Origin of the sequence: Hymenobacter jejuensis (assembly GCF_006337165.1) — a bacterium.
GTDB lineage: Bacteria > Bacteroidota > Bacteroidia > Cytophagales > Hymenobacteraceae > Hymenobacter > Hymenobacter jejuensis.
Map to the genome: position 1 here is coordinate 4,435,263 of NZ_CP040896.1, position 57,671 is coordinate 4,492,933.

The 57,671-nt window shown below is 55.9% G+C and carries 48 protein-coding genes, 1 tRNA gene and 1 riboswitch (2 of these 50 cut by a window edge); of the genes, 27 read left to right on the forward strand and 22 right to left on the reverse strand.

Features of this window, described 5'->3' with window-relative positions; genetic code table 11:
- The 4 genes from FHG12_RS18235 to FHG12_RS18250 form a co-directional block, all read right to left on the reverse strand.
- Positions 1-2,226: the 5' portion of a CHAT domain-containing protein gene (locus FHG12_RS18235; RefSeq protein WP_139517113.1), read on the reverse strand. The gene continues 1,206 nt to the left of window position 1, outside the view; the window shows 2,226 of its 3,432 coding nt (coding positions 1-2,226); its start codon is at positions 2,224-2,226; its stop codon lies beyond the left edge, outside the window.
- Positions 2,227-2,392: 166 nt separating this feature from the next.
- The gene (locus FHG12_RS18240) at positions 2,393-5,209 is read right to left on the reverse strand and encodes a caspase family protein (protein ID WP_165699449.1); all 2,817 of its coding nucleotides are present in this window, start codon (positions 5,207-5,209) and stop codon (positions 2,393-2,395) included.
- Positions 5,210-5,425: 216 nt separating this feature from the next.
- Positions 5,426-5,794 (reverse strand): CoA-binding protein, encoded by a 369-nt coding sequence (locus FHG12_RS18245; RefSeq protein WP_139517117.1) that lies wholly within the window; start codon positions 5,792-5,794, stop codon positions 5,426-5,428.
- A gap of 87 nt (positions 5,795-5,881) precedes the next feature.
- Positions 5,882-6,283 carry a DoxX family membrane protein gene (locus FHG12_RS18250; protein ID WP_139517118.1) on the reverse strand — a complete coding sequence of 134 codons (402 nt, stop codon included), beginning with the start codon at positions 6,281-6,283 and terminating at the stop codon, positions 5,882-5,884.
- A gap of 155 nt (positions 6,284-6,438) precedes the next feature.
- Here FHG12_RS18250 and FHG12_RS18255 point away from each other — a divergent pair, with 155 nt between their 5' ends.
- A complete protein-coding gene (locus FHG12_RS18255) occupies positions 6,439-7,113 on the forward strand; it encodes an RNA polymerase sigma factor (RefSeq protein WP_139517120.1) in 675 nt (224 codons plus the stop codon).
- 19 nt (positions 7,114-7,132) lie between these two features.
- Here the strand turns inward: FHG12_RS18255 and FHG12_RS18260 are convergent, their stop codons facing one another.
- Entirely contained in the window at positions 7,133-8,707 is a 1,575-nt protein-coding gene (locus FHG12_RS18260; protein WP_139517122.1) for an NAD(P)/FAD-dependent oxidoreductase, read from the reverse strand.
- A gap of 229 nt (positions 8,708-8,936) precedes the next feature.
- Here FHG12_RS18260 and FHG12_RS18265 point away from each other — a divergent pair, with 229 nt between their 5' ends.
- From FHG12_RS18265 to FHG12_RS18280, 4 genes are all read left to right on the forward strand, one after another.
- Positions 8,937-11,036, forward strand: coding sequence for a glycoside hydrolase family 97 protein (locus tag FHG12_RS18265; RefSeq protein ID WP_139517124.1), 2,100 nt, complete (start codon positions 8,937-8,939; stop codon positions 11,034-11,036).
- Between the two features lie 309 nt (positions 11,037-11,345).
- Entirely contained in the window at positions 11,346-11,831 is a 486-nt protein-coding gene (locus FHG12_RS18270) for a hypothetical protein (protein WP_139517126.1), read from the forward strand.
- Between the two features lie 300 nt (positions 11,832-12,131).
- Positions 12,132-12,488, forward strand: coding sequence for a hypothetical protein (locus FHG12_RS18275; protein WP_139517128.1), 357 nt, complete (start codon positions 12,132-12,134; stop codon positions 12,486-12,488).
- A 262-nt stretch (positions 12,489-12,750) separates the two neighbouring features.
- Positions 12,751-13,182 (forward strand): hypothetical protein, encoded by a 432-nt coding sequence (locus FHG12_RS18280; RefSeq protein WP_139517130.1) that lies wholly within the window; start codon positions 12,751-12,753, stop codon positions 13,180-13,182.
- Positions 13,183-13,302: 120 nt separating this feature from the next.
- Here the strand turns inward: FHG12_RS18280 and FHG12_RS18285 are convergent, their stop codons facing one another.
- Positions 13,303-13,623 (reverse strand): hypothetical protein, encoded by a 321-nt coding sequence (locus tag FHG12_RS18285; protein WP_139517132.1) that lies wholly within the window; start codon positions 13,621-13,623, stop codon positions 13,303-13,305.
- Positions 13,624-13,966: 343 nt separating this feature from the next.
- Here FHG12_RS18285 and FHG12_RS18290 point away from each other — a divergent pair, with 343 nt between their 5' ends.
- The 5 genes from FHG12_RS18290 to FHG12_RS18310 all read left to right on the forward strand — a co-directional run bounded on the left by FHG12_RS18290 (position 13,967) and on the right by FHG12_RS18310 (position 19,505).
- Positions 13,967-15,259: an MFS transporter gene (locus FHG12_RS18290; protein WP_394348456.1), complete on the forward strand. Its 1,293-nt coding sequence runs from the start codon at positions 13,967-13,969 to the stop codon at positions 15,257-15,259.
- A gap of 165 nt (positions 15,260-15,424) precedes the next feature.
- A complete protein-coding gene (locus FHG12_RS18295; protein WP_139517135.1) occupies positions 15,425-16,111 on the forward strand; it encodes a 3-keto-disaccharide hydrolase in 687 nt (228 codons plus the stop codon).
- Between the two features lie 16 nt (positions 16,112-16,127).
- Positions 16,128-17,870, forward strand: coding sequence for a GMC family oxidoreductase (locus FHG12_RS18300; RefSeq protein WP_139517137.1), 1,743 nt, complete (start codon positions 16,128-16,130; stop codon positions 17,868-17,870).
- Positions 17,871-17,890: 20 nt separating this feature from the next.
- Positions 17,891-18,532, forward strand: coding sequence for a gluconate 2-dehydrogenase subunit 3 family protein (locus tag FHG12_RS18305; protein WP_139517139.1), 642 nt, complete (start codon positions 17,891-17,893; stop codon positions 18,530-18,532).
- Positions 18,533-18,680: 148 nt separating this feature from the next.
- Positions 18,681-19,505: an SDR family oxidoreductase gene (locus FHG12_RS18310; RefSeq protein WP_139517140.1), complete on the forward strand. Its 825-nt coding sequence runs from the start codon at positions 18,681-18,683 to the stop codon at positions 19,503-19,505.
- 83 nt (positions 19,506-19,588) lie between these two features.
- Here FHG12_RS18310 and FHG12_RS18315 read toward each other — a convergent pair whose 3' ends face one another.
- From FHG12_RS18315 to namA, 4 genes are all read right to left on the reverse strand, one after another.
- The gene (locus FHG12_RS18315; RefSeq protein ID WP_139517141.1) at positions 19,589-20,608 is read right to left on the reverse strand and encodes an LLM class flavin-dependent oxidoreductase; all 1,020 of its coding nucleotides are present in this window, start codon (positions 20,606-20,608) and stop codon (positions 19,589-19,591) included.
- A gap of 4 nt (positions 20,609-20,612) precedes the next feature.
- On the reverse strand, positions 20,613-21,611 hold the full coding sequence (locus FHG12_RS18320; protein WP_139517143.1) for an ATP-grasp domain-containing protein: 999 nt from the start codon (positions 21,609-21,611) through the stop codon (positions 20,613-20,615).
- Between the two features lie 370 nt (positions 21,612-21,981).
- A riboswitch (SAM riboswitch) is annotated at positions 21,982-22,085 on the reverse strand.
- Positions 22,086-22,186: 101 nt separating this feature from the next.
- Positions 22,187-22,699, reverse strand: coding sequence for a hypothetical protein (locus FHG12_RS18325; protein WP_139517145.1), 513 nt, complete (start codon positions 22,697-22,699; stop codon positions 22,187-22,189).
- Positions 22,700-22,890: 191 nt separating this feature from the next.
- Entirely contained in the window at positions 22,891-23,964 is a 1,074-nt protein-coding gene (gene namA / locus FHG12_RS18330; RefSeq protein WP_139517146.1) for an NADPH dehydrogenase NamA, read from the reverse strand.
- Between the two features lie 232 nt (positions 23,965-24,196).
- Between namA and FHG12_RS18335 the strand changes: the two genes are divergently transcribed.
- Positions 24,197-24,799: a DUF2911 domain-containing protein gene (locus tag FHG12_RS18335; RefSeq protein WP_139517147.1), complete on the forward strand. Its 603-nt coding sequence runs from the start codon at positions 24,197-24,199 to the stop codon at positions 24,797-24,799.
- Between the two features lie 127 nt (positions 24,800-24,926).
- On the opposite strand, the gene FHG12_RS18340 is transcribed toward FHG12_RS18335, so the two are convergent.
- The 3 genes from FHG12_RS18340 to FHG12_RS18350 form a co-directional block, all read right to left on the reverse strand.
- The gene (locus tag FHG12_RS18340) at positions 24,927-26,222 is read right to left on the reverse strand and encodes a metal-dependent hydrolase family protein (RefSeq protein ID WP_139517148.1); all 1,296 of its coding nucleotides are present in this window, start codon (positions 26,220-26,222) and stop codon (positions 24,927-24,929) included.
- A gap of 109 nt (positions 26,223-26,331) precedes the next feature.
- Positions 26,332-28,203 carry a CocE/NonD family hydrolase gene (locus FHG12_RS18345; RefSeq protein WP_139517150.1) on the reverse strand — a complete coding sequence of 624 codons (1,872 nt, stop codon included), beginning with the start codon at positions 28,201-28,203 and terminating at the stop codon, positions 26,332-26,334.
- Between the two features lie 550 nt (positions 28,204-28,753).
- Positions 28,754-29,734: a tryptophan 2,3-dioxygenase family protein gene (locus FHG12_RS18350; RefSeq protein ID WP_139517912.1), complete on the reverse strand. Its 981-nt coding sequence runs from the start codon at positions 29,732-29,734 to the stop codon at positions 28,754-28,756.
- A gap of 208 nt (positions 29,735-29,942) precedes the next feature.
- Here FHG12_RS18350 and sdaAB point away from each other — a divergent pair, with 208 nt between their 5' ends.
- From sdaAB to FHG12_RS18365, 3 genes are all read left to right on the forward strand, one after another.
- Positions 29,943-30,623 (forward strand): L-serine ammonia-lyase, iron-sulfur-dependent subunit beta, encoded by a 681-nt coding sequence (gene sdaAB, locus FHG12_RS18355; RefSeq protein WP_139517152.1) that lies wholly within the window; start codon positions 29,943-29,945, stop codon positions 30,621-30,623.
- Between the two features lie 108 nt (positions 30,624-30,731).
- Positions 30,732-32,270 carry a TolC family protein gene (locus tag FHG12_RS18360; RefSeq protein WP_165699450.1) on the forward strand — a complete coding sequence of 513 codons (1,539 nt, stop codon included), beginning with the start codon at positions 30,732-30,734 and terminating at the stop codon, positions 32,268-32,270.
- A 150-nt stretch (positions 32,271-32,420) separates the two neighbouring features.
- Positions 32,421-33,842: an efflux RND transporter periplasmic adaptor subunit gene (locus tag FHG12_RS18365; protein WP_139517156.1), complete on the forward strand. Its 1,422-nt coding sequence runs from the start codon at positions 32,421-32,423 to the stop codon at positions 33,840-33,842.
- Positions 33,843-33,922: 80 nt separating this feature from the next.
- On the opposite strand, the gene FHG12_RS18370 is transcribed toward FHG12_RS18365, so the two are convergent.
- The 4 genes from FHG12_RS18370 to FHG12_RS18385 form a co-directional block, all read right to left on the reverse strand.
- Positions 33,923-35,638, reverse strand: coding sequence for a glycosyltransferase family 39 protein (locus FHG12_RS18370; RefSeq protein WP_139517158.1), 1,716 nt, complete (start codon positions 35,636-35,638; stop codon positions 33,923-33,925).
- Between the two features lie 53 nt (positions 35,639-35,691).
- Positions 35,692-37,212, reverse strand: coding sequence for a glycosyltransferase family protein (locus FHG12_RS18375; protein WP_165699451.1), 1,521 nt, complete (start codon positions 37,210-37,212; stop codon positions 35,692-35,694).
- 245 nt (positions 37,213-37,457) lie between these two features.
- Positions 37,458-38,993 (reverse strand): glycosyltransferase, encoded by a 1,536-nt coding sequence (locus tag FHG12_RS18380; RefSeq protein WP_139517161.1) that lies wholly within the window; start codon positions 38,991-38,993, stop codon positions 37,458-37,460.
- A gap of 69 nt (positions 38,994-39,062) precedes the next feature.
- The gene (locus FHG12_RS18385; RefSeq protein ID WP_139517162.1) at positions 39,063-40,127 is read right to left on the reverse strand and encodes an NAD-dependent epimerase/dehydratase family protein; all 1,065 of its coding nucleotides are present in this window, start codon (positions 40,125-40,127) and stop codon (positions 39,063-39,065) included.
- A 658-nt stretch (positions 40,128-40,785) separates the two neighbouring features.
- Between FHG12_RS18385 and FHG12_RS18390 the strand changes: the two genes are divergently transcribed.
- The 4 genes from FHG12_RS18390 to FHG12_RS18405 all read left to right on the forward strand — a co-directional run bounded on the left by FHG12_RS18390 (position 40,786) and on the right by FHG12_RS18405 (position 44,702).
- A complete protein-coding gene (locus tag FHG12_RS18390) occupies positions 40,786-41,775 on the forward strand; it encodes an NAD(P)H-dependent glycerol-3-phosphate dehydrogenase (RefSeq protein ID WP_139517164.1) in 990 nt (329 codons plus the stop codon).
- Between the two features lie 112 nt (positions 41,776-41,887).
- Positions 41,888-42,283 (forward strand): DUF4259 domain-containing protein, encoded by a 396-nt coding sequence (locus FHG12_RS18395; RefSeq protein WP_139517166.1) that lies wholly within the window; start codon positions 41,888-41,890, stop codon positions 42,281-42,283.
- A 13-nt stretch (positions 42,284-42,296) separates the two neighbouring features.
- On the forward strand, positions 42,297-42,725 hold the full coding sequence (locus tag FHG12_RS18400; protein WP_139517167.1) for an EamA family transporter: 429 nt from the start codon (positions 42,297-42,299) through the stop codon (positions 42,723-42,725).
- Between the two features lie 309 nt (positions 42,726-43,034).
- The gene (locus FHG12_RS18405) at positions 43,035-44,702 is read left to right on the forward strand and encodes a catalase (protein ID WP_139517170.1); all 1,668 of its coding nucleotides are present in this window, start codon (positions 43,035-43,037) and stop codon (positions 44,700-44,702) included.
- Between the two features lie 229 nt (positions 44,703-44,931).
- Here the strand turns inward: FHG12_RS18405 and FHG12_RS18410 are convergent, their stop codons facing one another.
- The 3 genes from FHG12_RS18410 to pdxH all read right to left on the reverse strand — a co-directional run bounded on the left by FHG12_RS18410 (position 44,932) and on the right by pdxH (position 47,558).
- Positions 44,932-45,519 carry a Maf family nucleotide pyrophosphatase gene (locus FHG12_RS18410; RefSeq protein ID WP_139517171.1) on the reverse strand — a complete coding sequence of 196 codons (588 nt, stop codon included), beginning with the start codon at positions 45,517-45,519 and terminating at the stop codon, positions 44,932-44,934.
- Positions 45,485-46,810: a DUF1015 domain-containing protein gene (locus tag FHG12_RS18415; RefSeq protein ID WP_139517173.1), complete on the reverse strand. Its 1,326-nt coding sequence runs from the start codon at positions 46,808-46,810 to the stop codon at positions 45,485-45,487. Before FHG12_RS18415 ends, FHG12_RS18410 begins: the two co-directional genes overlap by 35 nt.
- Positions 46,811-46,907: 97 nt before the next feature.
- Entirely contained in the window at positions 46,908-47,558 is a 651-nt protein-coding gene (gene pdxH, locus FHG12_RS18420; protein ID WP_139517175.1) for a pyridoxamine 5'-phosphate oxidase, read from the reverse strand.
- A gap of 292 nt (positions 47,559-47,850) precedes the next feature.
- Between pdxH and FHG12_RS18425 the strand changes: the two genes are divergently transcribed.
- From FHG12_RS18425 to FHG12_RS18435, 3 genes are all read left to right on the forward strand, one after another.
- Positions 47,851-48,417 carry a YqgE/AlgH family protein gene (locus FHG12_RS18425; protein WP_139517178.1) on the forward strand — a complete coding sequence of 189 codons (567 nt, stop codon included), beginning with the start codon at positions 47,851-47,853 and terminating at the stop codon, positions 48,415-48,417.
- A gap of 51 nt (positions 48,418-48,468) precedes the next feature.
- Positions 48,469-50,970, forward strand: a complete 2,502-nt coding sequence (locus tag FHG12_RS18430) for a DUF349 domain-containing protein (protein ID WP_139517179.1) — start codon at positions 48,469-48,471, stop codon at positions 50,968-50,970.
- Between the two features lie 224 nt (positions 50,971-51,194).
- Positions 51,195-51,267: transfer RNA gene (locus FHG12_RS18435), tRNA-Thr, on the forward strand.
- A 91-nt stretch (positions 51,268-51,358) separates the two neighbouring features.
- Here the strand turns inward: FHG12_RS18435 and FHG12_RS18440 are convergent.
- Positions 51,359-52,153 carry a site-specific integrase gene (locus FHG12_RS18440; protein WP_139517181.1) on the reverse strand — a complete coding sequence of 265 codons (795 nt, stop codon included), beginning with the start codon at positions 52,151-52,153 and terminating at the stop codon, positions 51,359-51,361.
- A 223-nt stretch (positions 52,154-52,376) separates the two neighbouring features.
- On the opposite strand from FHG12_RS18440, the gene FHG12_RS18445 reads away from it, so the two are divergent.
- Entirely contained in the window at positions 52,377-52,607 is a 231-nt protein-coding gene (locus FHG12_RS18445) for a hypothetical protein (RefSeq protein WP_139517183.1), read from the forward strand.
- A gap of 156 nt (positions 52,608-52,763) precedes the next feature.
- On the opposite strand, the gene FHG12_RS18450 is transcribed toward FHG12_RS18445, so the two are convergent.
- Entirely contained in the window at positions 52,764-53,903 is a 1,140-nt protein-coding gene (locus FHG12_RS18450; protein WP_139517184.1) for an acyltransferase family protein, read from the reverse strand.
- Between the two features lie 273 nt (positions 53,904-54,176).
- Between FHG12_RS18450 and FHG12_RS18455 the strand changes: the two genes are divergently transcribed.
- From FHG12_RS18455 to FHG12_RS18475, 5 genes are all read left to right on the forward strand, one after another.
- Entirely contained in the window at positions 54,177-54,458 is a 282-nt protein-coding gene (locus FHG12_RS18455) for a hypothetical protein (RefSeq protein ID WP_139517186.1), read from the forward strand.
- Between the two features lie 974 nt (positions 54,459-55,432).
- Positions 55,433-55,630, forward strand: coding sequence for a hypothetical protein (locus tag FHG12_RS18460; protein ID WP_139517188.1), 198 nt, complete (start codon positions 55,433-55,435; stop codon positions 55,628-55,630).
- Positions 55,631-55,853: 223 nt separating this feature from the next.
- Positions 55,854-56,291 (forward strand): hypothetical protein, encoded by a 438-nt coding sequence (locus FHG12_RS18465; protein ID WP_139517190.1) that lies wholly within the window; start codon positions 55,854-55,856, stop codon positions 56,289-56,291.
- A 106-nt stretch (positions 56,292-56,397) separates the two neighbouring features.
- The gene (locus FHG12_RS18470) at positions 56,398-56,604 is read left to right on the forward strand and encodes a hypothetical protein (protein ID WP_139517192.1); all 207 of its coding nucleotides are present in this window, start codon (positions 56,398-56,400) and stop codon (positions 56,602-56,604) included.
- 244 nt (positions 56,605-56,848) lie between these two features.
- Positions 56,849-57,671, forward strand: the 5' portion of a protein-coding gene (locus FHG12_RS18475) for an efflux RND transporter periplasmic adaptor subunit (RefSeq protein ID WP_139517193.1). It continues 425 nt past the right edge of the window; 823 of the gene's 1,248 nt are visible here — the first part of the coding sequence; the start codon lies at positions 56,849-56,851; the stop codon falls past the right edge of the window.

Here is a 57,671-nt window from a genome sequence, read left to right on the forward strand (position 1 = left end):
CGTAACATCCAGTCCGTCAATGAGTTTGCTGTGCTCCACGTTTTCCAGAATCACGCTCAGGTCGGCAAATTGCTTTTCATCGCGCGCGATCAGGGTCAGATGCGATACGCGGTTGGCTTCTTTGGCCGGCATTACCTCCGACGGATTCTGCATAGCGTCGCACACCCCTTGCAGCAAGCTCAGCAAGGCCCGCTCTTCGCTCATGGTGCCGGCTTTGGTGCCCAGCACCACGGAGGCAAAGCGCGGGTACCCCAACGACGACACCGCCGTGGCTACGTTGTTCATGAGGTAGCGCAGGTCGTGGTGGGTGAAGCGGCCTTCTTCGCCCATGCTCACCAGCAGCACGGCCTTGGCCTTGAGCTTGCGCTTGTAACGGGCTGGTATAAAGGAGATTTGGCCCAGCTCACCGCCCAGCATGGCGTGGTCGTTGGCTTGGCTGATCCAGTATTCGAGAGCTTCGTCGACTTGGGCGAGGCGGCGCGTGGCCGGCGCCCCCCGGTAGGTGCCCATCACCAGCACCGGCGTGGCTACCTCCGTTACTTTCTGGTAGACCAGCGCCACGGTTAGCGGCCACGGGTTCTGGCTGCGGGTGGTGGGCTGGTCGCGGAGCGAGTCGAGGCGGCGCGTAGGGCACTCTTCGCCGAGGGCAGCCCGCAACAGGGCTTCTTCGGCGGCTTGCTGCTCGGCGATTTCTTCGGGCAGCTTGACGCCCGACTTCACCCGTTTCGCCAGGTTTTCCAGCTTGGTGCCGACCAAGTCTTCGCCGATGGGCCGGTGCCAATAGCCGTCGCGCGCGGTGATGCTGCGCGTAATGACGGGGTGCTGGGGCAAAGCCGAGGTTCGGTTGTGTACCAGCAGCTCGTGTATGGCTTTGATTACCAATCTATTGCTGGGGAGACTGCCGTGGTCTTCGTCGACGTAATACGTCGTAACGTCGGGCAGCAGGCCCAGCGAAAACGGGACGCGGCCGTCGCCTTCGAGGGTTTCGTGGTAGCGAAATTCGCCGGGCGCCACAATGTCGAGCTTATAGAGCGTGCGCCGGTTGCAGCCCGCGATGTACACCATGCGTTCGGGGTCGATGGTGGCGCTGGCGGCGGCTAGTTCGCGGTGAAAATTCTGGGCCTTATCCAGGTGCGAAGCCAGCACCGGAAATTCGCCCCACGTGCCTGACTGGTAAAGCGCTGCCAGTTCGGGCGCGAGCTTTTCGGGGGCCGGCAGCATCTGGTAGGTGGCCTCGAAGGTGTTCAGAATCTTGACCACCTCCGGCAGACTGTTGCGCAGGTCGAGCTTGGCGAGCCACCGCACCAGTTTTTCGGCCCCCGTAAGCACCTGCACCATCGCGTAAGAGCCATAATTAGGGGTGCCCAGCATGATGAGCTTGCCGCCGTCGCCGTCGGGGCCACGCATGGCGTCCCAGAGCTTGGGGTAACGGGCAATAAACAGCCGGGCCACTAGCCCGCCCATCGAATGGGCCACGATGTGCACGGGCCGGTCGGCGAGGCGCCGCTCGATGTAGTGGGCCAGCCGGTCGGCCGCTTCGCCCAAGTCTTTGCGCCAATCGTAGCCAAACGGGTGCATATTCCAGTTGGCTGATAAAGCCAGCAGCGTGCGCGAGTACGTCCGGTGGTCGGGGTCGGTGGCCGCTACCTCGTCGCCCGTTGAGGGAAGCTGCAAACTGCCAATGCCTTCGCCGGCAATGCGCAACAGATTGATCCAGAACGGCTGGGTTTTTCCCCGGTGGGTCAGGCTCAGGCCCGAACCCATGATGCCTGGCAGAAAAATGACGTCGGCCAAGGCCTTGCTGGGGCTGCCTTCGGGGCTGAGGGCCCGGCTGCCGCCGGCCAGCTCGCGCAGGTTGAAAAGCTCCGTTTCGCCGAAATACGCCTGCAAAGCTAGCTCCCTGGGCGAGTAGGGTTCGGCCGGCAGCAGCAGCTCTTTTTGCAGCGCAGCCCAGCTCAGACTGGCAATGCGGGCCACGGCGGCCGGGTCGGCGGTAACGGGCGGGGGCAGGTGCGCCGGCAAGGGCGGCGGCAGGGGCGTTTCCACGGTTACGGCCTGGCTCAGCAGCGCGGGCACGGTAAAGGGCGGATCAGCGGGCGGCGCTCCTACTTCGGCCTTCGCGTCGGGGCGAACGGGTTTGGGCTTGCGTTGCGTGGCCCGCACGCGCCGCCGCGGCAAGGCCGCCTCTTGCGGACCATCGGGGGCTGCGCCATTGCTTTTCGACATAGGAAGACCGGCTTCGTCGGCAGTTACAACGATTTCCAGGCCCGCAACTCATCGCCTTAGCTGGTTGTGGACCTGGAAATCGTCTGGGAATAAATTATAAATAATAATACGAATGAATAATTTATAAAATATTGATTATAAACACGTTATATAAATGGGTAAGAAGTTAGCCGAGCTGCTTTTTGCGCCGTGCGGGTTTCGGAGCTACCACTTTGCTGCTGACGCTGGGCACGGGCTGAAGCAGAGCGTAGCCGGAGGCGTCGTCGGTGCAGTCGAGGGTGGGGTGTTGGCGCGGCTTGGCCCCAAAGGCCCGCGTCACCTGCCGCTGAAACTCCTTGTGCGTGACGCCCGTCGTGGCTTTGCTCAGCAACCGCACGGCCCGGTTGGTAAAGTCGCCGCTGCCGTCGGTTTCATACGCTACTTCAATGGGTTGACAGGCCGTAAATGTAACCACGCGCATATGCGCCCGGCTGCCGTCGGCCGGCGAGGTGAGGCCGTTGTTGGCTAGTGTACGCCGAAAATCTTCGTGCGCCGCTTCCATGTCGCGAGTGGCGCGCATAAACCGAGGCCGCGAGTTGGAGGGAGCCGTGACCACGGGCTCCAGGGTCGCAAACCGGCTGATGGTGCCCGAATGGCAGCAATCCATAAACAACGTCACGTTGACGCCGGTCGGCACGCGACGGAACACTGCCCTCAAGTCGTCGTCGAGCAGGAACGCGCCGGTGGCGTAGTCGTAGGGGCACAGGGCTTCGTCGCGGCCGTCGTCTTCCTCGTCGCCGTCGAGGTCTTTCAGCGTCGTGCCGTGCCCCGAATACTGAATCACGACCACGTCGCCGGGTTTGCTGGTGTTCACCAGTTTGGTGATGCGGTCGAGCATGTTGGCGCGGGTGGCTTCACTGTCCAGCAAGGTGGCCGTCTCGAAGCCAAACTTCTGCAGCGTCTGTACCCAGCTCTGGGCGTCGGCCACGCAGCCGCTGAGCGGCGCCGCCGCATACTCGTCGATGCCGATGCACAGGGCACGCTGGCGGGCATGGCCGTTGCTGCTGGGCAACGGCATGAGCGGCGCCGGTTTAGCAGGCTTTTTCGGCGTGGGCACCTTAGTTTCGGCCTGCACCTGCGCCAGCAGCACCAGCTCTTCGGGCAACTCGACGGGCTCGTGCCACGGATCGACCAGCTCGCGGGTGGTGGGGAAGGGCGCGACGGGTTCTTGGTTGGTAACGCGGCGGAGCACACTTTCCATGGTCGGGGCGTCGTCGTCGAAGCCGCCGTGCGAGGTCGAGGTGCTGGAGCTGCGGTGCGTGGGCTCCAACGTTTTCGACCAGATTACCTCGGCATTGGGGGTGGGAGTGCCGCTGAGGCCGAGCAGCTGCTGGAGTTGGGCGTCGGCGTGCAGCGAGATGTCAAGCCCCAGAATCGGCGTTTCACGGGCCGTTTCGAGGGCGTAGTACAGCAGGTAGAGCAGCGATTTGCGGTAAATCAGCGAGCAGGTATCGGCTAGCTCCAGCGCGTCGCGCATGGTGTACAGCGTCAGGTGTTGGATGCCTTTGCCCACGTGGGCGGCCAGGTGGCGCTTAAATTCATCTACCCGAATGGCCGGCGCCAGCAGGTGCAGCGTGCGGAAAGCGGGCACGCCCAGTTGCAGGGCCACCGGAATAAAATGCGCATGGAAAATAGAGCCGGCGCTGTGTCCGGCCGCGTGCAGCTGCAAGGCGCCCGTCCGGACGTCGTTGCCGTGGGCATCGCAGAAGGCCTTGAGCTTGAGGGCTACGTAGCGGGCGCCACCGTCGGCAGCCGCAGCCCATTCGGCGCTGTCCTTCATGTTTTTCCAGAGCTGGCCCCCGAGCGGCCCCACCGATTTTTCCACGATGCGGTCGGTGAGGTCGGTGATGCCGCGGGCCGCCTCGCGCGAGCCCACGCTCCGGATGATGGCGCCTAAGGTGCCGCACAAGCCGGTTTCCCACACAAAATAGAGCGGGTAGACGTGGTTTTGCAGCCACCATGGAATGTAGCGCAGCGCGCTTTGCAGCCCCGATTTTTCCGATACCAAGCCCCCATGGGCGTACAGCATGATCTGCAGGGGACGGTTGGCGGCTTTGGCTTCCTGCAAGGCCTGCTCCAAGTACCGGTCAAAAATGGCGTCCACGTCCGCGGGGCGCGTGGTGTAGAGGCCGTCGGGCGAGAAGTGGCCCTGGTCGAGGTTGATGACGTGCGGACGCAGGCGGCGCTTCTGTGCTTCCGACAGCGCTTCGCGGAGGGGCGCGTTCCGGCTGGTCGTTGTTTCCGGAGCATCGGTTACGTGGTGCATCTCCTGCCGGCTCATGCCTTCTTCGGCGGGTTCGGCCAGGGCTTCGGCGCCCAGCCGGCGGGTGTGGCTGGCAATGGGCACGCGGCGCAGCAGCTCCAGGGCGCGTTCAATGCGCTCGGAGTCGATCACGGCGCCAAAATTGACGGTGCGGGTGCCCAGCGTCGCCCTGATTTTCTGTACTTCCACCAGCGTATTGGCGTAGCTGATGCTGCTGCCGGGGCAGGTTTTGACCGACATTTGGTTGTGAAAGTGCAGGGCCTCGTTCGGGAGCTTAAACTTGTGCAGCACGTGTGCCACCACGTGCAGGGCCGTGTTGCGCTGGGCCCCGTCGAAGGGGTCGCGGCCTTTGTCGAAGTCGCCGATCATCTCAAACATAAACGGCCCCGCCAGCGAGTTGCCGTTGTGCCCTGAGGAGCTGGCCGGCGCCAGATTCCAGTTGCGGCCCGTCCAGATGGTGCCGTCGGGCGCGATGGTGATGTGCTGGGCAATGTCCGACCAACCGTTGTGCTGGGTGTGGTACTGCCACATCGCCTCAATGCTGGCCAAACCCTGGTACTGCGCCCGGTTGGGGCGCCACGTGTGGTGCATGTGCACGGCGTTGATGTGCCGCGTGAAGGGGAAGCGGTCGAGCACGGCAATGAACTCGGCCAGGGACAGTTGTTTGAAACGGGTAGGCATGGCGGATAACTTATTAAAAATGAGCATTATCCATTCCGGTTCGGGACGGCATTTGGAAGATAAATTGAAAATAGATTAATTAAAATATTGACAAATGAGATCGGCCGTTGGTCGCGCTCAGAACGCTGGAAACGCCGCTGCCCCGGCCGGGCATCACATGATTATGTGATGCCCGGCCGGGGCAGCGGTTCAACAAGTACGGGCAGAAGCTCGGCGCTAGTAGTTGCCTACCGAGAGCATCACCAGCGTGCAGGCTTCTTCGGTGCGAATGCCGCGTTGCTGCGCCAAGCGCTCCAGCTCGTCGTTTTCGGTGCCGGGGTTGAAAATGATGCGCTTGGGGTTCAAATCCAGAATATAGTCGTACCAGGCGGGCTGGTTTTGCGGGCCCACGTACAAGGTCACCGTGTCTACTTCCGATTGTTCGGGTTTGTCGAGGTGAATGTCGAGGCCAGCGACCTGGCCCTTGCGAATGCCCACAGGCACCACGTCGTGGCCGTGGCTTTTGAGCATGTTGACGGCTCTATACGAGTACCGGGCCGGGTTGTCGCTGGCGCCGATCACTACGGTTTTCTTATTTTTTTTCATCGCGAGTGCAAAGTAGAAGGTACTACTCTTTATACGAAACGCGCTCGCGGTGGTCTGGTTCCCTTTGCTTAGCACTATTGCGTGAGGTTAGGAAGGCGCTCCGTTGCTGAGTCGCCCCAACGACCATGCCCCCACGGCCATCACCAAGTCGCGTACGGCTACGTCGTAATGACGGCTGATGAGCAGATTCAGGGCGATGAGCACGAGCCACGCCATCACCACCCAAGCCCCGATGCGGGGCCGAAACAGCACCAGAAGGCCCGCCCCAATCTCGATCACGCCCACCAGCATCATAAACGTGTGGGCCGAAAAAGGGAGGTGCGTGGCTACGCTTGGCGCCAAATACGCCGACCAGTCGGTGAGCAGGTTCGTAAACTTATCGAGGCCGGCCACAATGGGCACCAGGCCATAGGTAATGCGCAGCACCTGCGTAACAGAAGGCGCCGCAACCCGGGAGGAGGAAGCTGGAAGGTGAAGATCGGTTTGCATGGCAGTAAAACGTTGAGTGGTAGTTTGTTGCCATTGGATGCCGAGCCTGCCCGGAGGTTACAGAAAATTCGGGTTTTCAGGTTTTGTAACCAAAGCGCCTACTTGTGCATCCATTGTCTAACTGCTTCGCCAAGAAGTGTTTAACTTCATTCGTCATGCTTCCGCCCATTGCCGCCATGCCCTACGCTCCGCTCCCCGATATTGACGTGATTGGCCGCGTATTAGCCGGCGAAAAGCAACTTTTCGAGCTGCTTATGCGCCGCTACAACCAGCGCCTCTACCGCGCCGGCATTGCAGTGCTAGGCGATGCCGAGGCCGTAGAAGAAGCCATGCAGAATGCCTGGGTGAAGGCCTACGAACACCTGAGCAAGTTTGAAGGCCGCGCCAGTTTTGCCACCTGGCTTACGCGGATTCTACTGAACGAATGCCTGATGGGCCAGCGCCGCCAGCGCCGTTTCGTAGACCTGGATACCGCCCCTGCCCCGGCCGAATTAGCCCAGCCCGACGAGCGTACGCCTCTGCAAGCCGTGCTTAATGACGAGTTGCGCGAGGCGTTGGAAACGGCCGTTTGTGAGCTACCCGCCAAGTACCGGAGCGTGTTTGTGCTGCGCGCCGTGGAAGGCATGAGCGTATCCGAAACGGCTCAGAGCCTGGGGCTTACGGAAATGAACGTGAAAGTGCGCCTGCTGCGGGCCCGCGCCCAGCTACGCGCCCGGCTGGGCAGTTTTGATCCGCACCGTACGTTCGCCTACCTGGGGCACCGCTGCGACCAAATGGTGCACACTGTGTTGGCCCGGCTCAACGAGACGAACGCGTTATCTATTTTGTAAATACTTGATTATTAATTATTTATGAAATAGATAGCGCCGCCATTGCTTCTGCGCAACGCTCCCCGTCCATGGCTGCCGACACAATGCCGCCTGCAAAGCCCGCGCCTTCGCCGCAGGGGAAAAGGCCCGTAATTTCGGGGTGTTGCAGCGTGGCCGGGTCGCGCGGAATGCGCACCGGCGCCGACGTGCGGCTTTCTACCCCCACAATCTGGGCCACGTTGGTGGCATAACCTGGAATTTTGCGGCCGAAATTCTGGAAGCCTTGCCGCAGGCGCTCGGCCAGATTGGCACCCAGCACGTCGTCCATGCGGATGGGGGTGAGGCCGGGTTGGTAGGAGGTTTCCAGCAGCTCGGATGAGAGCTTGTTCTTCAGAAAATCGCCCAACCGCTGAGCTGGAGCCAGCTGCGTATGGCCCGCCAGGGCGCAGGCGCGCTGCTCGATTTCCTGCTGATACCGCAAGCCGGCCAAAGCACCATGCTGCCGTAAGTCCATGTCTTCCAGCTCGATAGCGGCCACAATGCCGGAGTTGGCGTACCGCGAGTCGCGGCGGCTCGGCGACATGCCGTTCACCACGACTTCGCCCTGGGCCGTGGCCGCCGGCACGATGAAGCCGCCAGGGCACATGCAAAACGAAAACACACCGCGCTGCTTGCCTTTCACCTGGGTTTGGTGCACCAGCGCGTAAGAAGCCGCCGGCAGCGGGCCGCGGTCGGTGCGGCGGTACTGGGCTTGGTCGATGAGGGCCTGCGGATGTTCGACGCGCACGCCCAGGGCAAACGGCTTGGCCTCGACGCGCACGCCGCGGCGGTGCAGCAGCTCGTAAATGTCGCGGGCCGAGTGGCCGGTGGCCAGGATAACGGCATCTGCTTCAAGCGCTTCGCCGGTAGCTGTCACGACGCCGCGCAGGCGATTTTTATCCAAGATCAGGTCGGTCACCCGCGTATCAAAATGCACCTCGCCGCCCGCTTGCCGCACCGATTCGCGCAGGGCTGCCACCACGGAGGGCAGCTTGTTGGTGCCGATGTGCGGGTGAGCATCCACCAGAATGTCGGGCGTAGCGCCGTGCTGCACCAGTAGCCGCAGAATGCGCTGAATGTCACCGCGTTTGGTAGAGCGCGTGTACAGCTTGCCATCTGAATACGTACCGGCCCCGCCTTCGCCGAAGCAGTAGTTGGAATCGGGATTGACGAGATGCTCCTTATTTAAAGCAGCCAAATCGCGGCGACGGGTGCGCACATCTTTGCCGCGCTCCACTACTATCGGCTTGATACCCAATTCGATAGCTCGCAACGCTGCAAACAGCCCCGCCGGACCCGCGCCCACAATAAGCACCGTGCGTCGCGCGCCGCTGACATCGGGGTACTGAAACCAGGGGCCGAATAATTCGGCAGGAGGCGGGGTGAGCCACACATCCGCCCGCAGCCGTACGAGCGGTTGCCGGCCGCGGGCATCGATGGAACGGCGGCGCAGGTGCACAAAATCGGCTTCGCCGGGCTGCAAACCCGCAGCATCGAGCAGGGCGCCGTAGCGCGCGTACTCGTCGTAGGCCACTTCCGCCGGAAGCAGCACCTCAATTTCTTTCTTGTCGAGCATAGTGGGTGAAAGGGAGCTAGCCTTCAGACCGAATGGTATTCAGACAACAAAGATAGATGCGGCGTTCCGCATGGTGGCACGCGCTCGTCGGGAAAGAACAAATGAACGTTTTGCTGGGCGCGTCTGAGAACCATACTTAGGGTCAGCAACGGACTAATATGCGCTGCGGGCCTTGTCAACCAAAGCCGGGCGCTTTGCCTACTTTTGCCGCACTCCAATTTCTACCTTAATGAAGCAGTTGCTCATAGCCGCCTTGCTGCTGGCCAGCTTACAAGCCGTAGGCCAGCACGCCCCACTGACGGCCCAGCTAGACCAAGTCGGCTTAACCTTTGCCCTGAACCCCAACGGGCAGCCCACTTATACCTTGCGCTACGGCGCGAAGGTAGTTGTCAAGCCCTCCCGCCTGGGTGTTGCGCTGGCGGATGGCCAAGGCTTTGAGGGCCCGCTGGAAGTGGTAGGCAGCGAAACCAAGGACGTAGACGAAACGTGGCAGCCGGTGTGGGGCGAAGTCAAAACCATTCGCAACCACTATCGGCAGCTCACGGTGCACCTGCGTCAGCCGGCCGCGCCGCGCCGCCTACTCGACGTGGTGTTCCGCGTGTTCGCCGACGGGCTAGGATTTCGCTATGAGTGGCCGCGGCAGGCCAACCTGCAGTACTTCACCGTGACGGCCGAGCATACGGAATTTAACCTGCCCGCCAACCACAAAGCGTTTTGGATTCCGGGCGACTACGATTCCAATGAGTATGCTTATACCACCTCTCGCCTGAGCGAGATCAACACCACGCCCATTGAGGTCATTCAGCTGAAAGCAGCGCCTTACCGCGTGCAAACGCCCCTGATGCTCAAGTCGGATGACGGGCTGTACGTGAACATTCACGAAGCGGCGCTGGTGAATTATCCGGCCATGATGCTCACCGTAGACCCCAAAACCTTTGGCCTAACCAGCGACTTGGTGCCTGCCGTCACGGGGGCCATGGCTTATTTGCAGGCACCCGAGCACACGCCCTGGCGCACCATCGTGGTCAGCGATAAGGCGCCGGAGGTGTTGGCCTCGAAGCTGATCTTGAACCTGAACGAGCCGAGCCAGATTCAGGACCCAAGCTGGATCAAGCCGCAGAAGTTTGTGGGCGTGTGGTGGGAAATGCAGGTGGGACGCGCTTCCTGGAACTACTCGGACTCCAGCAACATCAAGCTGGCCGGCACCGACTGGAGCCGCCTGAAGCCCAACGGCCGCCACGGCGCCACTACGGCCAATGTGAAGCGCTACATCGACTTTGCCGCCCAGCACCACATCCAAGGCGTGTTAGTTGAGGGCTGGAACGTGGGCTGGGAAGATTGGGTAGGCAACTGGAAAGAGGAAGTGTTTGACTTTGTGACGCCCTACCCGGATTTTAACGTGGATGAGTTGCAGCACTACGCGGCCAGCAAAGGCGTGAAAATCATCATGCACCACGAAACCTCCGGCTCCGCGACCAACTACGAGCGGCGCCAGGATGCCGCCTACCGCTTTATGGACGAGCACGGCTACGACGCGGTGAAAACGGGGTACGTGGGCCGCATCATCCCGCGTGGCGAGCACCACGACGGGCAATGGATGGTTAATCATTACGTGCACACGGCGCAAAAAACGGCGGCGAGCCACATCATGGTGGACATGCACGAACCCGTGCGTTCGACTGGCCTGCACCGCACGTATCCTAACTGGCTGGCTTCGGAAGCCGCCCGCGGCAACGAGTTCAACGCCTTCAGCGACGGCAATGCTCCCGAGCACGAAACCATCCTGCCCTTTACGCGCCTGATGGGCGGGCCGATGGACTACACGCCCGGCATTTTCAAGCTCCAAGGCTACGCGGCCAGTGCCCCGAAGCGCCAGGTACATACCACTTTAGCTAAGCAACTGGCCCTGTACGTGACCATGTACAGCCCCTTGCAAATGGCGGCCGACCTACCCGAAAACTACAACCAGCACCTCGACGCTTTCCAATTCATCGAAGACGTGCCCGTGGACTGGGACGACACGCGCATTCTGGCCGCCGAGCCCGGCGATTATATCGTGACCGCCCGCAAGGCCAAGGGCAAGGAGGAGTGGTATTTGGGCGCCATCACCGACGAGCAGGCACGGCAGCAGACGGTGAAGTTAAATTTCCTGACTCCCGGCACCAAGTACGTAGCCACCATCTACGCCGACGCCAAGGACGCCGATTGGCAGAAGAACCCCGCAGCCTATCAAATTCGGCAGCAATCGGTAAACAGCCGCACGGCGCTCAAGCTACAATTGGCCCCCGGCGGCGGTGCAGCCATTAGTTTTAAGCCTGTTGCGAAGTAGCATTATACGGAAAGCAAACCTCACAAGAAAAACATGGGCGCGATGAACCACAACAACCGCCTCGGCTTATTTATAAAAGTAGTTATAAGCGCAGTCTCGGGAAAGTGGTATTTTCAAGCCTCCAGCCCTTTCGCTTCTAAGTGGTAATTTGCCGCCCTTTCCGTCTTTATTCCGGGCTGGCGCCGGCGAAGCCCCGACCACCCGCCCGGTGGACCTTTACTGGCTGCTGGCCGAAACCACGTACGGAGAGTTGCCTAGCTCCCCGGCGGCGTAGGAGCCCCTCCACCACTGTAGCAGCCCTCCCTTCCCATGAAGAAGTCCGTTCTGATCGCCTTGCTTTCCACGGCGCTGTCTCTGCCAGGATTCTCGCAGGCGCGGTATGATACGGCGGCACCGGCCGCCACCAACGTGTATCATAAAGCGTTAACCGAATTTTGCACGTATGTGCAGCAGTACTTTCCGACGGTCAAAGAGATTTGGCTGGAGGAAAACCTACTGCTGCGCCTACCCGCTTCGACGACCATCAATGGCCTGACGCTCGTGTGCGTTTCCCCGGAAGCGCTGCAGCAAAAACTCAAACACCGACCCAAGCGCGTGTATTTAACCAGAGTCGTTCCCTTGCAAGTGGAGGGCAATGAGTTTGTTATCAAGGTTATCCCTTTCGCGGTGCAGAAAACGGGCCGGCAACTTCAGCTAATCAATTCCGGAGCCCTCAGCACGTATTTTCAATACGATTGCGGCGTGCATAAATTCGTGTTTATGGGGTCCAAGGGAGGCTTTTCTACCCTGCAATAATCCTACGCTGATCACCGTCTACGCCAGGGACGGCCCCGTACCCGTGGAGCTGTCTCACAAAACGGACATTTTTGCGCGACACGGAGGTAGGATAGGGACCGATAAGCCCGCCGCTTATCGGTCCCTATGGCGCAGGCGCAGAACCTACAGTTGAAGCAGGAAGCTCCGCGCTAAGACATTCAGCGCGCACACCAAACCAAGTACCAAGGCAGCTGCGACGCCGGGATAAGAGCTTGGAAAGGCAATACCTTGCATCATCCCTCCTGGTACTCTACCGACTCCTTTTGGCCCTTCTATTCCATGCGTACTCAGCCCCCGCAGAACTCCTCTGATTTAGCGCCGCTGGTGTCTTTTTTTGATAGCGACGACATCTTCATCAAGTCCATCCGCTATGAGTCCCCGGCCGGCGTGGAGGGGGGGTGGCTAATTGCGCCGAATGCCCTCGGAACCGTGACCATTGCCTTTGAAGGGTTCGAGGGCATTGCCAACTTGGAACTCACCTTAACGGAAGTGAAGAGCTTGGCTTTCGATTTCGCGTACGAAGTGGATTTCCACGCGAGCCATGACGCCTTCTTGCGAGAGTACACGGTAACCTTGAACGGCCTCGGGCATGGAATACGCTGCAAGGGCCTTTCGTACAGTGTGCAGCCCCGTTAAGCCTTCCCCGCAAAGTACTACCTCTGCCCGTCCGGAGCGGTAGAGGCTAAAATCGGTCCTTTTCCGACATCGGGGATATAACTTCGATTATGTTAAGGAAGGATTCCGCGAAAGAAGCGGCCTCCGAAGGTTTTTATTCTCGCCGTTCTGTCCAATTGCAAAGCAGGGTAACTTGCTTTCAAGTTGAGAGTCTTCAGTATAGTTTCCTGCACACTTTCTGGCCAAAAACTAACCGGGATGCATTCCCATCGCTTTAAGAGATATGAACAAATGGTTAGGCGTACTTGTGGTCCTGATGGGTTTGGTGAGCCGTTTATCCTCAGGCCAGACCCGGGAACTGTCTCAACAACAAGCCATCCACTTAGCAGAAATGTTTATCCAGGAGAACGGCTACACCTCGGCACCAGCCAATCGGGCGAACCTAACATACGAGCTCTTTGATGCTGATGAGAAAGACATCAACACCCTGCTCCAAGCAAGAAGGAACCGTCTTCACCCCAAAGCCTTCTGCATCTCCGACGACCCCGACAACTGGCATGTCGGTTTCTTATCTACCAGCGTGGATCTGTCCAAGCTAACCCCCACCCAACAACAAGCGGACCTATCAGGAAGGGCAGTGATTGTAAACAAACGCAACAAAGAGGTCAAATTGGCGCACAAAGATCCTCGCTTCTCGCTTTACAAGAAGTTGTAATGGCCGGCCATAAAATGGCGCACAAACACCTTGACAGCGAAGACAGCATGTGAGGCGCATTTTCCAGTCCGAGAAGTCCTTTTATGTTTAATAGAGCAACCTATATGCTGGTCGTTGCTGCTACGTCCACAAATACTGACGCACCTTAATTAAGCGGATTAGCATCTGATTATCCTTTTCGTACTGGTTCTTCGTCCAGATCGGGTCTAGCTGCCGTTGCCGTTCTACTTCGCTCCGTTCTTGCCACCATTGATGCAACGCTTCCAGCTCTTGCCTGGCGTGCTGTTTGGCTTCGTTTTCCTCCCATTCAGTCGCCGTAAACAAGTGTTCCTGCTCGATGCAGTTGGTCAACAACTGGAAGCAAGCGTGAAGCATCATCAAGTCGTTATCTACCCAGCGGTCACCAAGGGTGGTGATGGGTAAGAGATTACCAGGCTGCATGAGTTAGTGTGGGTTGCTTTTTTGATAAGGCTTCTAGTTAGACAAAAACTGGAAAGCAGCTAAACTGACAAGGTGACCGGATCCTAGGAAAAGTTGATTAACATAATGCCGCTTCTTGGATCCGCATAGGAAAAGTACCAAGCTATTTCTCTAGGGGCATAATAACGCGAAGTGCTACCTCGCTACTTCTAGTGAACAACCGATGCGCGATTGAGGTACAAGGGCTGATAAAACGCGTTGCTTTTGTGCGCTTCTCCGGTTGCCGTGCTAGCTTACGTTTCCCAACCACTTCTATTTTCCCATGCCGGACCTAACGACCTCAATACGCCCGCCGCAGCGCACGATGGCCTCGCGCATCAAATCCATCTTCAGCGGCTCGGTGGGCAACTTGGTCGAGTGGTACGACTGGTACATTTACTCGGCGTTTGCGCTGTACTTCGCGCCGGCCTTTTTCCCCAAAGGCGACCAAACGGCGCAGCTGCTCAACTCTGCCGCCATCTTTGCAGTGGGATTTCTGATGCGGCCCTTAGGTGGTTGGTTATTAGGGCTTTATGCTGACCGGCACGGCCGTAAGGCAGCCTTGCTGCTATCGGTGCTGCTGATGTGCGCCGGCTCGCTGCTCATTGCGCTCACGCCGGCCTATGCCAGCATTGGCGTGTTTGCGCCGGTGCTGCTGGTCGTGTCGCGGTTGTTGCAGGGGCTAAGCGTAGGCGGCGAATACGGCACCTCCGCTACGTATCTGAGCGAGATGGCCGACCGCAAGAACCGCGGTTTCTTTTCCAGTTTTCAATACGTAACGCTCATTGCGGGGCAACTGCTGGCGCTGGTCGTGCAGCTGGCCTTACAGAAAGTGCTCACCGACGCGCAGCTGCACGAATGGGGCTGGCGCATTCCGTTTGTGATCGGGGCGCTCGCGGCCCTTGTGGCCCTGTACCTGCGGCAGCACATGGAGGAAACGGACGCTTTCGTGAAGCAGGAAGAAACTGAAGTGCCCCAAGGTGAAATTGTTAATAATCAGAAAATCAGCAAGATGCGGGTGCTGCTGCAGTACCCGCGCGAGGTGCTCACGGTGGTGGGCCTGACGCTGGGCGGCACCATCGTTTTCTACACTTTCACGACTTATACCCAAAAATTCCTGGTTAACACGGCCGGTTTCACCAAGGCCGAAGCCACCCTGATTTCCTTCTGGACGCTGGCCGTAGCCATGGTGCTGCAACCGCTCATGGGTGCCATTTCCGACCGCGTGGGCCGGCGGCCGGTGCTGCTGTTTTTTGGAGTAGGGGCCACCCTGGGCACCGTGCCCTTGATGACGCTGCTGGGCCAGACGCACACGAGTTGGGGCGCATTTGGCCTGCTGGTCGTGGCCATGATTATCATGAGCGGCTATACGTCCATCAACGCCGTGGTGAAGGCCGAGCTGTTCCCGACCGAGATCCGGGCGCTGGGCGTGGGCCTGCCGTATGCGCTCACCGTGGCCATCTTTGGCGGAACGGCCGAATACGTAGCGTTACTGGCTAAGGATCAGGGAGTTGAAGCTTGGTTTTATTGGTACGTAACCCTCTGCGCCGTGATTTCCCTGATCGTGTATCTGCGCATGGCCGACACCAAGCACACCTCGCGCATCACCCACGACTGAACAGTAGGCCTCGCCAGCCTTCGCTTTCCTGTTGGGAATCAATATATTGGCGCCTGCCCCGGTCGGCCCGAAGGCGAATGCCTGTACCCCGACCGGCCGGTTCGGCTCGACTCCGCCCTCACCTGAATCCTTCCTACTAAGCCCTAAAACCCATTTATCCAACCTATGAAATTCTCCTTTCTCAATCTGCTGGCAGTGGTGTTGATTAGTCAAAGTGTTCATGGTCAGAGTGTTACCTCGGGGGCGAAACAGCAGTCGTTGTTTGACGGCAAAACCACCAAGGGCTGGCATACCTACCTGAAGCCCAAAGCCGAACCTGCCTGGACGGTTGTGCAGGGCGCGCTGCAACTCAATCCCAAAGCAGAAGGCCAAGGCGATTTGGTAACCTATGGCGAGTACGAAAACTTTGAATTGACCCTGGAGTGGAATATCTCCGCAGGGGGAAACAGCGGGATCATCTTTGGCGTGCACGAAGATCCTGCGTTTCAAGCCACTTACGAAACCGGAGTGGAAATGCAGATTCTGGACGATAAAAGCGCGGAAGACAACAAAAAAGCCACCCACCGGGCCGGCTCGCTGTATGATATGAAGGCCCCAGCCCAAAACGTAGTGAAACCAGCCGGCCAATGGAACTTGGTGAAATTACGCAAGCAAAACGGGCATCTGACTTTCTGGTTGAACGGCGCAAAAGTGGTCGATACGCAGATGGGCAGCGCCGAATGGAAAGCCCTGCTTGAGAACAGCAAATTCAAGACTTGGAAAAACTTTGCCGCCTATCCCAAAGGCCACATCGCGTTGCAGGATCATGGCCACCCGGTATCGTTTCGGAATATAAAAATCGAACTGCTTTAATCTGTTTGCCTGATTTATGAGCGAATTCCAAATTAAGAAAACCGGTACGGTATACGACGCTATCGTGGTGGGTTCGGGCGCCGGGGGCGGCATGGCCGGCTACGTATTGGCGCACGCCGGTTTGAAGGTATTGATGCTGGAAGCCGGGCCTTTTTTCGATCCGGCCAAAGACGCGCACCAATTCAAATTCCCGTATGAGTCGCCGCGCCGCGGGGCCTCCACCAACCGGGCTTTCGGCGATTTCGACGCCGCCTACGGTGGCTGGGAGCTGGAGGGCGAGCCCTACACCACCAAAGACAAAACGGAGTTTAACTGGTTCCGGGCCCGCATGTTGGGCGGCCGCACCAACCACTGGGGGCGCATCTCCCTGCGCATGGGCCCCAACGACTTCAAGAGCCACCACATCGACGGGCTCACCGACGACTGGCCCATTACGTACGAGGAAGTCAAGCCGTATTACGATAAAGTGGACCGCCTGATTGGGATTTACGGGACGGTCGAGGGCTTGGAAAATGAACCGGACGGCATCTTTATGGCGCCGCCCAAACCGCGCCTCAACGAGCTGTTTATCAAGCAAGGAGCTGCTAAGGCGGGCGTGAAGGTAATTCCGGGCCGCGGATCGGTTTTGACCGAAAACTTGCCCAACAACAAAGACCGCGGCACCTGTTTCTATTGCGGGCAATGCGGCCGTAGCTGTAAAATTTACGCCGATTTTTCGTCGTCGTCTTGTCTGGTGATTCCGGCCATGAAAACCGGGAATCTGAAAGTGATCACCAACGCGATGGTGCGCGAGGTGCTGACCGACGCGGAAGGCTTAGCGACCGGCGTATCGTACGTGGACAAAAATGATTTGCAGGAATACCAAGTAAGGGGCAAGCTGGTCGTGCTGGGGGCCAGTGCCGGCGAAACCGCTCGCTTACTACTCAATTCCACTTCCAAAAGCCATCCGAATGGGTTGGCCAACAGCAGCGGCATTGTGGGTAAATACATACACGATTCGACCGGCGCCAGCTTGGGCGGGTTTTTACCGCAGCTACTGGATCGGAAGCGCTACAATGAAGATGGCGCCGGCAGTGTACACATTTATTCGCCCTGGTGGCTGGATAACAAGAAGTTGGACTTCCCCCGCGGCTATCACATCGAATACGGAGGCGGGATGCACATGCCGTCGTATGGGTTTGGCGGCGGCATCCAGAACTTAAACGGTCTGGTGCCCGGCCGCGACGGAAAAATGAAAGACGCCGGCGGCTTTGGTGCTTCGTTAAAAGACGATTACCGGCGCTTTTACGGCACCCAGGTAGGCATGGCGGGCCGCGGAACTGCCATTGCCCGAGAAGATAATTACTGCGAAATCGACCGCGACGTGGTGGATAAATTCGGGATACCCGTCCTGAAGTTTCACTACAAATGGACCGATGCCGAAGTCAAGCAGGCCAAGCACATGCAGGAAACGTTTCAATCGATTATGCATGCGATGGGGGGCATCATCACGTCGAAAATTCAGGGGCCCGAAACCAATTACGGGCTCGAAGCGCCGGGGCGCATTATTCACGAAGTGGGCACGGTCCGGATGGGCGACGACCCCAAAAAATCGGCCCTGAACAAATGGTGCCAGGCCCACGACTGCAAAAACCTGTTTGTGGTCGATGCGTCGCCGTTTGTGCAGCAAGGCGACAAAAACGCGACCTGGACCATCCTGGCGCTCTCCATGCGCACGAGCGAGTACATCCTGGAGCAAAGAAAAAAGCTGAACGTGTAACCCCTGATTGTTACCCACCGATGAAAAGACGCGACTCTCTGAAAGCCATTGGCTTAGCTACCCTTTCGACCGCCTTGCTGGTCGATGCCTGCAAGAACGATTCCCCTAAAACGACCGAGGCTCCGGCCGCTTCCACACCCACGGACGCGGACGCGGGAGTTGCGGGCAGGGAAGCCTTTGAGATAGAGCGAGATAAGAAGCTGCACGCCGAGAAGTTCTTTACTCCGCACGAGATGGCCACGATCACGGTGTTGGCTGATATCATCATTCCCAAAGACGAGAAGTCGGGGAGCGCCTCGGACGCCAAAGTGCCTGACTTTATCGAGTTCATAGTCAAGGATATACCGGAGCACCAGGTACCCATGCGCGGCGGCCTGCGCTGGCTTGATGTGCAGTGCTTAACCCGGTTCAACCGTGCTTTCGTGGATTGCACCCCGCCGCAGCAACTAGAAATGGTAACGGCCATTGCATATCCGCTGAAGGCCACGCGCGAAATGAAGCAGGGCGTAACGTTTTTTAATCGGATGCGCGATTTGACCGCTTCCGGCTTCTTTACCAGCAAAATGGGCATCGCCGATCTTGGCTACGTCGGTAATTCACCGAACAAATGGACCGGCGTGCCCGAAGACGTACTCAAGCAATACGGCATGGAACACGTGTAACCCGACACGTGCCGCGTGGCGCAATAGTCAATGCCGGATTTGAAAAATCAGAAGAATTGGACCAAGATGAAGTATTGACCGCGGTGGTGCGTCTTTGTTAGAGCCGAGTCTACATCGCTCGGTACTACTTCATTTTCAGCTTATTCTCATGGCTAAAACCGTTTTCATCACCGGCACTTCTACGGGCATCGGCGCGGCGTGCGTGCGCCTTTTTGCCCAGCACGGCTGGCAGGTAGCCGCCACCATGCGCAACCCCGCCGACGCGAAATTCGACGACCTGCCTAGTGTGCGCGTGTACGCGCTCGACGTAACTGATGGCGCGGCCGTAACCCGCGTAATAGCGCAGGCCCACCAGGATTTCGGCAGTCTCGATGTGCTCGTAAACAACGCCGGCTACGGCCTGGTTGGGCCCTTCGAGGCGGCTACTGATGCGCAGATTCAGACGCAGTTTGCGACCAACGTTTTCGGGGTGTTTGCGGTCACGCGGGCCGCGTTGCCGTTTATGCGGGCGCAAAAATCAGGTGTTATCATCAACATCACATCGGTAGGCGGGCGCACGGCATTTCCGATGAATTCGCTGTACCACGCCACCAAATTCGGGCTCGACGGCTTCTCGGAGTCGCTGTGGTTTGAGCTGGCACCGTTCGGCATTCAGGTGAAAGTAGTGGCTCCCGGAGGCGTAGCCACCGATTTTGCCACCCGCTCGCTCCAAATGACCATCGACCCCGCCGACGACTCCAACCCCTACGCCGGGCAGGTACGCAGCGTGCTCAATGCCTTCAGCAGCCGCAGCGGCAATGCTTCCACCGCCGAGCAGATCGCCGAAGTAATCTACACCGCCGCCACCGACGGCTCGAGCCAATTGCGCTACATCGCCGGTGCCGATGCGCAACAGGTGCTGGGCGCCAAAGCCAACATGACCGACGAAGCGTATCTGGCGATGACGCAGAAGAATTTCGGCTTGGCGGAATGACCTTACCCCATTCGAGCTCCACAAAAAAGCCCCGACTGCTATAGCAGTCGGGGCTTTTTTGTAAGTATCTGATTATGAAATACTTAAGCTAATACATTGATAATCTCTTCCGAGAACCGCTGCATTTCCTCCAGTTGCGGGCTGGTCTGGAGCAGGAAGAAATCAACGCCCACTTCTTCAAAGGCCGCGATGCGATCCTGGATTTGGGCGGGCGTGCCGGTAAGGCCGGTGCGCAGGCCGCGGTTCGACACCGAGTAATCCTGCAAGGACACTTGCTGCTCTAGTTGCGTGCCCGCCAGCCACTGCTGGTAGTTGCCGTAGCCAGCCGCCGAAGCCTGCACGTTGGTGATGCGGTCGAGTTCCTGCTTTACTTCCTGTTCCGAGTTGCGCACGATGGAGTAGCCGGCCACGCCAAACTTCATGGGCGGCAAGCCTTTTTCCTCGCGGCGGCGGCGCATGTCGGCGATGCGCTTGCCGATCTGCTCGGGTGAGTCGCCGTGCATCACGTACCCGTCGCACTGGGTGGTAATCAGGTTTTTAGCCGCTTCCGATTCGCCACCGGCGTACAGGAAAGGCTTTTTGGCCGGCTTGGGCTGCAGTACGTTGTCGGTGACGTTGTAGTACTTGCCTTCGTAGGTGAAATGGTCTTTTTCCCACACGCCGGTCAGTACGTCGAGCCACTCCTTGGTGCGGGCATAGCGATCGTCGTGCTCCTCGAAGTGCAGCCCGTACTTGGTCGCCTCGTCGCGCCACCACGACGACACCACGTTCAGCGACAAGCGACCCGGCGCGATCAGGTCGATGTTGGCGGCTTGCTTGGCCAGCAACGCGGGGTTATGGAAAGTAGGCCGCACGGCCACCATGATTTCCAACTCCTTCGTCACCGCCGCCAGCGCTGCCGCCGTCGACCAGGCTTCCAGGGCCGGCGCCTCTTGGCCTTTGATGTCGTTTAAGTAAAGCTCCGCGATGAGCGTGAGGCTATAGCCCCACTCTTCGCTGCGCTGGGCCAGCTGGCGCACGTAGTCCCAGGAAGTGCTCATGCCTTCGTCGGGCACGTTGCGCAACCAACCGCCAAATATGGGAAGCCAATATCCGAACTGCATGATTCTAAGCTTCTTGGGTGGCGAGTTGAGATTCCGACTTCTTAGCCAGTTCTTGCTCCAAGTAGTCCACAAAGCGGGCGTACGGGTCAAAACCCACCACGTTTACGGCGTCGGCTACGAAGTTGGAGAGGGCATTGATGTCGTAGAACAGCACGTCGCCGTTGCGGTCGTCTACGAGGTATTCGATGCCGCCCACGTCGATTTTAGCCGCGGCTACCAAACGCTCCACGGCCTCAATTACTTCGGCGGGCGGCGTGGTGGCTTCCACCTGAATGCCTTTCTTGGGCGCTTCGGTAAGGCAGAAGTCGCCTTCGGTGATCTCGTCTGGAATCTGGCAGATTTCGGCAGGGCAGAGGTTGAAGCTTTCACCCGTCGTGAACACCTTCATGGCGTAGAGGAACTTGCCATCCAAGGTTTCTACACGGGTGATGTGACCGCCGCGCGGCGCCACAAACTCCTGTACCAGAGCCGTTTGGTCGATGCCCAGATCAATGCTGCCGGCTTCCACGGCCTGCTGCAAGCCTTCCGGCGTGTCGAAGCGGATGATGCCCGCGCCGCTGCCGCCGATGTTTACCTTCACTACCAGCGGGAACTGCAACTCAGCCGCCGCATCCGGAATGCGCGAAACGTGGTTTACCACCCGCGATTTGGGATATTTCAGTCCCAGCTGCGTCAAAAGCGAGAGTTGGCGAGCCTTGTTGGTTTCGATGCTCGACGCTACCGTTCCGTTGATTACGCGCACGCCCAACCGCTCGAGATGCGTCATGAAGCCTGCCGTATGGAAGATGCCCTGCCCATGATCGCGCAGGTAAGCTGACGAGCTCATCCGGTTGACCACCAAGCTGTAGCGGCTTTCCTCTTCGGAAGGGTCGAACATATGGTAGGCGGCATCAATCTTTTCGTAGGCAATGCCCCGACGGTCGAGCTCGGCAAACAGCGGCTTAAACCACTCAGGATGCTCGTAATAAATGCCAATCGGCTTTTCGGAAGAGTAAGTGGACATATAGGTAGTTGGTAATCTGAGAAATTACAGGAGAGTATTTATCTAACTAACTGATTGTCAATTAGTTAGATAAATAAAAGAATTCGTATCGAAAGGAGTAAAAGGAAATTCCCAGCGGGAAAGTTTTGTCGGGCGCTGGTTTTGGCTGCAACCTGTGCGGGGCAAAGGGCCACAAAAGGCTCAGTCCGTGCTGCTTAGCAATTGTAAAGAGGAGCCTGTGCTACACCAACCGACGCTGGAATGGCAGAGTTAGCAACAACAGCAACAGGAAGCTGTAGGAACGAAGAAGTCTCCGCCGAACAACGCGTGTTGGGTTCGGGCGAGGGGAGAGGCAACTGAAAAAACCGCTGGGGTTTGCATGTAAAGCGCTGGTTTATAGTTCCTAAACAATTTTAGGCAGGAATTAGCACCTTAGCTCAAGGTAGGTTGCTAGAAGTTCACAGAGCCTGATCTCTCCCTTCTTCTGTATAAAGCATCCCCGAAAAAACCGGGTTTTGACGTTATGGTTGCAAAGATGGTCGTCGACAGCTTACCATGCAAATAGGAAATCCTAAAGCTCGACCGTATTGTGGAAATTACAAAGCTGATTGAGCAACTTGAAGCTGACGTTTTTCCTTTATTCCTTCTCTTATTTTATTAAGGGATAACAGCAGAATAATCGCAACAATATTTACGCCGAAAACAGATAATTCATAGTTTCTATTATAACTCAAAAGGAAAGTAGGGAAATTAAATTCAAATTTTATTGATAAGCTTTTTGTTAAATCTAGATTAATAAAGAAAGCCGAACCTGATACAAATTTATATGACATTCCCGCAAACGAAAGATTGAGAATCTGAATCGATTGATTGATCATTGAAATCAGAAGCCCTTCGTATCTATCATTTATTAATAATTTGCCCGCATAAATAGAAAAAGAATAAAAACTTAGCATTGTAATGATCATTGCGAGAACAATTCCAGTGATTATTTCTGTCTGAGCCAGTGCCCAAATTGTTATAAATATACCTAAAGCGCCGCTTAAGGCTTGATAAAGCCCTAAAAATTTAACTCTTTTAATTTCTGGTGCAGATAAAAATTCTTCCATGTGAAATAGGATTTGAAGCTTCAATGCAATAATTATCGCTGAGGCTAAGATGCTTTTGCTGTTACTGCGACTCGCAAGAAATATGTTTGCTCGCTATTAAACAAACGCCCAGCCTTCTGAGCACAGCAGGAGAAGGACGGACGTTTAGCGAAGTGATGACTGATTTAAGTTGTTAAGTGATTTGTAGTCAGTTACTTATGGCGCTTGGCCCGTTCGTATTGCACGGGCCACGGCACGTCCGCGCCGAGTTCCTGGGCCGCGTGAAGCGGGAAATACGGGTCGCGCAGAAACTCGCGGGCCATGATGATCAGATCGGCTTGGTTGTTCTCCAGGATGGTTTCAGCTTGCTGGGCGTCGGTGATGATGCCAACCGCTCCGGTCGGGATGCCGGTTTCCTGCCGGATGCGGGCGGCAAATTCCACCTGGTAGCCGGGGCCGACCGGAATGCGGGCATTGGGTACGTTGCCGCCGGTAGAGGCATCGATCAAGTCGACATCTTTGGTTTTCAAGACGTTGGCAAGCGCAACGGAATCCTCGATGGACCAGCCGCCTTCAGTCCAGTCGGTGGCCGAGATGCGCACGAACAGCGGGTGGTCGGTGGGCCATATTTCACGCACCGCTGCCACGACTTCCAGCAGCAACCGGATGCGGTTTTCAAACGAGCCGCCGTATTGGTCGGTGCGCTGGTTGCTCAGGGGCGAAAAGAACTCGTGCAGCAGATAGCCGTGGGCGGCATGTATCTCAATGACTTTAAACCCCGCCTGTAAACACCGTTTCGTCGCGGCCCGGAAGTCGTCGAGCACCTTCTGGATGCCCGCTTCGTCGAGCGCCACTGGCATGGGATACGCATCGGAAAACGGAAGGGCGCTGGGCGCGACGGTTTGCCAGCCGCCTTGGTCTTCCGGTACTTTCACGCCGCCTTTCCACGGGCTGCTGGTGCTGGCCTTGCGGCCCGCGTGGGCCAATTGCACGCCTGCCACCGAGCCCTGCGATTCGATAAAGGACGTGATCCGTTTGAGCATTTCAATGTGCTCGTCTTTCCAGATGCCGAGGTCGTCGGGGGTGATGCGCCCCTCCGGCGACACGGCCGTGGCTTCGAAAATAATAAGTCCGGCGCCGCCCACGGCCCGGCTGCCCAAATGGACAAGATGCCAGTCGTTGGCAAAGCCATCCTGACTGGAATATTCGCACATCGGCGACACTACAATGCGGTTTTTAAGCTCAAGCCCGCGCAGGCGCAGGGGGCTGAAAAGTTTTGCTGCCATGAAAGGAAGGGATTAGAAACGCGGTAGCCACTAACCGGCACTCCCGCGCCCGAATGAGTGCTGATTGCCTGGTATTACCCGTTGCCGTCCGGAAAGTTTCCAACATCGGCGTTCAGCGACCCGCCCAGCAGTGGCGACGCGAGCAAAAGTGAAGAAAATCAGATACTTTCAGCAACAAAAGAAGCGTTGCGTTGCTTCATTAGCTCATCTCAAACCTTACCCCACCACGCGCATGAAAAACCGAACCGCAAAATTATGGCTGGCTGCTTTCTCGGCGGCGCTGCTGCTGGGCTCCGTGCAGAGCCACGCCCAAACCAGCACTACCCAAACGACAACCACCCAAACCCAGACGACCAAGGCGCCGGAAGACAAAAGCAAGCGCCCCAGTCCGCCCGCTAAGGTGTCGGCGATGGTGGGTGCTGCCAACGTCAGCATCGACTACAGCCGCCCCTCGATGAAGGGCCGCAAGATTTTTGGCGGACTGGAGCCTTACGGCAAGGTGTGGCGCACTGGCGCCAACGAAGCCACTACGTTTGAGACGAGCAAAGACGTCAAGATTGAAGGCCAGGCGCTGCCCGCGGGCAAATACGCCTTGTTTACCATCCCCGGCGAAACCGAGTGGACGGTCATTTTCAACAAGACCGCCGACCAGTGGGGCGCCTTCAAATACGATGCTGCCCAGGATGCCCTGCGCGTTAAAGTAAAGCCCAAGAAAACCGCTCAACCCACGGAAGTCTTCACCATCAACCTCGACAAATCAGGCAAGGTCTCGATGCTGTGGGAGAATACAGAAGTTGATTTTACGGTGTCCAGCGCTGGTAAATCAACAATGTAACACCAGCGTCTAAGCTCAAATCAGACTGGCCCGACAAGCGCTACTGAAGTAGCGCTTGTCGGGCCAGTCTGATTAAAAGGCAAACGGAAGTTCTTTTAAGTAACCTATTGACCGAAATCAACTTATATCATTTTGCTGAAGAAGCGGCAGGCGTCTTGTCAACAACGACTTGGCCGCCTTTCATTACCCATTTGACACCGTTGATAACCACGTTGATGTCGGTGAGCGGATCGCCGGCGACGGCCACAATATCGGCGTAGTAGCCCGGGGCAATGGCGCCCAGGCTCTTTTCGAGGCCCAGCATCTCGGCGCCCGTGGTAGTGGCGGTGGCAAGGGCTTGGGCCGGCGTCATGCCGGCTTTCACAAACCACTCCAGCTCGCGGGTGTTTTCGCCAAAGCCGGTAAAGACCGCATCCGAGCCCATCCCGATTTTGACCTTGGCTTTCACGGCTTGCCGCAGCGTTTCGAAGTTGCGGGCGATGTACTTGTTCAGGCGGTTGACGACGGCCGAATCGTAGCCAAATTCCTCTTTGTGAGCCACATAATACCGGTTGTGATCGACAGTAGGGACGTAGATCGTGCCGCGGCGGGCCATGTCGGCGATGGTGGCTTTGTCCATGTCGGTGGCGTGCTCCACGGTGTTGGCGCCGGCGCGCACGGCGTCGCGGGCGCCATCGGGGCCGTAGGTGTGAATGGCAATACGTTTGCCGGCTTTATGCGCAACGTCGGCGGCAGCTTTCATCTCTTCGTAAGTGAATGTCTGAAAGCCGGTTACATCTTGGTCGCTGCCCGTAGACCCGTACATTTTGATCCAGTCGGCACCCGAGGCGAGTTGCTGCCGGGCCACGCGTTGCACTTGCTCCACGCCGTCGGCCTGGCCGGGATCGGGGGTGGCGCCGGGTTTGTAAGGCGAGCTGTTGATGTGCAGCCCATAATCAGCCACAAACATGCGTGGGCCCACCATGGCGCCCCGGTTGATGAGGTCGCGCATGGCCAAGTCCATGTTGTCGAAAGAGCCCAGGTCGCGGACGGTCGTAACGCCGGTTTCGAGCGTCTTTTTGGCGTTTTCCTGCGCCAAAAACACCGTCACGGCCGGCCCCAGGCTGCCAAGCTGAGCCCACGGCCGCGAACCTGGCGTTTTGTCCCAGTAAAACGTCATGTGGGTATGCGCGTCGATCATTCCCGGAATAGCGGTATATGCCCGCAGATCAACGACTTGCGCATTGGCCGGTACGGCGCTGGCGCCCGTTCCTACCTTCACTATTCGTTCGCCTTCTACCAGCACAACGGCATCCTGCAAGACGTGTCCGCGGCCGTCGACTAACCGGCCAAAACGTAAAGCTTTTACCTGGGCCTGCGAAGACACGGCCAAGCTCATGGCCAGCGCGGTCAGGAGCAAAAAGGAGGAGTAGCGTTTGAGCATAACTGTCTGGTGCTGCGGTCTATAAGCAAGGTAGGGGCTGAAGCAACGCAAACTATCGCGCCACTTCAGCCCCTACCGGGCCTGTTTATTTAACTATATGATTATCAGGCTATTGTAAAACAGGCAAGATGATTTTGCTACTGGCCGTTTTGTTGTGGAAAATATCAATGGTCGCTTTCTGAAAATCAGCGGGCGTAGCGTGGTAAACGTCCACGAATTTCTGCGGATTGCGGTCGGCCAGCGGAAACCACGAACTCTGGATCTGCACCATCACGCGGTGGCCTTTCTTGAAGGTGTGCGCAATGTCGCCGAGCTTGTATTTCACTTCCGTGACCTTGTTCGGCACGAAGGCCTCGGGCTTCTCGTAGCTGTTGCGGTAGCGCCCGCGCATGATTTCGCCGTGCACCAGCATCTGGTAGCCACCCAGCGGATAACCGCTGTCGAGGTCGGCCGCCGAATAGGAAAATTTGTTGGGAAACACGTCGATGATCTTCACCACAAAATCCGCGTCGGTGGTGCTGATGCTCGTCATCAGGTCGGCCACTACATTGCCGGTTACGGTGAGGTCGCTGGTCAAGGTATCGGTCTGGAAGACAAGCACATCCGGCCGGCGAGCGGCAAAGCGCTGGTCGTCGGTCATGTAGGTGCGCGTGCGGCTGAAGTGTACGTCCTCGGTGTAGGGCACGGGGTGGGCCGGATCGCTGACGTAGTCGCTCATGCCCTCGGCGTTACTGGGCTGGGTCCAGCTCAAGGCACCGTTGTTCTGTAAGTATAACTCCTTGTCTTGCTTCTCTTTAGGGGGCCACTGCTGGAAAGTCGTCCACTTGTTGGCGCCCGACAAAAAGATGTTGGCTTCGGCGATGTTGGCCGCGCTGCCTTTGCCTTTCAGGTAGAAATTGAAGAACGGGATTTCGATGTTTTGCTGGTACCACTCGGCCGTGTTGGAGCCAAACTGCACGTTGCCCAAATGCGTGCCGTCGTTGGTGGACCACTGGCCGTGAAACCACGGGCCCATCACGAGCTTGTTGAATTCCTTACCGGGGTTGTTTTTTTCGGCGGCGAGGTAGGCGTTCCACGCGCCCCAGTTGTCTTCGGCATCAAACAGGCCACCCACCCACAGCATGGCGGGTTTGAGATTTTTGGTGGCGTTGCGGGCGTCGCGGGTCTGCCAGAACTGGTCGTAGTTGGGGTGGGCGTACAGGTCTTTCCAATAGCTCACGCTGTCGCCCATGCGCTTGGCCAGGTTGGCCAGGGTGCCTTCCTCCAAGTAAAACCGGTAGTTGTCGTGGATGCTGTAGCCCACCGAACGCGGCGCTACGGCGGTAGGTTTGGGGTGCGGCGCTCCAAATCCGCCGCCCAAGGCCGAATAGAAATCAAAGGCGTCCATCTGAAAGAAAGCGCCGTTGTGGTGAAAATCGTCGCCGATAAACCAGTTGGTCACCGGCGCCTGCGGACTCACGGCTTTCAGCGCCGGGTGGTTGCTGGCCGCCGCCATCGTGGAATAAAAGCCCGGATAGGAAATGCCGAACACGCCGACCTTGCCGTTGTTACCCTTCAGGTTTTTGACCAGCCACTCAATAGTGTCATACGAATCACTAGCCTCGTCGATTTCCTTCTTCTTTTTATTCGGGTTAAAGGGCCGGATGTTCTCGTACTGGCCCTCGCTCATCCAACGCCCGCGCACGTCCTGGGTCACCAGAATGTAGCCTTCCTTGGCATATTCTTTTTGGTAGATGCGCCAGTAGGGGTAGTAGTCCTTCTCGCCGTAAGGAGCGCAGGAGTAGGGCGTGCGCTTCATCAGAATGGGGTGCTTCTCGGCCTGGTCTTTGGGCGCGTACACGGTCGTGAACAGCCGCACGCCGTCGCGCATCGGGATGTAGACTTCCTTTTTGGTGTAGTGCTGCACAAACCAAGTCGAGTCTACGGCCTGCGCCGGCGCTAGGAAAGGCAACAGCAGCAACGGAAATACAAGTTTTTTCATGAAGGGCTTGGGTGGGAGGGATTAGTTGAGCAGAAATGTAGAGACAAATAAGGACTCAATTAGGTAACCATTCATATTCCTCATCACTTATTAACTTGAACTTCTGATTTCCTATAAATACATAATCTGTATTGGCATGTTTTTCAATAGATCGCCCTACGTGAGCATGATTATAAAAGGTATTAACAACACTTATTGTTAATTGATTATTTGAATTAAAAAGATAATATGGCTGAAAACTTAGGTTACCAAGTGGAATAAATTTAGGGTTAATCTCTTTTAATAAAATAATAAATTGGTATTTATTATTTCGGCATTCATTGCAATGGATTTTCCCCCTAATATGGCCGCTAAAAGCTAGCTTATGTATAAACGCTTTATGTGCTGTTATACTCTGCCGGGTTTCTCGTCTAATGCTCTCGCTAGAATCACAGGAGTAAAATAGTGTACTGAGTATAAGAAGTGCTTTTATCAATTTCATTTTTCTAATACTATGTCTGATCGTGCGGGGCAGAGCCCCTAGCCAGTAGACACAATTGCAGCATCTGTATTATTTTGATCGCACATCTTCCAAAATGCTTTCCACCCAACCTTTTCCCCAATCCTCCATTTCTTGCGCGCTCCACAGCTGCGGGTAGAAAATGCGCTTCTGAAACTTGGGAGGCAGGTACTTTTTCCAATTAGTGCCGCCGGTGGCCGCAATGGCGGTCGGGTCGCGCTCGAGGTAACGCACCGCGGATTTGAAGTGCATCAGCGGCCAGTTGACGTTTACGTTCACGTCGAGTTGCTTGAGCTGGCGCAACAGGCGCGGATGTTGCTGATCTTCAAGTGGTAAGCGCTGCAATACGCTCCACACGTTACGGTCTTTGTATTCGGCGGCGTGGGCAGTGAGCTGTTGCGTGTACTTTTCTTCGAACTGAATGAGGGTGAGGGCTTTGGCGCCGGTTTCTTCGATGGTGGCACCAGCTTTCCAATAGATGCAGCCCATCAGCTCGTCGTAGGCGGCGGCTTCGCCCAGGAGACGGCGCTTTTCCTTGTCCAAGAGGTTATCGAGGGAGGTAGAAGCAATCTCGATCATGCGGTACTGCACCGACTGAAAGCCCGAAGCCGGCATCAGGGCCATGCGGAATTGCAGGAACTGCTGCTTGTCCATGCCATCGACCATTACATCAAATGAGTCGATCAAATTCTCGAAATAGCGGTTGATGCGGCCGATGCGCAGCACCAGCTCGCCCACCGTCGGCTGTTGCAGCCCCCCGATTTGCTCGTATTCACAGAGGCAGAGTTTGAAGTATAACTCCGTGATCTGGTGATACATAATGAAAATGCGCTCGTCGGGGATCGTTGTCAGCGGGCGTTGCAAGGAGAGGAGCGTATCGAGCTCGATGTAGTCCCAATAATTAACGTAGTCGGCGTAGTACAGCCCTTCGAGGTAGGCAGCCAGGTCCTGTCCGTCGGCGGCATATTTCTGCTGCAAGCGGCGAAGTTGGGCCAGAATTTCGGGTGAGAATTCGTCGGGGGAGTTGAGCATGGCGGGGGTAATTCGGCGCACACAGAAAGGATGGTGCGATATCGGGCACAAAGAACGAAAAACCCGCCAAATTGGGCGGCCGAGGCAACCCCCAGCCCCAAAGCTGCATCTACTAGAAAATGCTAATATTTGGGAGGAATCACTAGTAGGTATAAACAGCTACTGGGTGTTGCATTTGTCTCCACTTTTTTTACCTTTACCGCGTCTTATGGCGGAAAAAAGCAGCATTTTCGATATGATCGGTCCCGTGATGATTGGGCCGAGCAGTTCACACACCGCCGGCGTGGTGCGCATTGCCAGCGCGGCTATCCGCATCCTGGGTTCTTTGCCCACGCACGCAACTATTACTTTTTATAATTCTTTTGCCCGTACCTACGAAGGCCACGGCTCCGACCGTGCCATTGTGGCGGGGCTGTTGGGCTTTGCCACCGACGACAAGCGCATCCGCGAAGCCTTCGATTACGCCAAGGAAGCCGGCTTGCAATACACGTTCCAGAGCGTGGGCAACGCCTCCACGATGCACCCCAACACCATCAAATTGCAGCTACGCGACGAGCGCACGGGCCACGCAGTAGAAGTGATCGGGCAAAGCCGGGGCGGGGGCGTGATTCGCATTGTGGAAGTCGACGGCTTTCCGTCGGATTTTTCGGCCTCGCTGCACACGCTCATTGTGGATGCCGACGACCGGACGGGCTCCATTGCCTTCATCGCCTCGGTCATTGCCCACGACGATTGCAACATCGCCACCATGTTTGTGAGTCGCAAAGGCAAAAACGACGTGGCGCGGCAGTTCATCGAAATCGACTCGGGCCTGAAAGACATCACCCTCGAATACCTGCGCCAGCTGAGCTGGGTGCACCGGGTGATCTATATTCCGACAATTAATTAGTTTTTGTAAGTAATTGATAATCAAATATATATAAAAGTGCTGGGGCCATGGTCTTACCTTGGCACTCCCATTCTGTCAACCAGCAACCGAATCTTCGCCATGAAAACAATGCCTACTCCGCTTCGGAATAAAATTGCTGCAGCGAGTGCCAGTGCGCTGCTGCTGCTGGGCCTGGGCTTTCCCGCAGCCGCCCAGACCACGTCGCCGGCGCAACCGCCGGCTGGTTCGGTGCCCATTGCCACGCCTACCGGGCCGCTTTCGCTGCAACAGGCCGTAGACTATGCGCTCCAAAACAACCTGAACGTGCGGCAAAGCCAGCTGTCGGCCGAGCTAACGGATGCCACGCTGCGCCTAAGCCGGGGCGCCCTGCTGCCGACGGCCAACGCCAACGCCAGCCAATCCTGGAACTACGGTACCAGCATCAACCCGCTGACCAACGTCTTCCAGAACCTGACCACGCGGTCGAATAACTTTTCGGCTTCGACGCAGGTGACGTTGTTCTCGGGCTTTCAGCTGCGTAACGCTATCAAGCGCAATACCTTAGACTATCAGGCCAGCCTAGGCGACATCGAGGAAGCGCGCAATAATCTGTCGCTGAACGTGGCGTCGGTGTTTCTGCAGTACGTGCTGGCCCAGGAGCTAACGCGCACCAACGAGATACGGCTCAACAGCACGCGCCAACAGGTAGAACGCACCGAAAAGCTGCTGAAAGCCGGCAGCGTAGCCGAAAGCAATCTGCTTGATATTCAGGCCCAACAGGCCACCGACGAGCTGAACCTGATCACGTCGCAGAACCAACGCGACTTGTACCGTTTGCAGCTGGCGCAGCTGATGAACCTCGATGCGGCCGCTACCAACGCGCTGACCATCGTCACGCCCGATTTGCCCGATCCCGATGAGCAAACGGTGTTCAACGAAGACCCCAACGCTACTTTCCAAACCGCTTTGGGCCTACAGCCGCAGGTACGCGCCGCCGACTTGCGCGTGCAAAGCTCGTCCCGCAACGTGGAAGTGGCCCGCGGTGCCTATTATCCGCGCCTAACGTTTGGGGCGGGTATTTTTACTGGTTATTCCTCGGCGCGTATTACGCCCATTGCCACCGGCGACTCCATTTCGGGCCAGCCGGTGCCGGTCTTCCAGCGCGACCCGATCACAGGGGCATACGGCCGGACCAATTACGCTGTGCTGACGCCCAAACAGGCGGTGTATGAGCAGTTGCCTTCCGCGTTCCGCAACCAGATCAAGGACAACCTGGGCAAGCAGCTACAGTTCAACCTGAGCATCCCGATTCTTAATGGTTTTCAGGCCCGTACCAACGTACAGCGTGCGCAAATCGGGGTGAAGCAGGCTGAGCTGCGGGCCGAACAAACACGGCTGACCTTGCGGCAAAACATTCAGCAAGCCTACGCCGATGCCCTGGCTGCCCAGCGGAAGTATGCTGCCTCTAAGCGCCAGGCCGAATCGTTGGGCGCTGCCTATCGCAACGCCGAGATTCGCTTCAACAACGGCTTGCTCAACGGCACCGAGTTCAACATCGCCAAAAACAACCTGACGGCCGCCGAGTCGAGCATGATTCAGGCCAAATACGAGTTCATCTTCCGCCGGAAAGTGCTGGACTTCTACCAAGGCAAACCCCTTGCTCTCTAACAACTTACACGCGCTACATGAGGCGTGCCGAAGGACCAGCCGTACCGCGGCGACCTTTGGCACGCCTTGTTGTCGTTTCTCGCTTTTCATTTCCTAACTTTCCGCGCTTTCCCGCCGAAGCGTACATTGGTTTCTCCTCCCTTAGCAAGCATGAAAAACAATCGTTTACTCTACATTCTGCTGATTATCCTGGCCGTGGGGCTAGCGGGCTTTGTTGTCGCGAAAAAGAAAGGCTTGATAGGTCAACCTGCTGGTAAAGAGGTGATTGTGTCGAAGGCAGCCGCCGCCGACATTGTGGAGAAGGTGAGCGCTTCGGGCAAGGTGCAGCCCGAAACCGAAGTGAAGATCTCGCCCGACGTATCCGGCGAGATTATCGAGCTGTATGTGCACGAAGGCGATTCGGTCAAGAAAGGCCAACTGCTGCTGCGCATTCGCCCCGATAACTACCAAGCTATGGTGAATCAGCAGTCGGCCGTGGTGGGCAGTCAGCGGGCCAACGTGGCCCAGACGCAGGCCCGCCTGCAACAGCTGATCGCCAACGCCCGGCAGACCGAGTTGAGCTTCCGCCGCAACGCGTCGCTCTACAAGCAAAAGGTGATTTCGCAGGCCGACTATGAAGCCAGCAAAGCCGCCTACGATGCCAGTCAGGAAGAGCTAAACAGCGCCCGCCAGAGCATCCGGGCCGCGCAAAGCAACGTGGCTAGTGCGCAGGCCTCGCTGGAAGAAGCCCGCAAGAACTTGAATAAGACCACGATATATGCTCCCGTAAGTGGCACGGTTTCGAAACTGAATGTGGAAAAAGGCGAACGCGTGGTAGGTACTTCGCAAATGGCCGGTACCGAAATCATGCGCATTGCCAACCTCAATTCGATGGAGGTACGCGTGAATGTGAACGAAAACGACGTGAGCAGTGTGAACCTTGGCGATTCGGTAGAGGTAGAGGTGGACGCGTATGCCAGCAAGGACGAGAAGTTCCGGGGCATCGTGACCAGCATTGCTAACACCGCTAAGGATGCCCTAACGGCCGAAGCGGTAACTGAGTTTGAGGTGCGGATTCGGTTGCTGCCTGAGTCGTACCGTCACCTCCTGCGTACCGTAGCCGGCCGCACTGTAGTGCCGTTTCGCCCCGGCATGACGGCCTCCGTTGACATCATTACGGACCGCAAAAACGACGTGTTAAGTGTGCCACTGGCCGCCGTCACTACCCGCATCGACAGCACTTTGCTGCCCGGTGCGGGTAGTCCACAGCAGGGTGGAGGCGTGCGGGTCAGTCGGGGCGCTCCAGCTGCTCCGGAGTCATCTGCTAAGCCTGCTGCCAAACCCGACATACAGGAGGTGGTATTTGTCGTGCGCAACGGCAAAGCCGTAATGACTACCGTGAAAACCGGCATCAGCGACTTCGCCAACATCGAGATTCTCAGTGGCTTAAAAGCTGGCGATGAAGTGGTGAGCGGCCCTTTCCAAGTGCTGAACCCCGCTTCCAAAACAAGCCTGAAAGATGGCACAGCCGTAGTCGTTAAGGATGCCAAGACCATCAACAAAGCGGCGTTGAAAGAGGATTCTTCGAGTTAAGCTAACAGCTGTCAGCACCAATAAAAAAGCCAGCGCAATTTTGCGCTGGCTTTTTTATTGGTGCTGACAGCTGTTAAGTGCTATTGATTAGGAGATTTCAGCTTTTCAACCAGTAAAATCGAATACCAATTCTTGTTGCTTAGAAAAGTGACTTTATAATTTTTGTTTTTTAATAGTCGTAGCTCAACCCACTGTGGGCAGTCAATATCTTCTTTCTCCTGCAAGAAAATTAACCGGTTATCCGGACGATCTACCGGGCATTTCTTCAGATAGTCGGGGTAGTCGAGGACCAGAAAGCGGTCATGCTTGCTGAGGAAGTCTTCACTGCTTACGACATTATGCTGGAAAAACTGCGGAAAATTGCGTTTCCAGGCCTCCATATGCTTATATCCTTGAGGGGGAAAATTGCCACTGTTAGGATCTATTGCAGCTTCCCAATCCAGAATAAAGAAATAGTTCAGTCTATCGGGGGCGTAAAAATTATGCTCTAAAAACCCACCTGCCGACGTAACTACTTTGGGCAGAGAGGCATACTTACGCCCTATTTCAGACGTCATATCAGCAGCGCCAGGACGGTTCTGTTTTCTAAAGGAATAAGCCTTGCTTAATGGATGAATAATAAGTAGACATATAAATATCAGGGAAATAATAGAGATAATACTAAATGCTCTTTCTTTTGAAATCCCAGCCTGTACCGGGGGGATTTTAGAAAATATAAATGCGATAAAAATTACCCAACCTAAGGAGCTAGGAATCATATAGCGGTCATAGAATATAGGCTTTATGGTTAGGGATATTACCCATATAGCAAAGGGAACCAGAATAAGAATCGACCCTATTACTAAGATAGGAAGTTCAGAATAATTAATTTTTAGATTCCTGATGAATGCCGCCTTTGATTTGGTTATCTGCAAGAGAAGGAAAAAGGCGATGATCATTACGAAGCCAATTAGAAAATACTTGTCAATGAACCTTGCGTTTTTTATATTATATATACTTAATAAATCTAGATAATTAGGCTTGGGTAGCCAAGTGCGGGGCTTGCCGGCGTCGGCTTGAATAAGAAAAGAAGGCAGGTAAAAGACGAAAGTAATCCAGCTTAGTAGTATGGATAGATAGAGCTTAGGGCGGTAAATATTTAATAGTCTGTCAGTTATAATGAAGGCCAGTAGAATAGCGGCGCTGTAGAAGCCCCCAAACAGATGCGTGTGAATAATGGCTGCGTGAACACAGAAATTGAGCAATAGTTGTTTATTCGAAAGCTTTTGGTTCCTATAATAAGTATCGTAGAATAAAATTGCTAGAGCGCTAAGGGCTAAAAACAAGCCATACATCCTCGCCTCAGCATTCTGGTTAAGGATCACCTTGGACGTACAGAAGACGAGCAGGGTGCCGGTGGCCGTGGCCCACAGCGCGTAGGTGCGGCGCAGCGTGGCCCAGGTCAGCAGCAGGGCGGCGGCCATGCCCAGCGAGGAGAACAGGCGCAGGGAGAGTTCGGCGGAGCCGAACAGCTTGTCCCAGCCCCAGCCGAGCAGGAAGTAGAGCAGGGGCGTGTTGTTGAGCTTGTCGTGGAAGGCGGCCAGCATGCGCCCCAGCGAGGGCTCCGACGTCATGTAGTACGAAAACAACTCGTCGTTCCAGTAGTACTTTTTAAAAGATATTATGACGCAGCTTAGTAGTAAGGAGGCTACTGCGGCTCCAGGCAACAAATATTCCCACTTATTGATGGAAGTACCTTGGCTAACAGGCTTCAGAATAGTTTTCTTATCTAAAGGGGGGAGTATACTTTCTTTCATTAACCTCTAGATTCTTTGATGCCGGATGCCATGGTTAAAATAATTAATATGTGCTATAAATTAGGCTTTATCTTTTCAACCAACAGGATGGAAAACCAGTATTCATTACTGAGAAAAGTTACTTTGTAGTTTTTATCGTTTAACAAACGCACTTCAACCCACTGGGGGCATTCTAAATAATTAGTCCATAAATCGGTGACGTGCAATCCGGCGTGCTTCAATGGGCATCTTTTAAGATAATCAGGATAATCAATTACCAAAAAGCGATCGTGGTGGCTGAGGAAGTCTTCGCTGGTTACGACATTGTCTTGGAAAAACTGCGGAAAATTGCGTTTCCAGGCCTCCATATGTTTGTAGGATTGCGGAGGGAAGGTGCCGCTATTGGGGTCAACTGCAGATTTCCAATCCAGAATAAAGAAATAGTTTAGTCTATCGGGAGCATAATAATTGCGCTCTAAAAAAGTGCCCGAAGAAGTTACAACCTTCGGAAGGTGTGCATACTTCTTGGCAATCTCAGGTAGCATGTCTGTTGTGCCGGGGTAGTTTTGCTTTCTAAATCCTTTTGCAAATATTATCGGATACGTAACCGTAAAAGTTAATGCAAGAATAGGTGCTAATAAAAGCGCAGGATTATTTGAGATAGCGGAAATATTTTTTTTGCTAAATACAGTTTTGGAGGCGACAAAGGAAAACAAAATTACCCAGCCAATAGCACTGGGAATCATGTAGCGATCATAGAATATAGGTTTTATGGTTAGGGAAATTATCCATATAGCAATTGGGACGATGAGTAAGCAAAACCCAAAAATCAAAACAGGTATTTCAGTATTTAAAATATTTATGTTTTTAATTAATTTCTTGATATTGCCTTTTCTTATTAAATAGATGAACAATACCAACGCAATAAAAAGTAAAAAGCGTCTGCCGATCCAAGTAGGTTTGGTTAGGTTATAGATATCCAATAAGTCGACGAAGTCAGGTGCCGGAATCCAGGTGCGGGGTTTGCCGGCATCGGCTTGAATGAGGAAAGAAGGGAGATAGAAAACAACTGATATCCAGCTTAGTAGTATGGTGAGGTAAAGTTTGGGCCGATAAAGCTTCAGCACTCTGTCGGTGGCGAAAAAAGCCACCAAAATGGCCCCGCTGTAGAAGCCCCCAAACAGATGCGTATGAATAATGGCTACATGGACTAACGCATTGATTATCAGAAATTTATATGAAATTGTGGTGTTTCTGTAGAAGTTATCGTAGAGCAGGAAAGCCATTGCGCTCAGCGCCAGAAATAGCCCGTACATCCTCGCCTCAGCATTCTGATTAAGAATTACTTGTGACGTACAGAAGACGAGCAGGGTGCCGGTGGCCGTGGCCCACAGCGCGTAGGTGCGGCGCAGCGTGGCCCAGGTCAGCAGCAGGGCGGCGGCCATGCCCAGCGAGGAGAACAGGCGCAGGGAGAGTTCGGCGGAGCCGAACAGCTTGTCCCAGCCCCAGCCGAGCAGGAAGTAGAGCAGGGGCGTGTTGTTGAGCTTGTCGTGGAAGGCGGCCAGCATGCGCCCCAGCGAGGGCTCCGACGTCATGTAGTACGAAAACAACTCATCCGTCCAAAAATACTTTTTGGAGGATATAATGATACAGCTTAATAGCAACCCAGTTATAGACGCAACTAGTATTGTATAATCCCAGTGCGTTAATTTTGATTCTTTACTATTAGACAATGATTTTTTTAATAGTCCTTGCTCCCTTGGAGCCCTGCTGCTTATTTCTTTAATTTCCATTTCTTTTCTGATGTAAAACCATCAAAATTATAATAGATATATTTAGTCTATAAGGTTGCTTTTTCTGCTACTAAGCCTTTTGATTTTCCTAAGGTCGTAGCAGAATAATATTCTTTATTCTTAAACATTTTCTTCATCCAAAGCCGGTATAATACCTGCCAATAGCCACCACCTACTTTCACTAGTTTAAAAGAGGAGACACCCATATCGGGCGTGCGGTTGATCCAGGAAATAGGCACTTCCTTGAAGGTAAATCCCATCAGAATAGGCAGCAACCCGGTTTCGGCGTTTATTGAAAAGCCCGGCTGAGTTAGCTCCATCTTCTCCACGACTTCCCGGCGAAGTAATTTCAGGTTGTTGGTTACGTCGCGGAATTTGGTGCGCAAGATGATGCGCGCCAGGAAATGAAACCCGCGGTTGGCCGCAATCTTTTGGAAGGGATAGTTCAGCAACACGCTGCGCCGCGAAAACCGGCTGCCAATCACCACATCATAGCCTTCGGCTGCGCCGTCGAAAATATCCCGTAGATCGGGCAATAAATGCTGAAAATCGCAGTCCATGGACAAAATGTACTTGCCTGTAGCGGCCCGGTACCCGTCCATAATGGCCCGGCCGACGCCGTTGGGTGGAGTGCGGAACACCGGCGTAATCAGCGGGTATTGCTCGGCCAGCTCGGTAATCACTTGCTTCGTGTTGTCACGGCTGTTGTCGTCCACGAGCACGATTTCGTACAGGTAATCGCCATACAGGTCCAGGAGCCGGCTCACCAGCGGCCGGAGGTTCATTTCTTCGTTGTGGCAGGGAACTACCACGGACACAGCATTATATAACTCCGGATGGTCGCATAGAGAGACCGTCGGCAGTGGTACGGTGCGCGGTGGTTTCTGGGCGTGCAGCAGGATGGAGCCGGCCAACGTGCGCACGAAGGGCATATTTTCCAGCAGAATCGATATGTTTTGCAGAAACCACGAGCCGTTGGCCGTGAGCGGAGCGTAGGCAAAGTCATTGAACACCGAGAACACCCGCACAAAGCCAATTTCGGAGATCAATTCGTACAAATCAGGGCGACTGATCAGGCGCCGTTGGTCTTTTTTGCCCAACAGGCCGGAAACGACCCGGTTGATTCTCAGGAATGGGTTCCAGGGATTGCTCTCATAAAAAATAATCTCGCCACCCGGCTTGAGCAATTTGTAAGCTTGCTGAAGCAGCCAGGAACAGTTGGATTTGTCGAGCAAATCCATGGCGATAATGAAGTCGAACTCGCGCCCTTCCAATTGCTCAGTGGAGTTTGCTAAGCTCATAAACTCCACGTTACCAGACTCTTCGGGTGTTTGGGGCAGGGCTTCTAAAAAAGTGACCGAAGTGATTGGGTTCTCGCCCCTGGAAACCTGCACCAGCTTGGGCGTCAGCAACCCCTGCCCGCAGCCCAGCTCCAGAATGGATTGGCCGGGTAATAGATGAATTAGGTGGCGGAACGATTGGGCCCGCCACAACAGGCGGTCTTTCAGAATGGGATCGCGATTGAGCCAATAGTGGTCCCGAAACTGCTCGCGCTTGCCCAAAACTTCTATTACTTCGTTCATTTTAGTACGGATTGCAGGTGTGGTAGAGCAGGTATTTGTAACGGATTGGTAATCAGAAATATAAGAATCTTAATTCAGCTGTTCTATTCGCTGGCTAGAAGCTTTGTAAATCTGGTGCACGGTTTCTTCCAAGGAAACGGAGATATCCCACGACGGATAGTGCTCCCGCATCTTGGCGAGGTTGGAAATGTAGCAGATGTGGTCGCCGATGCGGTTTTCATCGACGTAGGTGTACACCTGAGACTTGCCGGAAAACTTTTCCACGAGCTTGAAGGCTTCCCAAATCGAGCAGGAGTTGGCGCGGCCGCCGCCTAGGTTATACACTTCCGCTACGCGCGGGGTATTGATGAAGGCCTCGATGAAGCGGGCCACATCGTGGGAGTGAATGTTGTCGCGGACCTGCTTGCCTTTGTAGCCAAATACTTTGTATTCGCGGCCTTCGAGGTTGCATTTCACCAAGTAGCTCAGAAACCCGTGCAGCTCAACGCCGGAGTGATTCGGGCCGGTAAGACAACCGCCTCTGAGACAGCAAGTTGGTATGCCAAAATACCGGCCGTACTCTTGCACCATCACGTCGGCGGCTACTTTGGAAGCCCCAAAAAGCGAGTGTTTCGACTGGTCGATGGAAAAACTTTCGGCAATGCCGTCGGCGTAGTCTGGGTCAGCATAATCCCAGCGGGTTTCCAACTCGGTCAGGGTGATGGTGTTCGGGCGGTCGCCGTAGACTTTGTTAGTCGACATGTGCACAAAAGGCGACTCGGGGCAGGCCTGGCGCACGGCCTCCAGCAAATTGAGCGTACCGATAGCGTTGGTGTCGAAATCATCGAAGGGAATGGCCGCGGCGCGGTCGTGAGAAGGTTGTGCCGCAGTGTGCACAATAGCATCGGGCCGAATGTCTTTTAAAAGCTTCAGGACGCCTTGGCGGTCACGGATATCAAGCTCGTGGTGGTGAAACGCGCTACCGAGCTGAATGGCCAGCCGGCTTTGGTTCCAGCGGGTATCGCCCTGCGGCCCAAAGAAAACGGCGCGCTGGTTGTTGTCAAGACCATATATCTGCCACCCGCGCTCTGCAAAATGAACAGCAACCTCCGACCCAATTAAGCCCGACGACCCGGTGACTAGTAATTTTCTCACATTCAGGGATTTAACAGTGTAGTTTCTGATAGTTTAAGCAATCAAGCAATAGCAAGCCAAGTAAAAAGATGTACCGGCCCGGAACGAGCTCAGACCTTGTGAAACATTCCTTAAGGAAAGCAAAAAATCTTTGGCGCAATCTTGTAGTTTCAAAGATACTAAAATCTTGGATGTATAGAGGATATTACAGGATTTTTTGAACAAACAGTGCTGGAGAGTGCTATTAAATCGAGTTACAATAAAACTATATTTAGAAAAAACCATCCGGGCAAAACCGCAGAAAGCATACTGCGAAGTACTGTGGCGGTTAAAAAAATGATATTCTAAGTCTTTAGTACAGAACATAATACCTTACTACCCAAGAACTAAATAGGGTAGAAGGGATGCGCATCGACCGGAAATTACCGAGTACAACCAGTTGGTAGTTGGAGTAATAAAAATCATTAAATAAGGCACCTCAGAGCCTTGCGCAGGCCGCATAAGTTTTAAGATGCTGCCGTAGGTAGTACTTTAGCGGAGCCTAGATAGAAACCCATGCTTTCTGGAGGGCCGTACTATTCTGGCGATCAGTAGCCAGCTTGGTACCAAGGCTGAAAAAGTTAAGAACCTAAAAGCGCTGGCCTCTGAGGCTGCAAAAGCAGAAATTACCCCTTTTTATATGTCCAAGATCGCCGTGATTGGCGGTGGCTCCTGGGCCACAGCATTAACCAAAATTCTCTCTGAAAACGGGGCCCAGGTAGGCTGGTGGCTGCGCCACAAAGAGGATGTACAGCACTTGCTGCGTACCCGCCACAACGCACGCTACCTTTCGTCGGTCGCCTTCGATCTGGACAAAGTGCTTCCCTCGTCTGATCTGGAGGAAGTGGTGGAGGCTGCGGAATGGGTGGTGCTGGCCGTGCCCGCCGCGTTTGTGCAAAATGCCCTCGAGAAGCTTGACCGCGACGACCTGAAGCACAAACGCGTTATTTCGGCCATCAAGGGCATGATTCCCAGCAAAAACGTGCTCGTTACCGACTATGTAGCCGAGCGTTTTCGGCTGCCCCACGAGCGGCTGGGCATTGTGGCCGGCCCATGCCACGCCGAAGAAGTAGCCTTGGAAAAGCAAAGCTACCTGACCATTGGCGCGTGGGATATGGCCTTGGCTGAGGACTTCTGCCAGCTGCTGCGCAACCGCTATGTGAAGGCGTCGCCCATGCTGGATCTGGACGGAATTGAGTACTGCGCCGTGATGAAAAACATCATTGCCCTGACCTGCGGCATTGCCCACGGCTTGGGCTACGGCGACAATTTTCAGGCCGTGCTGGTGAGCAATGCCGTGCAGGAAATTCGGCGCTTTGTGCACGCCGTTAATCCGCAGCCGCGCGACTTGTCGGCCTCGGCCTACCTCGGCGATCTGCTGGTGACGGCGTATTCGCAGTTTTCGCGCAACCGCACGTTCGGCAGCATGATCGGGCGGGGCTATTCGGTGAAGTCGGCGCAGCTGGAAATGAACATGGTGGCCGAAGGCTACTACGCCGTGAAAAGCATTCACGAGCTCAACAAAAAGCTGCTGGTGAACATGCCGATTGCTCTGGCTGCGTATCGCATTCTGTATGAGAAGGTTGCGCCCGCGGTAGAAATCGAGTTGCTGAAGGAAAAATTCAGGTAAGGCCCACCGCTGTCAGTGCCGTCAGTACCAGTAACCTGTTTCCTTGCAACAAGGCTCAGCACTGCTTGTCGTTTTCACGTATCAGCCTAGTATTCACCAACCACTCCCGCATATGGCTACCTGGGGCTACCACAATTTCGACAACGATGCCGCGGCTGACTTCGCCGAAGACTTTCGCGATAACCCAAACGAGGCCGTTCTGCTGGAAGCGCTCGCCGCCGTGGCGGAAGAAGAAGAACACATCGACGCCGATGCCGCCAGTGAGGCTTTGGCGGCGGCGGAAATCATTGCGGCCGTGATGGGCAAGCCCGCCCAGGATTTGCCCGTCGATCTGATTCCGGTGATCGTGAAGATGGATACCGATGAGAGCGAGGATCTGCTGGAATTGGCGCGCGGCGCGGTCAAAGCTATCTTAAAGGAGTCGGCGTTGCAGGAGCACTGGGCCGGCAGCGACAACGCCGCCGACTGGCAACACTTGCAGCGCGATCTGCTGGAACGGCTTAAGTAGTTTATCCAACGGTATGCCCTGGTATTTCCTCGCACTGCTGGCGGCCTTTTGCCTGGCGCTGTATAACTTCTTTATCAAGCTGGCATCCGGTTACATACCGGCAGCTGTGGGGGCAGTAGTACTGCAAATTGTAGCTGCCGGACTGGGCGCGGCCTGGCTGCTAAAGCTAAAGCTGCAAGGCCAGCCGTTGCCCGTAACCAGTAAGGGATTGCTGCTGGCCGCTTTGGCGGGCGCCGGGGTGGGGCTGGCCGAAATCCTCACGTTTGTGGTATTCAGCCGCGGCGTACCCTCGTCCGTGGGCACGCCCGTCTTGGTGGGCGGTTCGGTGCTGCTCACTGCCGCCTTGGGTCTGGTACTGTTACGCGAGTCTCTGACGTGGCCGCAAGGAGTGGGCCTTGTCCTAATTGTGGTCGGCATTGCGCTGTTGTCGCGCGGCCACTGATTTTCGGGTTCTCCGGAGCAAGCTAAAGGCTATTCAACAGCAATAAGTTACCGCGGCTTGCACGTGCCAACTTGCCATTTGCTCAAGCCCCGCGGCAAGCCAATTTTATACAGCATAAGCTCTATAAAATTTTGTTATACAGGCATAGACCGTGTTTATGACTAACTATCAGATAGTAAGATAGTTAGCTATTTGGGCAAGAAAAGGCGCTACGTTAAGCGCCAAGCACAAAAAAATGGTGCTATATAACGGGTAAACCTTCACGTAGGTTGCTAGTATATTAGTGGTACACAACACCCACTTACGATCATGGACGACAACCAGAAGCCCCTTCAGAACGGACATGCTACCGGCGACGGCACAGGCACGGCCAGTACTGGCGCCGGCACTTCGCACGACCAGCGCACGGCTGCCGGCGAAGGCGCCCAGACCCTCACCACGCGTCAGGGCCATCCGCTTACCAACAACCAGAACCTGCGCACCGTGGGCAACCGCGGCCCGGCAACGCTGGAGAACTATCAGTTCCTGGAAAAAATCAGCCATTTCGACCGGGAACGCGTGCCCGAGCGCGTAGTACACGCTCGTGGTGCCGGTGCGCATGGCGTATTCGAAGCCTACGGCAAAGTAGGCGACGAGCCAATTGCGAAGTACACCCGCGCTAAACTGTTTAACACACCCGGCAAAGAAACGCCGGTATTCGTGCGCTTCTCCACGGTAGGCCACGGTGGCCACTCACCCGAAACCCTGCGCGACCCGCGCGGCTTTGCGGTGAAGTTTTATACCGAAGACGGCAACTGGGACTTGGTGGGCAACAACCTGAAGGTGTTTTTCATCCGCGATGCCATGAAGTTTCCGGATCTGATTCACTCGCAGAAGCCCGACCCGGTGCACAACCGCCAAACCGGCGAGCGCATCTTCGACTTCATCTCGAACACGCCGGAGGCCATGCACATGGTGGCGTTCCTGTTTTCGCCCTGGGGCATTCCGGCTAACTACCGCCAGATGCAGGGTTCGGGCGTGAACACCTACAAATGGGTAAATGCCCAAGGCGAAGCCGTGCTGGTGAAATACCACTGGGAGCCGCTGCAAGGCATCAAAAACCTAACGCAGCCCGAAGCCGAAGCCATCCAGGCCAAAAACTTCAACCACGCCACGCAGGATTTGTTCGATAACATCGCCAAAGGCAACTTCCCGCAGTGGGAGCTGCGCGTGCAGATCATGAGCGACGACGAGCATCCCGAGCTAGACTTCGATCCGCTGGACGACACCAAAATCTGGCCCGAAGATCAGTTCCCGCACCTGCCCGTGGGCAAGATGACGCTGAACAAAAACCCCGAAAACTACTTCGCCGAAGTAGAGCAAGCCGCATTCGGCACGGGCGTATTGGTCGACGGCCTCGACTTCTCGGACGACAAAATGCTGCAAGGCCGTACTTTCTCGTACTCCGATACGCAGCGTTACCGCGTGGGCACCAACTACTTGCAGTTGCCCATCAACGCGCCCAAAAAGCACGTAGCCACCAACCAGCGCGATGGCCAGATGGCGTATCACGTGGATGCGGCGCCGGGCCAGAACAACCACATCAACTACGAGCCATCGTCGTTGAACGGGCTGAAAGAAGCACCTCGCTCTTTCCCTGATCACACGCCGCAGTACACGGGTCGTTTGTTGCGCGAAACCATCGACCGTACCAACAATTTCAAGCAAGCCGGTGAGCGCTATCGTCTGCACGAAGATTGGGAGCGTGACGACCTGATTAACAACATGGTAGGAGCCCTGGCCAACGCCGACCGCAAGGTGAGCGACAAAATGGTGGAGCTGTGCACCAACTGCGACGCCGATTGGGGCCGCCGCTTAGCCGAAGGCCTGCAAAATGCCCGCAGCGGTCAGGCAGGCGCAACGCAAGCCAACGAAAGCAAAGCCTCCGAAGCCGTGGCGCAAGCCGAAGAAGTAGCCCACGACGCCAAGCCGTATTAAGGCTCGATATGCCAGCGCTCTTGCTGATTTGGGCAAAGCGTACAACAAAAAAAGGAAGCCGAAAGGCTTCCTTTTTTTGTTGTATATAAAATATAAGTTAATGCATAAGTATCTGATTTAAAGATATTTATGCATTGCTATTCAAGCGTGAGATTACTTGTTTATTGAGAGTATTTGGCCTAGTCGCAATTCTACCAAAAGAGACTTTACCGCATGTCCCATAAAGGTCTCATAAAGCGTGAAACCCCCATTTCTCCAGTTCTTCCCAAACCCGATGCACGGGTAGCCCCATGACGTTAAAATACGACCCCTCCAGCCGCGTCACGGCCACCATCCCGATCCAGTCTTGGGCACCGTAGGCACCGGCTTTGTCCAAGGGCTTGTAATTGAGAACATAATGTTCGATTTCGGCTTGAGAAAGTGCCCGGAAATGCACGCGGGTTTGGTCGGAAAATACGGTTTGCCGGCCATCGGCGCCCAGCAGGCAGACGCCCGTAAAGACATCGTGGGCGCGGCCTTGCAAGCGCGTCAGCATTCGGATGGCTTCGGCTTCGTCGGCGGGTTTATTGAGCACGTCTTCGTCGAGGCATACTATGGTGTCGGCGGTGAGCACTACTTCATCGGGTTGTAAATCAGCGCGGTAGGCGTCGGCTTTGTGCGCCGCCAGATATTCCGCGACTTCGGCCCGGTGCAGGTGCGGCGGGTAGCTTTCGTCTACTTCCTTGAGCCGTACGGTGTAGGGCAAGCCCAATTCGGTAAGCAATTGCCGGCGGCGCGGCGAGTTAGAGGCCAGGAGTAAGCGTAGTTTGGAAGGCATTCTGGTTTTCGTCGTCGCGGATGGAAGTAAATAGGAAACCGCCGATGGTTTTGGGGTAAAAGAAGGTCGATTTGGGCGGCATCACCGCGCCCGAATGGCAAACGCGCTCCACTTCGTCCATCGTGACTTCGTTGGTAATGAAAGCAGCCCGCGCCTCGCCCCGGTCGACGCGCGTGAGGCACTCCGAAAAGTTGCGCACGTACGCAATGCCCGTCCACTGCCGTTGCGCATCAGGGCCGGCTATGCCCAGCACGCGCTCCAATACAAAATAGTGCAACACCGTGAGGTCCAGGGCTTTCACTTCGGGGGTCGTGTCCCAAGTGAGCTGACTGTGTACCTCGGGTTTGAGGCGGAGCTTGTACGCCTTGCCATCCAGATACAAGCCAAAAGCCCAGGTTTTACCGGCAATTAATTCCGGCAAATCGTAGGCATCGTCTTTAGGCAGTACGGTAAAATAGCGGGCCAGCTGCTTCAAAAACTCTTCGTCACTGGTTTGGCCGGGTAGCTCCAGCAACAGGCGGTGGGTGGGCAGAATGCGCAGGTCGTCGGCGGCCGAGTTGGTGAGGTACATCAAATGAAAATGCCACGGCTCGTTGCCCGTATTTTCGGGATCAGCCAGCATTCGCGCCTGCCGATAGACCAGCGAGCCTTCGTAGCGGTGGTGCCCATCGGCCAGAATCACCTGTCGCGAAGCCAGGACCTCCTGAAAGCGGCGAATCACGCGGGCATCCTGAATGACGGCCAATACGTCGCGGGCTCCCTGGTAGTCCTCCTCGGTTTGGTAGAGCGGGTCCTGCATGGCCTCGTCGAGGTAGCGTTCCAGCTCAAACGTGTCGTCGCGGTAGAGGCCGTGGGTGGCACTGGTCTGAAACTCGGTGCAGGCCAGCAGCTCGGCGCGGTCGTTGACGGAAGTAGGCAGCGTGTTTTCGTGGCGCAGCACCACGTTTTCGGCCCAGTCGTAGGCCCGAATGTGGCACATAAAGCCCTTGCGGCAATACTCGCGGTGGGGCGTGCCGGGCAGCCGGAAGTACTGGTAATAGGCATAAATGCCCGGCAGATCGTCCTGCTTCAGTACACCTTGCTGCTTCCATTCTTTGAGCCGCCGCAGGGCTTCGGCGGCCGGGTCGGGACCGCGCGGTACGGATAAGTGAATGCTATTGAAGGGGTTGCGGTACAGCGCCTCCCGTTGCTTCGTCGACACGACGTCGAAGAGGGGCGACACGTACGCATCGATATCGGCGCTCAGCTCGGCGTTGTAGCGCCAGCCGCACACAGGTTGAATTTCAGCCAAAACGTCTTAGAAAAGATGTTAAAACGCGTCCGTTATCCCGAAGCACAGTGCGGAAGAATAACGAAATTATTTTTATAAATTATTGAATATCAATCATTTATGGTGCGAGTCGGCTTAGCTGCCACCCGTTGCCTTCCTGCTCGTACACGATGCGGTCGTGCAGGCGGGAGGGGCGGCCCTGCCAAAACTCGATGCGGTGGGGGTGCAGGATGTAGCCGCCCCAATGCGGCGGCCGCGGCAGCGGATCTTGGGCGCCGAATCGATTCAGGACCTCGGTTTCGCGCTGTTCGAGCTCTTCGCGGCTCGCGATGGGCTGGCTCTGCGGCGAGGCCCACGCGCCCACTTGGCTGCTGCGCGGCCGGCTCTGAAAGTACTCGTCCGACATGTCCTGCGGCGCTTTTTCGATGCGGCCTTCTACGCGCACCTGCCGCTCCAGGCCGGGCCAGAAAAAAGTCATGGCCGCCAGGGGCTGCGCGCTCAGTTCGTGGCCTTTGCGGCTGTCGTAGTTGGTATAGAACAGAAAACCAGCATCTTCGGGCAATCCCTTCAGCAGCACCACCCGCGCCGAAGGCTGCCCGTTGCTGCCTACCGTGGACACGGTCATGGCCGTGGGCTCGTCGAGGTGGGCGGCCAAGGCTTCGTCGAGCCAAGTGCGAAATTGCCGCACGGGGTCGGGGAGGACGTCGGCTTCGGTGAGGGTGCGCTGGGCGTAGGTTTTGCGCAGGTCGGCCAGTTGCGGGTCAGTCACGGCTTATTGGAATTATGAATTCAGGTCTATAAATTATGAATTGGTCTGGGAATGAAAGCCTTGTGAGTTGATTGAGCCTGAGGGCGCTTTCCGGCCTGCTGTTTTTTATCCCAGAATTCATACGCAAACGCAGCACAAGGTAACAGAATACGGGCACCGGGAACCCCGAGCCGGTCGGCCAACGTAGGGAAGAAGCGCGCCGCAACCAACTTCGGGCCGCCCTGCCGCCGACGCGGCGGCCACGCACTTTGTCTTTCATCCTTTAAAATTGCCAATCCATAACCCTAAAACAATGCCCCGGCTTCGCGATAACAGTCTGTTGATTTCCCAGCCTTTTCTGGGTGACCCCAACTTCGAGCGTACCGTGGTACTGCTCTGCCGCCACACCGATGAAGACGGCTCGTTTGGGCTGGTGCTCAACCGCACTACCAACCTGCAGCTCGGCGATGTGCTGGAGCTGCCGGACGGCGACGCGTCGCCCATCGGGCAGATGCCGTTGTACCTGGGCGGCCCCGTGCAGCCCGATACGCTGCACTATCTGCACCGCCGTTCCGACGTGCCCGAGGCCATTGCTTTGGGCCAGGAAGTGTACTGGGGCGGCGACTTCAACGTGCTGCTCGGGCTGCTGCTGAGCGGCGCCCTAAGTCCGGACGATATTCGGTTTTACGCCGGCTATTCGGGCTGGACGGCAGGGCAGTTGGCCGAAGAAGTCCGGGAAAATGTTTGGATAGTGCATCCTAATGCTGCCGGGAAAGTATTTACTTTGGATAACGATGCCTTCTGGCAGTCAATTTTGCGCGAAAAAGGCGGCCGATACCGTGTTCTGTCGAACTACCCCGTGGACCCGCGCCTCAACTAACTTTCCCGCGCCACCTACTGTCCGCTGCGGCGGGCCTATTCCTTTGAACGTATGCTACCTGAGAACGATAACACTGCCCCCAACCATTCCGACGCCGCTTCGGAATCGCCCCTGAGCATTCTGGAACGCCGTTTGGCCGAAATCCGCTCAAAACAAGATCCCGCCAGCGAACCCACGGTACCTGCCGAGCCCGCCGCGCCCGCCAATCCGCCGGCTTCGGACGCTCCCTCGGCTCCCATCGCCCAAACCCCCGCCACCCCCGAACCCAGTGCCCAGTCTGCACCGGAGCCCGCAGGAGCCGGTACGGCCGAAGCCTCGGCAGAAGAAGTAGAAAAAGAGCAACTAATTGATAATCAAGAGCTTGTAATTAATGATGCCGCTCATCCCGCCGATTCGTTGGTGAGTGAGCCTATTTCCGAGCCACAGGCCCGAGCCGAGGCGCATTACGGCGCCCAAAACCCCGGCGTGGTGAGCGCCCAGGAAGCCGAAGCCGAAACCTCCGCGTCAGATTCTTTGGCCGTTTTCCCAGAATCGGAGGCCGAAGCGGCCCCGGCCGCTGTGAGCGAGCAAAACTCAACCCCGCCAACGCCGGAGCCCGAGGCTCTGACGGGTGCAACAGCAGATGTGTCGGCGTCGGCGCCAGCCGAAGCCGAGCCTTATGCCACTACGCTGGCGGCGTTTCCGCTGCACTCGGCCGAGGACATCGACAATGCGCCGGTTGCGCTGGCTTCGCTGCCCACCTCCGACAACGAAGGGGCCGTGGAAGCTGCCCACGCGGCCGAACACGCAGGCGAAGAGGAAGAAGAATATGTGCCCGAAACCCCGGCCGTTGATTTCGCCAAGCTCGATTTGCCGGCCCAGGCGCACTACCTGCTCACCTTGTTGCGGCGCAGCGATGCGCGGCAAAACCGCAAACAGATTTTTGATCTGTACCGGCAGTACGAAACTTCTATTGCCACCGACCGCACTACGGCTCGGCAGCGGTTTGTGGAGGAAGGAGGCGAAGCCGATGCCTTTTCGTATTCGGGCCCGGAAGGCCATCAGGAGCTGACCAAGGCTTTGCAGGAATTCCGCGACAGCCGCGCCCGCGACGCCAAAGCCGAAGACGAGCAACGGGCTAAAAACCTGGCCCACAAGCAGTACCTGCTCTCGCAACTGCGCACACTGGTAGAATCGGCCGAAACCAAGGACAGTTCGGCGCGCATCAAAGCGCTTCAGAACGATTGGAAAGCCACGGGTCCGGTCCCCCAGAAAGACGCGCAGGAGTTGTGGAACAGCTACCACGCCCTGCTCGATATCTTCTACAACAACCGCGGCCTGTTCTTCGAAATGAAGGAGCTGGACCGCCGCCGCAACCTGGAAGCCAAGGAAGTGCTGGTGCAGCGGGCCGAAGCCCTGGTGGAGCAGCCCAGTATCAACAAGGCGCTGCAAGAGCTGCGCCAGCTGCACGAAGAATGGAAGCATGTGGGCCCGGTGCCCAACGAGCAACGCGACGCCATCTGGAACCGCTTTTTGCAGGCTTCTGAGAAAGTCCACGATCGTAAGAAGGACTTCCTGAATGCCCGCTCGGAACAGGAAAACGCCAACCTGACTCGTAAAACGGCCTTGTTGGAGCAAATCAAGCCGTTCAACGAATTCCAGACGGAGCGCGTGAACGAGTGGCGTGCCAAGACCGACGAACTGCAAAAGCTGAAAGAGGAGTGGGATGCCGCCGGCCTCGTGCCCCGCGACAAAGCCGAGCAGCTCAACAAACAGTTCTGGGCCGCTTACAAAGGTTTCTTTCAGCGTAAGAACCAGTTTTTCAAGGCTTTAGACGAAGAGAAGAACGGCAACCTCAAGCGCAAGCTGGAGCTTTGCGACCAAGCCGAAGCGGCTTTGCAAAATCCCAATTGGGAAGAGGGCCGGGAAATCGTCATTCGGCTCCAGAAGGAGTGGAAGCTGATTGGGCGTGTACCCGAAAAGCAGTCCGATAAAGTCTGGAACCGCTTCCGCACTGCCTGCGACGCGTTTTTTGAGCGCAAGCATCAGGAGGCCAAGCAACGCGAGCAGCAAGTGCAGCAAGTGACGCAGGAGCAAGCCGCCCACCTCGACCGCCTGGCCGATGCAGTAGCAACCCTCACCGTTGATCAGCCCGGCAGCTTGGAAGGTTTCCGGCAGTACGTAGCCGACTGGCGCGCCTTCGACGGAAGCACCAGCGGCCCCCGTGGCGCCGCCGAGCGAGCCGAGGAAAAGTTTCAGACACTGATGGGCAAGTACCTCGACCACGTGCCCGGTTTGTCGTACGCCGAGCGCAACGAGCTGCTGTTTCAGTTGCAAATTGACCGCCTGAAGTCCAGCCCCGACGCGCAGCAGCAGCTTTACCGCAAAGAGCAAACGCTGCGCCGCGAGATTAATGAGCTGGAAAACGACATCTCCACGCTGCAAACGAACCTCGAGTTCTTCGCGCGGTCCAAGAATGCCAACCAGCTCCGCGAAGAGTACCAAGGCCGCATCGACGAAGCAAAAGGCCGCATCGATGCTTTAAAGAAACAGTTGCGTATTGTGCGCAGTTAGTCTGCATTCACTAGAAAAGCCCGGCCCTTGATGAAGCGGCCGGGCTTTTTGTTGCCTAATACTTTCTCTATTATGAAGGCATTTTCGGTTTTACAAGAAGCAATCTGAAATGTATCCAGCAATTTTTCTGGCTGATTAGCAGGCGGTAAGCTCAAATCGCGCAAAAAATATAGTCTCGCGGTTTGCATACTGGGGATGAAGCTTTAGTTTTGCGCCATAATTACGCCTCCATAGCTCAGCTGGTAGAGCAACTGACTTGTAATCAGTAGGTCGCTGGTTCGATCCCGGCTGGGGGCTCAGGTAATTATAAAGGCCCTGTAAATCAAGTATTTACGGGGCCTTTTTTTATGGTATGACTGTCAGTATGACTGTTTCGGGTAAAACCGGGCTATTTCGGCCCGTTGGCCCGTTCCCGCAGCACGTCGAAGGCGGCAAGCGTGGAGGTGTGGCGATCCTTGACGCGGGACTTTAAATACTTACGGGTGGTGTTCAGGCTGGCATTGCCTACCGAGTCCTGGATATACACCACGTCGGCCCCGCCTTCGAATTGCAGGGTAATGAACGTGTAGCGGGCGATGTGGCAGGAGACGACCTTCCACAGGGGCAGCTCGCTTTCGAGGCGGCGGGCCCCCGAGCCGCGCACGACCGTGACCAGCCGTTTCAGGCCAGCGGCGCGGCACAGCTGCTTAATGATGCCGTTCATGGTCTGGTTGCTGGGCACGGGCAGGTGACCTTTGTACTTCTGCCAGATTTCGTAGGCCACCGGATCTAAGGCGACCCGGACTTTGCGTTTGAGGCGTTGGCCCTTGCGCTGGATATATTCCAGAATGGGCACGCGCTGCGACGTTTTGCCGTCTTTGCTGGTGAAGGTCTCAAGTATGACGTCCCAGGGCTTCAGGTGGGCCAGATTGTCGTAACGCGGGCCGGTCAGGCAGTTGAAGACAAACACGTCGCGGCTGGCTTTGCGGCTGGCGTAGTTGGTGCTGCCTTCCTTCACCTCCAGCGGCTGAAAGCGGTAGAGCTGCATGACCTCCTCGTACGTCAGGGGCTCGCGCTCCACGTCTTCTAAGAAATCATGCTCTATCCAGTCGTAGGCGAGGCCCGCGTACTTCAGCAGGGTGCGGATGCTGCGCAGGTAGGTGCTGATGGTATTATTCTGCAATCCCACGCGGGCGGTACGCATCTTCGCCTTCTCCACCAAGAACGTGCAGAAGGTTTCGAGCAGGATGCATCGGCCCGCTTTGTCGGGCTGGAATTCTTCCGGACGGGTACCCGGGCAGGTGTACCAGTCGAGCGCGGTAGCGTTTGCCGGCTTGCAACAGATGGCGTATGTCTGGAAAGGCAGTATGACTAATGCCGGGGTATACCACCCTGTTTTTGCAGGACCAGAACGTAGCCGGCGCTGTGTGTCTGTACTGGGATTGCGCGGAACTCTACATGCAGTTTTGCTGCGTCACCGGTGGCAGTTCGGGGAACGCAAGCGGCCGGTGCACGGTATCCCTTACACGGGCGGTGCGCTGTCGGTGTATCTGGGCATCGATTTGAACAACGCAGCCAATCCGTTTATGCTGTTGGTGAACGGGGTGGCCAGCACGAATGTGGCCCTGCAAACAGAAACACCCCTATTTTGCTGTTAGCTGATTTGCTCACGGCAACCGATGCCATGACCGGCACCGCAGAATAGCTGGCTTGTAACCGTCTGCTTAGCAGCAGTGAGCAAACCACTTACCTCACGTAAGCTGCGCGATCAAGGAAACGGCTGGCTGAGAAGTCTCAGCCAGCCGTTTCCTTTTTTACTTCTCCAGGCGAGCGATTACCTGCTTTCCTACCTGTTGCATGGGCACCTCAACCAAACGATGTAAGAGGTAGGAAAGCGCGTAGCTGAGCGCTAACACCAGAGCGTAACGCAGCGCATAATTCTCTAAGGCGCTGCCTACTCCAGTGGGGGAAAGCAGGTCACCCCAGCCGCACTTATTTAAAGCAAACAGCACGAAGAAATGCACTACGTACAGCCCGAAACTCACCTGGCCAATGGCGCGCGTGAAGGGGTTCACGAAGAAACCAAACGGTTTGCGGCTGAGGGCCAAGGCCAGCAGCACAAACCCCACCCCAAAGCCCAAATCCGCAGGCAGCAACGCAAAGGCGGTAGGCACCAGTCCCAATCTCTCGTCTAGGGCGAACGCAGCCAAGACGATTAAGGCTGCGGCCAGAAGCGTGTGGGCACGCAGGCGAAGATCTGCCTGGGACAAGAAGTAAAAAACAAACCCTAGCGCAAAAATGGGCAATTGCCGGGGCAGGAACCACGCCAAGTAGGTGTTCCACACGTCCGTTTCCGCAATCAGCGGGTGGTGGCGCAGCCCGTAGCTCAGCAGCGCATGCAGGACCACAGTGCCCAGCAAAAAAACTACAGCGCGGTTCAGCGACGTCACGCGGCGCGCCACAAAGGGCACGAGCAGGTAAAAGCACATCTCCACCGTAATTGACCAGCCGCCCGGCACGAGGCTGCTAATCCAATAGGGATTAAGCCCTTGCAGGAAGATCGCTTCGGCTCCCAGACTGCGCCAGGAGCAGTGCTGACCCGCGGCATAGGTAAACCACGCCCCGTAGAGCAGCATGCCACAATAGTAGAGCGGCGCGATCCGAAAAAAGCGGCGCAGGTAGAAATTCAGCAACTCATTTCTTTCCGTTTGGCGCCGGTGGTGCAAGGAGCGAAATAAGGTGTAGGCGCTAGCCACAAAAAACAGCCGGACTCCCCAAGCGCCGTTGGTGAGCACGGCTACTACCGGCCCAGGCAAGAACGCGGTGGTGGAGCCCGCCAGGTGCAGCGCATGGACAGCGATCACCATCAAAATGGCAATGCCCCGCAGCGCGTCAATGTATTCCAGTTTAGATTTGCTGGCCACCAGCGGCGGGGATGGGGATACTAACGTCATTACCTCAATTGCTCAGAACAGAAAAAGAGCCGCAAAGCTAGGCATATTTCGCCGCAGCGCTGGGCTAAAGCCCCATCGGAAGGGTGGGGCTTTTTTGTGTCCGGTGCCTAGGGTTATGCGAGGGGCAGTTTGTTCTAGTAATAGTAGGACAGAAGGTAGTTGGGGCCTGCCTTGCGGAGTACGTTTGCGGTATGGCCAAGGCAGGTAAGGGCGACTACGCAAGCAAGTTGACGAAGCGCCGGGACGATCATCCTCTACCGGAACGCTGTCCGAATGGTCCCTACTGAAATTGATGTAAAAGCGGAGGTGGCGGTGGCTACGGAACGCACGACGCTACAAATGAAGCTCTTCCTCGCCATCGGCGCGATTGGCATTTTGAGCATGTTGGTAAACTATGGGCTCCGAAGCGGCGGCGCAGCTAACGCCGAAAGAGAACCTCCAGTACCGCAAGAATCTGAACAGTACCGCAAGAATCTGAAAGCACGGGTTACGGCACCCACCAAGATCAAGGTAAAGGATGGTTCACAAGTACTGTGCAAAAGGAGAAAGCGCTAGTAATGATTGGATTGGCGATTCCAGCACGGCAGTACAGGCCAAAGGCACGGCGCAGGCCGTGCCAGGCACGAGATACCGTTGTAGTTCGGCCTCATTTTGATGGCTTCAAATCGGTCCTTATTCCTGCACCTGACACTTGAAGTTTGGGGAAAGCATTCATGACTGGTTTTGCGAAATATTAGGTGTGGCAGCAAAACCTGATGTTTTCTACAAACAAGCCTTTGGTTATACCCTCGAAGGCAGATTCACCAGCCAAAACGCCAGACAAGTGCTGCTAGCAACAACACGGCCGCCAAGGCCAATAGCCAGCCAAGGGCAGATCCTTTCAGGAAAAAGGGTTTGGGATGACGTGGGTGGGTGGCCATATAGGATAGAACTATGTGGATAGCAATAAACGAGTAAATACCTACTCGTGGATTGCGGGCAATGGGTTGCCTTGACTAGCGCATATCGTTAAAATTTCTTGTCCCTGAAAAGCAAGACCATCTCCGTATCGTAGTGACGGAGATAGCCTTTTGAATTATGTTTTATAAATATCTAGTAATTAGATATTTATAGATGCTTCCGCTTTCGTGCTTACCTGACCACTTATTCCAATGCTTTTTTATTGACTAAATAGCCTCAGCAGCATTTCGTTGTAAGATTTTGGGATAAAGTAGTTTGAAACCGAGAAGTGAGTACCTTGTATGTAATGGACCCGCTACAACCTCTTTTGCCTGAAGAACATAATCCAGAGTTGCCCAATCGTTTTGCGGAGGCTTTCCGGGAAGCGCTGGGGTTATTTGATTCTACAGAAGTAGTTCAGAAGTTGGACCAACTAATTGATGGCCAAGCTGATACGTTGTACGCGTCTGACTCGGGTGAGTCACCTGACCGCGCAGAGGAGCGTACGGCACCAAGCGTGTAGGCATGGCGGTACCTGGTCAGAGCAGACGCGCTTATATGGTTTTGTTATACAAAGAACTAGCAGAATAATGGAGAAGCGTAACGAATTAAATCGTGAGGTATCGAAGCGTTACTTGCCCACGCATTTTGCCTGGGGTTTCAGCAACGCCATGCAACTCTACGATCCCGGCGCTCTGCTGGCAAGCCTATCCCGGCTGCTGACCAAACCCGGTGCGGCCTCGCGCAAAGCAGTGGGCGGGCTACAGGGCAAACGGCAGGAGAAGTAAAAGTTGGAAATTTAATTGTACAGATTAGGGTTTAGATTGCGGCTTTGTTTTTGCAACCAGTCCGCTGACGTGATTTTTCAAGCCTGTGCCCAAGGGCAGTTGGCGCGTTAAAATCAGCGAAAAAATCACCCTTACACCGTACATGAGATACTTTGCCCTTCTTTGTTTTGCCCTGCTTTTGTGCGGGATGCCGGTCCGGGCACAGGATACCCCGGCGGGCAACATGGCAAAAATGGATGAGAAATACGGGTTTCGGGAGGTGACGTTCGAGCAGCCGGTTTCGTCGTTTAAAAACCTGAAGTTCTTTGTGAAGAAGGGGTTGTCCAAAATCTACGACCGCTCCAACGAATCGCTGCTGCTTGGTACTTATCGCCTGCAGCACGTGTATTACACATTTTACAAAGGGCTCCTGTCCGAAGTCACTGTGACGTTGTCAGAGCGCCCGAACGTGGAGGGCGTTTATGGCCTGCTGGTCAAGGCCTACGGGCCGGCCGCCGTGGTGGAAAATACCTATCAGTGGGAAGGCCAGCGCGTCCGGATGACGTTGCAGCCCTCGTATTACGGCAGCGAAGCCATTTTGCGCGTGTTCAGCAAGCCCTTGCTGCAGCGCGAGCAGGCCGACAAAGAAGCCAGCGATCGCCGCGCGGCCTCAGAGCTGTAAGCGGCTTGCGCAAAGGGTCATAGCGCGAAAAGTCAGGGCAAGGAAAACCGGGTGCATTTGCGTATCTTGTTGATACTAACAGGAGTAGCACCTAATCCCTACTGCCATGAACACTAGCCAACTGCCCGCGGTCGAGCCGGTATTGACCGCACCCCGCCGTGTACCGGAAACCCCGCCGCCCCCGCGCGTTGTCAGTCCGCCGGAACCCGCCAACAGCCTGCGCACAGAAAGCGAGTCGGAGCAGGACGAAGCGGCGGTTTGCAGCTTTCGGGCCTGGGTAGCAGGATGCGAAGGCTACTGTTCTATTTTCTGAGTTGATTTCTACAACATATAAAAAAGCCCCGCCCACCCGCGGGGCTTTTTTGTGCCCATAGTTCATGCCGTGTTCGGGAACGGAAACGGCGCCTTCCATTTTCGAACACAGTGTCCACTTCTGGACAGATTTTGAAGCGACAAAAAGAATCGACTCATATATAAGTTATTGAATATCAAATAATTAACTAATTGGCATGTCCATTGGCTGATAGGAAGGGAATACGTACCTATTCCGTACAAAAATGGACAGAGTTATCTCTACTGCTACCCAGAATCGCCGTCGCCGCCGGCAGTGGCTGCTGGTGGCCGGCGCGTTGCTGCTGCTGGTAGCCGGCCTGCTGGCCTTTCGCAACGTGCTCAAGCCCCGCCTCGATCGCTCCAAGATTCTGACCGCCGTGGCCGAAAAAGGGGCGGTGGAAGCCTCGCTGACGGCCTCAGGCCTGATCGTTCCGGGGCACGAAGCGGTCCTTACCAGCCCCATCCAATCCACGATTCAACGGGTGGTGCTGCAAGTGGGCGCGAAAGTCCGGCCCGGCCAAACCATTCTGGAGCTCGACAAAGAAGTGACGAGCACGGCGCTGGCCAAGTTGCGCGATGAGCAGCTGCAAAACCACAACAAAAACACCAAGCTGCAACTGGGCCTGGAGCATAGCCTCAACGACCTGGAGTCGCAGGAGCAAGTGCAGCAGGTGAAGGTGCGCAGCCTGCAATCGACGTTGCGCGACGAGCAGTACCTGCTCAAAATCGGCAGCGGCACCCGCGAAAACGTGCAGCAGGCCGAACTCAATCTTAAAGTGGCCCAACTGGAGCTGCAGCGCCTGCGCGAGCAGATCCGCAACCAGCGCCAAAGCAACGCCGCCGACGTGCGCGAGCTGGGCTTTACGATGACCATTCAGGACCGCACCATTGCCGAGCTCGCGGGCAAGCTGGCCCAGGCCAACATCAGCGCGCAGCAGCCGGGCGTGCTGACGTGGGTGAACGAAGACGTAGGCGCCACCGTGAACCAGGGCGACCAGCTGGCCCGCGTAGCCGATTTGAGCAGCTTTCGGGTAAAAGCCACGATAT

Coding starts and splice junctions, on each gene's coding strand:
- FHG12_RS18240 (WP_165699449.1), bottom strand. CDS start 5,209: ATGCCTACCCGTTTCAAACAACTGTCCCTGGCCGAGTTCATTGCCGTG.
- FHG12_RS18245 (WP_139517117.1), bottom strand. CDS start 5,794: ATGAAAAAAAATAAGAAAACCGTAGTGATCGGCGCCAGCGACAACCCG.
- FHG12_RS18250 (WP_139517118.1), bottom strand. CDS start 6,283: ATGCAAACCGATCTTCACCTTCCAGCTTCCTCCTCCCGGGTTGCGGCG.
- FHG12_RS18255 (WP_139517120.1), top strand. CDS start 6,439: ATGCTTCCGCCCATTGCCGCCATGCCCTACGCTCCGCTCCCCGATATT.
- FHG12_RS18260 (WP_139517122.1), bottom strand. CDS start 8,707: ATGCTCGACAAGAAAGAAATTGAGGTGCTGCTTCCGGCGGAAGTGGCC.
- FHG12_RS18265 (WP_139517124.1), top strand. CDS start 8,937: ATGAAGCAGTTGCTCATAGCCGCCTTGCTGCTGGCCAGCTTACAAGCC.
- FHG12_RS18270 (WP_139517126.1), top strand. CDS start 11,346: ATGAAGAAGTCCGTTCTGATCGCCTTGCTTTCCACGGCGCTGTCTCTG.
- FHG12_RS18275 (WP_139517128.1), top strand. CDS start 12,132: ATGCGTACTCAGCCCCCGCAGAACTCCTCTGATTTAGCGCCGCTGGTG.
- FHG12_RS18280 (WP_139517130.1), top strand. CDS start 12,751: ATGAACAAATGGTTAGGCGTACTTGTGGTCCTGATGGGTTTGGTGAGC.
- FHG12_RS18285 (WP_139517132.1), bottom strand. CDS start 13,623: ATGCAGCCTGGTAATCTCTTACCCATCACCACCCTTGGTGACCGCTGG.
- FHG12_RS18290 (WP_394348456.1), top strand. CDS start 13,967: ATGGCCTCGCGCATCAAATCCATCTTCAGCGGCTCGGTGGGCAACTTG.
- FHG12_RS18295 (WP_139517135.1), top strand. CDS start 15,425: ATGAAATTCTCCTTTCTCAATCTGCTGGCAGTGGTGTTGATTAGTCAA.
- FHG12_RS18300 (WP_139517137.1), top strand. CDS start 16,128: ATGAGCGAATTCCAAATTAAGAAAACCGGTACGGTATACGACGCTATC.
- FHG12_RS18305 (WP_139517139.1), top strand. CDS start 17,891: ATGAAAAGACGCGACTCTCTGAAAGCCATTGGCTTAGCTACCCTTTCG.
- FHG12_RS18310 (WP_139517140.1), top strand. CDS start 18,681: ATGGCTAAAACCGTTTTCATCACCGGCACTTCTACGGGCATCGGCGCG.
- FHG12_RS18315 (WP_139517141.1), bottom strand. CDS start 20,608: ATGCAGTTCGGATATTGGCTTCCCATATTTGGCGGTTGGTTGCGCAAC.
- FHG12_RS18320 (WP_139517143.1), bottom strand. CDS start 21,611: ATGTCCACTTACTCTTCCGAAAAGCCGATTGGCATTTATTACGAGCAT.
- FHG12_RS18325 (WP_139517145.1), bottom strand. CDS start 22,699: ATGGAAGAATTTTTATCTGCACCAGAAATTAAAAGAGTTAAATTTTTA.
- namA (WP_139517146.1), bottom strand. CDS start 23,964: ATGGCAGCAAAACTTTTCAGCCCCCTGCGCCTGCGCGGGCTTGAGCTT.
- FHG12_RS18335 (WP_139517147.1), top strand. CDS start 24,197: ATGAAAAACCGAACCGCAAAATTATGGCTGGCTGCTTTCTCGGCGGCG.
- FHG12_RS18340 (WP_139517148.1), bottom strand. CDS start 26,222: ATGCTCAAACGCTACTCCTCCTTTTTGCTCCTGACCGCGCTGGCCATG.
- FHG12_RS18345 (WP_139517150.1), bottom strand. CDS start 28,203: ATGAAAAAACTTGTATTTCCGTTGCTGCTGTTGCCTTTCCTAGCGCCG.
- FHG12_RS18350 (WP_139517912.1), bottom strand. CDS start 29,734: ATGCTCAACTCCCCCGACGAATTCTCACCCGAAATTCTGGCCCAACTT.
- sdaAB (WP_139517152.1), top strand. CDS start 29,943: ATGGCGGAAAAAAGCAGCATTTTCGATATGATCGGTCCCGTGATGATT.
- FHG12_RS18360 (WP_165699450.1), top strand. CDS start 30,732: ATGCCTACTCCGCTTCGGAATAAAATTGCTGCAGCGAGTGCCAGTGCG.
- FHG12_RS18365 (WP_139517156.1), top strand. CDS start 32,421: ATGAAAAACAATCGTTTACTCTACATTCTGCTGATTATCCTGGCCGTG.
- FHG12_RS18370 (WP_139517158.1), bottom strand. CDS start 35,638: ATGAAAGAAAGTATACTCCCCCCTTTAGATAAGAAAACTATTCTGAAG.
- FHG12_RS18375 (WP_165699451.1), bottom strand. CDS start 37,212: ATGACGTCGGAGCCCTCGCTGGGGCGCATGCTGGCCGCCTTCCACGAC.
- FHG12_RS18380 (WP_139517161.1), bottom strand. CDS start 38,993: ATGAACGAAGTAATAGAAGTTTTGGGCAAGCGCGAGCAGTTTCGGGAC.
- FHG12_RS18390 (WP_139517164.1), top strand. CDS start 40,786: ATGTCCAAGATCGCCGTGATTGGCGGTGGCTCCTGGGCCACAGCATTA.
- FHG12_RS18395 (WP_139517166.1), top strand. CDS start 41,888: ATGGCTACCTGGGGCTACCACAATTTCGACAACGATGCCGCGGCTGAC.
- FHG12_RS18400 (WP_139517167.1), top strand. CDS start 42,297: ATGCCCTGGTATTTCCTCGCACTGCTGGCGGCCTTTTGCCTGGCGCTG.
- FHG12_RS18405 (WP_139517170.1), top strand. CDS start 43,035: ATGGACGACAACCAGAAGCCCCTTCAGAACGGACATGCTACCGGCGAC.
- FHG12_RS18410 (WP_139517171.1), bottom strand. CDS start 45,519: ATGCCTTCCAAACTACGCTTACTCCTGGCCTCTAACTCGCCGCGCCGC.
- FHG12_RS18425 (WP_139517178.1), top strand. CDS start 47,851: ATGCCCCGGCTTCGCGATAACAGTCTGTTGATTTCCCAGCCTTTTCTG.
- FHG12_RS18430 (WP_139517179.1), top strand. CDS start 48,469: ATGCTACCTGAGAACGATAACACTGCCCCCAACCATTCCGACGCCGCT.
- FHG12_RS18440 (WP_139517181.1), bottom strand. CDS start 52,153: ATGCGTACCGCCCGCGTGGGATTGCAGAATAATACCATCAGCACCTAC.
- FHG12_RS18450 (WP_139517184.1), bottom strand. CDS start 53,903: ATGACGTTAGTATCCCCATCCCCGCCGCTGGTGGCCAGCAAATCTAAA.
- FHG12_RS18455 (WP_139517186.1), top strand. CDS start 54,177: ATGGTCCCTACTGAAATTGATGTAAAAGCGGAGGTGGCGGTGGCTACG.
- FHG12_RS18460 (WP_139517188.1), top strand. CDS start 55,433: ATGGAGAAGCGTAACGAATTAAATCGTGAGGTATCGAAGCGTTACTTG.
- FHG12_RS18465 (WP_139517190.1), top strand. CDS start 55,854: ATGGCAAAAATGGATGAGAAATACGGGTTTCGGGAGGTGACGTTCGAG.
- FHG12_RS18470 (WP_139517192.1), top strand. CDS start 56,398: ATGAACACTAGCCAACTGCCCGCGGTCGAGCCGGTATTGACCGCACCC.